60 protein-coding genes, 1 tRNA gene and 3 pseudogenes (2 of these 64 only partly in view) are annotated in these 53,657 nt (G+C 57.8%); 33 read left to right on the top strand and 31 right to left on the bottom strand.

The annotated features are described in order from the left end of the window. A protein-coding gene (locus AC0ZWN_RS00635; protein WP_476333644.1) for a LysR family transcriptional regulator crosses the window boundary here: on the bottom strand, window positions 1–823 show its 5' portion. The gene continues 89 nt to the left of window position 1, outside the view; only the first 823 of its 912 coding nucleotides appear in the window; the start codon lies at window positions 821–823; its stop codon lies beyond the left edge, outside the window. Window positions 824–947: 124 nt separating this feature from the next. Here AC0ZWN_RS00635 and AC0ZWN_RS00630 point away from each other — a divergent pair, with 124 nt between their 5' ends. The 4 genes from AC0ZWN_RS00630 to AC0ZWN_RS00615 all read left to right on the top strand — a co-directional run bounded on the left by AC0ZWN_RS00630 (window position 948) and on the right by AC0ZWN_RS00615 (window position 6,153). Next, window positions 948–1,223 carry a DUF2798 domain-containing protein gene (locus AC0ZWN_RS00630; RefSeq protein ID WP_476333643.1) on the top strand — a complete coding sequence of 92 codons (276 nt, stop codon included), beginning with the start codon at window positions 948–950 and terminating at the stop codon, window positions 1,221–1,223. A 271-nt stretch (window positions 1,224–1,494) separates the two neighbouring features. Continuing rightward, window positions 1,495–3,282, top strand: a complete 1,788-nt coding sequence (locus AC0ZWN_RS00625; protein WP_476333641.1) for a thiamine pyrophosphate-requiring protein — start codon at window positions 1,495–1,497, stop codon at window positions 3,280–3,282. An 82-nt stretch (window positions 3,283–3,364) separates the two neighbouring features. Next, a complete protein-coding gene (locus AC0ZWN_RS00620; RefSeq protein WP_476333920.1) occupies window positions 3,365–4,081 on the top strand; it encodes a DUF72 domain-containing protein in 717 nt (238 codons plus the stop codon). A gap of 227 nt (window positions 4,082–4,308) precedes the next feature. Then, window positions 4,309–6,153 (top strand): hypothetical protein, encoded by a 1,845-nt coding sequence (locus AC0ZWN_RS00615; protein WP_476333640.1) that lies wholly within the window; start codon window positions 4,309–4,311, stop codon window positions 6,151–6,153. 49 nt (window positions 6,154–6,202) lie between these two features. Here AC0ZWN_RS00615 and AC0ZWN_RS00610 read toward each other — a convergent pair whose 3' ends face one another. Both AC0ZWN_RS00610 and AC0ZWN_RS00605 read right to left on the bottom strand, forming a co-directional pair. Further along, the gene (locus AC0ZWN_RS00610; RefSeq protein WP_476333638.1) at window positions 6,203–6,421 is read right to left on the bottom strand and encodes a hypothetical protein; all 219 of its coding nucleotides are present in this window, start codon (window positions 6,419–6,421) and stop codon (window positions 6,203–6,205) included. 70 nt (window positions 6,422–6,491) lie between these two features. Then, entirely contained in the window at window positions 6,492–7,427 is a 936-nt protein-coding gene (locus AC0ZWN_RS00605; RefSeq protein ID WP_476333636.1) for a LysR substrate-binding domain-containing protein, read from the bottom strand. A 286-nt stretch (window positions 7,428–7,713) separates the two neighbouring features. Here AC0ZWN_RS00605 and AC0ZWN_RS00600 point away from each other — a divergent pair, with 286 nt between their 5' ends. The 5 genes from AC0ZWN_RS00600 (at window position 7,714) to AC0ZWN_RS00580 (ending at window position 13,003) form a co-directional block, all read left to right on the top strand. Next, a complete protein-coding gene (locus AC0ZWN_RS00600) occupies window positions 7,714–8,643 on the top strand; it encodes a LysR family transcriptional regulator (protein ID WP_095049969.1) in 930 nt (309 codons plus the stop codon). A gap of 116 nt (window positions 8,644–8,759) precedes the next feature. Then, a complete protein-coding gene (locus AC0ZWN_RS00595; RefSeq protein WP_476333634.1) occupies window positions 8,760–10,271 on the top strand; it encodes a GMC family oxidoreductase in 1,512 nt (503 codons plus the stop codon). A gap of 19 nt (window positions 10,272–10,290) precedes the next feature. Beyond that, the gene (locus AC0ZWN_RS00590) at window positions 10,291–11,748 is read left to right on the top strand and encodes an aldehyde dehydrogenase family protein (RefSeq protein ID WP_476333633.1); all 1,458 of its coding nucleotides are present in this window, start codon (window positions 10,291–10,293) and stop codon (window positions 11,746–11,748) included. Continuing rightward, window positions 11,745–12,776 carry a catalase family peroxidase gene (locus tag AC0ZWN_RS00585; RefSeq protein WP_476333632.1) on the top strand — a complete coding sequence of 344 codons (1,032 nt, stop codon included), beginning with the start codon at window positions 11,745–11,747 and terminating at the stop codon, window positions 12,774–12,776. The genes AC0ZWN_RS00590 and AC0ZWN_RS00585 overlap by 4 nt, the downstream gene beginning before the upstream one ends. After that, on the top strand, window positions 12,773–13,003 hold the full coding sequence (locus tag AC0ZWN_RS00580; protein ID WP_095049973.1) for a putative antibiotic biosynthesis monooxygenase: 231 nt from the start codon (window positions 12,773–12,775) through the stop codon (window positions 13,001–13,003). The genes AC0ZWN_RS00585 and AC0ZWN_RS00580 overlap by 4 nt, the downstream gene beginning before the upstream one ends. A gap of 46 nt (window positions 13,004–13,049) precedes the next feature. Here the strand turns inward: AC0ZWN_RS00580 and AC0ZWN_RS00575 are convergent, their stop codons facing one another. Further along, entirely contained in the window at window positions 13,050–14,729 is a 1,680-nt protein-coding gene (locus tag AC0ZWN_RS00575) for an MFS transporter (RefSeq protein ID WP_007919119.1), read from the bottom strand. A 270-nt stretch (window positions 14,730–14,999) separates the two neighbouring features. Here AC0ZWN_RS00575 and AC0ZWN_RS00570 point away from each other — a divergent pair, with 270 nt between their 5' ends. The 4 genes from AC0ZWN_RS00570 to AC0ZWN_RS00555 are packed head-to-tail and all read left to right on the top strand — an operon-like array spanning window position 15,000 to window position 21,289. Beyond that, window positions 15,000–16,121 carry an AAA family ATPase gene (locus AC0ZWN_RS00570; RefSeq protein WP_476333631.1) on the top strand — a complete coding sequence of 374 codons (1,122 nt, stop codon included), beginning with the start codon at window positions 15,000–15,002 and terminating at the stop codon, window positions 16,119–16,121. Further along, window positions 16,118–16,552, top strand: coding sequence for a bpX5 domain-containing protein (locus tag AC0ZWN_RS00565; RefSeq protein WP_257354816.1), 435 nt, complete (start codon window positions 16,118–16,120; stop codon window positions 16,550–16,552). The genes AC0ZWN_RS00570 and AC0ZWN_RS00565 overlap by 4 nt, the downstream gene beginning before the upstream one ends. Continuing rightward, window positions 16,552–18,381: a hypothetical protein gene (locus tag AC0ZWN_RS00560; protein WP_476333630.1), complete on the top strand. Its 1,830-nt coding sequence runs from the start codon at window positions 16,552–16,554 to the stop codon at window positions 18,379–18,381. Before AC0ZWN_RS00565 ends, AC0ZWN_RS00560 begins: the two co-directional genes overlap by 1 nt. After that, window positions 18,374–21,289 carry a bpX6 domain-containing protein gene (locus tag AC0ZWN_RS00555; RefSeq protein WP_476333629.1) on the top strand — a complete coding sequence of 972 codons (2,916 nt, stop codon included), beginning with the start codon at window positions 18,374–18,376 and terminating at the stop codon, window positions 21,287–21,289. The genes AC0ZWN_RS00560 and AC0ZWN_RS00555 overlap by 8 nt, the downstream gene beginning before the upstream one ends. Window positions 21,290–21,302: 13 nt before the next feature. Here the strand turns inward: AC0ZWN_RS00555 and phnE are convergent, their stop codons facing one another. From phnE to AC0ZWN_RS00520, 7 genes are all read right to left on the bottom strand, one after another. Continuing rightward, complete coding sequence (gene phnE, locus AC0ZWN_RS00550) at window positions 21,303–22,070, bottom strand: phosphonate ABC transporter, permease protein PhnE (RefSeq protein WP_476333627.1); 768 nt, start codon at window positions 22,068–22,070, stop codon at window positions 21,303–21,305. Further along, complete coding sequence (locus AC0ZWN_RS00545; protein ID WP_093433144.1) at window positions 22,067–22,891, bottom strand: PhnE/PtxC family ABC transporter permease; 825 nt, start codon at window positions 22,889–22,891, stop codon at window positions 22,067–22,069. Before AC0ZWN_RS00545 ends, phnE begins: the two co-directional genes overlap by 4 nt. Next, window positions 22,885–23,682 (bottom strand): phosphonate ABC transporter ATP-binding protein, encoded by a 798-nt coding sequence (locus AC0ZWN_RS00540; protein WP_476333625.1) that lies wholly within the window; start codon window positions 23,680–23,682, stop codon window positions 22,885–22,887. Before AC0ZWN_RS00540 ends, AC0ZWN_RS00545 begins: the two co-directional genes overlap by 7 nt. Next, window positions 23,679–24,542 (bottom strand): putative selenate ABC transporter substrate-binding protein, encoded by an 864-nt coding sequence (locus AC0ZWN_RS00535; RefSeq protein WP_220558788.1) that lies wholly within the window; start codon window positions 24,540–24,542, stop codon window positions 23,679–23,681. Before AC0ZWN_RS00535 ends, AC0ZWN_RS00540 begins: the two co-directional genes overlap by 4 nt. 216 nt (window positions 24,543–24,758) lie before the next feature. Next, window positions 24,759–25,331, bottom strand: coding sequence for an HD domain-containing protein (locus AC0ZWN_RS00530; RefSeq protein WP_476333622.1), 573 nt, complete (start codon window positions 25,329–25,331; stop codon window positions 24,759–24,761). Window positions 25,332–25,406: 75 nt separating this feature from the next. Beyond that, the gene (locus tag AC0ZWN_RS00525) at window positions 25,407–25,964 is read right to left on the bottom strand and encodes a transcriptional regulator (protein ID WP_476333621.1); all 558 of its coding nucleotides are present in this window, start codon (window positions 25,962–25,964) and stop codon (window positions 25,407–25,409) included. A 72-nt stretch (window positions 25,965–26,036) separates the two neighbouring features. Beyond that, window positions 26,037–26,438 carry a RidA family protein gene (locus AC0ZWN_RS00520; RefSeq protein WP_476333619.1) on the bottom strand — a complete coding sequence of 134 codons (402 nt, stop codon included), beginning with the start codon at window positions 26,436–26,438 and terminating at the stop codon, window positions 26,037–26,039. A gap of 115 nt (window positions 26,439–26,553) precedes the next feature. On the opposite strand from AC0ZWN_RS00520, the gene AC0ZWN_RS00515 reads away from it, so the two are divergent. The 5 genes from AC0ZWN_RS00515 (at window position 26,554) to AC0ZWN_RS00495 (ending at window position 31,305) form a co-directional block, all read left to right on the top strand. Continuing rightward, window positions 26,554–27,447 carry a LysR family transcriptional regulator gene (locus AC0ZWN_RS00515; protein WP_476333617.1) on the top strand — a complete coding sequence of 298 codons (894 nt, stop codon included), beginning with the start codon at window positions 26,554–26,556 and terminating at the stop codon, window positions 27,445–27,447. Between the two features lie 124 nt (window positions 27,448–27,571). Further along, the gene (locus AC0ZWN_RS00510) at window positions 27,572–28,732 is read left to right on the top strand and encodes a radical SAM/SPASM domain-containing protein (RefSeq protein WP_093433127.1); all 1,161 of its coding nucleotides are present in this window, start codon (window positions 27,572–27,574) and stop codon (window positions 28,730–28,732) included. A 109-nt stretch (window positions 28,733–28,841) separates the two neighbouring features. After that, window positions 28,842–29,867 carry a GlxA family transcriptional regulator gene (locus tag AC0ZWN_RS00505; RefSeq protein ID WP_460090756.1) on the top strand — a complete coding sequence of 342 codons (1,026 nt, stop codon included), beginning with the start codon at window positions 28,842–28,844 and terminating at the stop codon, window positions 29,865–29,867. Window positions 29,868–30,464: 597 nt separating this feature from the next. Then, entirely contained in the window at window positions 30,465–30,830 is a 366-nt protein-coding gene (locus AC0ZWN_RS00500; protein WP_093433121.1) for a DUF6124 family protein, read from the top strand. 118 nt (window positions 30,831–30,948) lie between these two features. Further along, complete coding sequence (locus AC0ZWN_RS00495; RefSeq protein WP_099759009.1) at window positions 30,949–31,305, top strand: DUF6124 family protein; 357 nt, start codon at window positions 30,949–30,951, stop codon at window positions 31,303–31,305. A gap of 204 nt (window positions 31,306–31,509) precedes the next feature. Here the strand turns inward: AC0ZWN_RS00495 and AC0ZWN_RS00490 are convergent, their stop codons facing one another. Next, a complete protein-coding gene (locus AC0ZWN_RS00490) occupies window positions 31,510–32,538 on the bottom strand; it encodes an alpha/beta fold hydrolase (protein ID WP_476333613.1) in 1,029 nt (342 codons plus the stop codon). Window positions 32,539–32,857: 319 nt separating this feature from the next. Here AC0ZWN_RS00490 and AC0ZWN_RS00485 point away from each other — a divergent pair. Beyond that, window positions 32,858–32,932 (top strand) — tRNA-Gln (locus AC0ZWN_RS00485). A 114-nt stretch (window positions 32,933–33,046) separates the two neighbouring features. Here the strand turns inward: AC0ZWN_RS00485 and AC0ZWN_RS00480 are convergent. The 3 genes from AC0ZWN_RS00480 to gstA form a co-directional block, all read right to left on the bottom strand. Beyond that, complete coding sequence (locus AC0ZWN_RS00480) at window positions 33,047–35,035, bottom strand: peptidase U32 family protein (RefSeq protein ID WP_414925908.1); 1,989 nt, start codon at window positions 35,033–35,035, stop codon at window positions 33,047–33,049. A 212-nt stretch (window positions 35,036–35,247) separates the two neighbouring features. Further along, window positions 35,248–35,628, bottom strand: coding sequence for a RidA family protein (locus AC0ZWN_RS00475; protein ID WP_093433106.1), 381 nt, complete (start codon window positions 35,626–35,628; stop codon window positions 35,248–35,250). Between the two features lie 86 nt (window positions 35,629–35,714). After that, window positions 35,715–36,326 (bottom strand): glutathione transferase GstA, encoded by a 612-nt coding sequence (gene gstA / locus AC0ZWN_RS00470; protein ID WP_099759012.1) that lies wholly within the window; start codon window positions 36,324–36,326, stop codon window positions 35,715–35,717. A gap of 107 nt (window positions 36,327–36,433) precedes the next feature. Here gstA and AC0ZWN_RS00465 point away from each other — a divergent pair, with 107 nt between their 5' ends. Next, window positions 36,434–37,333, top strand: a complete 900-nt coding sequence (locus tag AC0ZWN_RS00465; protein WP_476333610.1) for a transcriptional regulator GcvA — start codon at window positions 36,434–36,436, stop codon at window positions 37,331–37,333. Between the two features lie 123 nt (window positions 37,334–37,456). After that, a complete protein-coding gene (locus AC0ZWN_RS00460) occupies window positions 37,457–37,870 on the top strand; it encodes a cupin domain-containing protein (protein WP_476333608.1) in 414 nt (137 codons plus the stop codon). A gap of 9 nt (window positions 37,871–37,879) precedes the next feature. On the opposite strand, the gene AC0ZWN_RS00455 is transcribed toward AC0ZWN_RS00460, so the two are convergent. From AC0ZWN_RS00455 to AC0ZWN_RS00445, 3 genes and pseudogenes are all read right to left on the bottom strand, one after another. Then, window positions 37,880–38,089 (bottom strand): hypothetical protein, encoded by a 210-nt coding sequence (locus AC0ZWN_RS00455; RefSeq protein ID WP_095126564.1) that lies wholly within the window; start codon window positions 38,087–38,089, stop codon window positions 37,880–37,882. Continuing rightward, window positions 38,064–39,275, bottom strand: coding sequence for an MFS transporter (locus AC0ZWN_RS00450; protein WP_476333606.1), 1,212 nt, complete (start codon window positions 39,273–39,275; stop codon window positions 38,064–38,066). The genes AC0ZWN_RS00455 and AC0ZWN_RS00450 overlap by 26 nt, the downstream gene beginning before the upstream one ends. 47 nt (window positions 39,276–39,322) lie before the next feature. Further along, window positions 39,323–39,451 (bottom strand): annotated as a pseudogene (locus tag AC0ZWN_RS00445) (ectoine synthase); the annotation flags it as partial. A 128-nt stretch (window positions 39,452–39,579) separates the two neighbouring features. On the opposite strand from AC0ZWN_RS00445, the gene AC0ZWN_RS00440 reads away from it, so the two are divergent. Then, entirely contained in the window at window positions 39,580–39,960 is a 381-nt protein-coding gene (locus tag AC0ZWN_RS00440; RefSeq protein WP_099759015.1) for a hypothetical protein, read from the top strand. Between the two features lie 339 nt (window positions 39,961–40,299). On the opposite strand, the gene AC0ZWN_RS00435 is transcribed toward AC0ZWN_RS00440, so the two are convergent. Both AC0ZWN_RS00435 and AC0ZWN_RS00430 read right to left on the bottom strand, forming a co-directional pair. Next, window positions 40,300–41,349, bottom strand: a complete 1,050-nt coding sequence (locus AC0ZWN_RS00435) for a tyrosine-type recombinase/integrase (protein WP_476333605.1) — start codon at window positions 41,347–41,349, stop codon at window positions 40,300–40,302. 1 nt (window position 41,350) lies between these two features. Next, complete coding sequence (locus AC0ZWN_RS00430) at window positions 41,351–41,593, bottom strand: DUF4224 domain-containing protein (RefSeq protein WP_476333603.1); 243 nt, start codon at window positions 41,591–41,593, stop codon at window positions 41,351–41,353. A gap of 407 nt (window positions 41,594–42,000) precedes the next feature. Between AC0ZWN_RS00430 and AC0ZWN_RS00425 the strand changes: the two genes are divergently transcribed. Then, window positions 42,001–42,978, top strand: a complete 978-nt coding sequence (locus AC0ZWN_RS00425) for a hypothetical protein (RefSeq protein ID WP_476333601.1) — start codon at window positions 42,001–42,003, stop codon at window positions 42,976–42,978. A 50-nt stretch (window positions 42,979–43,028) separates the two neighbouring features. Then, entirely contained in the window at window positions 43,029–43,565 is a 537-nt protein-coding gene (locus tag AC0ZWN_RS00420; RefSeq protein WP_476333600.1) for a hypothetical protein, read from the top strand. On the opposite strand, the pseudogene AC0ZWN_RS00415 reads toward AC0ZWN_RS00420, so the two are convergent. The 3 genes and pseudogenes from AC0ZWN_RS00415 to AC0ZWN_RS00405 form a co-directional block, all read right to left on the bottom strand. Beyond that, a pseudogene (locus tag AC0ZWN_RS00415) lies at window positions 43,562–43,786 on the bottom strand (DNA cytosine methyltransferase); the annotation flags it as partial. The gene AC0ZWN_RS00420 and the pseudogene AC0ZWN_RS00415 overlap by 4 nt on opposite strands. A 69-nt stretch (window positions 43,787–43,855) precedes the next feature. Next, window positions 43,856–44,509: pseudogene (locus tag AC0ZWN_RS00410) on the bottom strand (DNA cytosine methyltransferase); the annotation flags it as partial. A 354-nt stretch (window positions 44,510–44,863) separates the two neighbouring features. Then, on the bottom strand, window positions 44,864–45,262 hold the full coding sequence (locus tag AC0ZWN_RS00405; RefSeq protein ID WP_476333598.1) for a hypothetical protein: 399 nt from the start codon (window positions 45,260–45,262) through the stop codon (window positions 44,864–44,866). 99 nt (window positions 45,263–45,361) lie between these two features. Here AC0ZWN_RS00405 and AC0ZWN_RS00400 point away from each other — a divergent pair, with 99 nt between their 5' ends. After that, entirely contained in the window at window positions 45,362–45,607 is a 246-nt protein-coding gene (locus AC0ZWN_RS00400; RefSeq protein ID WP_476333596.1) for a hypothetical protein, read from the top strand. A 544-nt stretch (window positions 45,608–46,151) separates the two neighbouring features. On the opposite strand, the gene AC0ZWN_RS00395 is transcribed toward AC0ZWN_RS00400, so the two are convergent. Then, entirely contained in the window at window positions 46,152–46,352 is a 201-nt protein-coding gene (locus AC0ZWN_RS00395; protein WP_476333595.1) for a hypothetical protein, read from the bottom strand. A 223-nt stretch (window positions 46,353–46,575) separates the two neighbouring features. Between AC0ZWN_RS00395 and AC0ZWN_RS00390 the strand changes: the two genes are divergently transcribed. Beyond that, window positions 46,576–46,728: a hypothetical protein gene (locus tag AC0ZWN_RS00390; protein ID WP_476333593.1), complete on the top strand. Its 153-nt coding sequence runs from the start codon at window positions 46,576–46,578 to the stop codon at window positions 46,726–46,728. 99 nt (window positions 46,729–46,827) lie between these two features. After that, the gene (locus tag AC0ZWN_RS00385; RefSeq protein ID WP_476333591.1) at window positions 46,828–47,082 is read left to right on the top strand and encodes a hypothetical protein; all 255 of its coding nucleotides are present in this window, start codon (window positions 46,828–46,830) and stop codon (window positions 47,080–47,082) included. 60 nt (window positions 47,083–47,142) lie between these two features. Here AC0ZWN_RS00385 and AC0ZWN_RS00380 read toward each other — a convergent pair whose 3' ends face one another. Further along, a complete protein-coding gene (locus tag AC0ZWN_RS00380) occupies window positions 47,143–47,391 on the bottom strand; it encodes a hypothetical protein (RefSeq protein WP_476333590.1) in 249 nt (82 codons plus the stop codon). An 81-nt stretch (window positions 47,392–47,472) separates the two neighbouring features. Between AC0ZWN_RS00380 and AC0ZWN_RS00375 the strand changes: the two genes are divergently transcribed. From AC0ZWN_RS00375 to AC0ZWN_RS00360, 4 genes are all read left to right on the top strand, one after another. Beyond that, window positions 47,473–47,661 (top strand): hypothetical protein, encoded by a 189-nt coding sequence (locus tag AC0ZWN_RS00375; protein WP_476333589.1) that lies wholly within the window; start codon window positions 47,473–47,475, stop codon window positions 47,659–47,661. 88 nt (window positions 47,662–47,749) lie between these two features. Beyond that, on the top strand, window positions 47,750–48,022 hold the full coding sequence (locus AC0ZWN_RS00370) for a hypothetical protein (protein WP_476333587.1): 273 nt from the start codon (window positions 47,750–47,752) through the stop codon (window positions 48,020–48,022). Between the two features lie 89 nt (window positions 48,023–48,111). Further along, window positions 48,112–48,336, top strand: a complete 225-nt coding sequence (locus AC0ZWN_RS00365) for a hypothetical protein (protein WP_476333585.1) — start codon at window positions 48,112–48,114, stop codon at window positions 48,334–48,336. A gap of 92 nt (window positions 48,337–48,428) precedes the next feature. After that, the gene (locus AC0ZWN_RS00360) at window positions 48,429–48,632 is read left to right on the top strand and encodes a hypothetical protein (protein WP_476333584.1); all 204 of its coding nucleotides are present in this window, start codon (window positions 48,429–48,431) and stop codon (window positions 48,630–48,632) included. A gap of 5 nt (window positions 48,633–48,637) precedes the next feature. On the opposite strand, the gene AC0ZWN_RS00355 is transcribed toward AC0ZWN_RS00360, so the two are convergent. The 3 genes from AC0ZWN_RS00355 to AC0ZWN_RS00345 all read right to left on the bottom strand — a co-directional run bounded on the left by AC0ZWN_RS00355 (window position 48,638) and on the right by AC0ZWN_RS00345 (window position 49,776). Continuing rightward, window positions 48,638–49,117, bottom strand: coding sequence for a hypothetical protein (locus AC0ZWN_RS00355; RefSeq protein WP_476333583.1), 480 nt, complete (start codon window positions 49,115–49,117; stop codon window positions 48,638–48,640). An 81-nt stretch (window positions 49,118–49,198) separates the two neighbouring features. Beyond that, window positions 49,199–49,489 (bottom strand): hypothetical protein, encoded by a 291-nt coding sequence (locus AC0ZWN_RS00350; RefSeq protein ID WP_476333582.1) that lies wholly within the window; start codon window positions 49,487–49,489, stop codon window positions 49,199–49,201. Between the two features lie 11 nt (window positions 49,490–49,500). After that, complete coding sequence (locus AC0ZWN_RS00345) at window positions 49,501–49,776, bottom strand: hypothetical protein (protein ID WP_476333581.1); 276 nt, start codon at window positions 49,774–49,776, stop codon at window positions 49,501–49,503. 1,035 nt (window positions 49,777–50,811) lie between these two features. Here AC0ZWN_RS00345 and AC0ZWN_RS00340 point away from each other — a divergent pair. Both AC0ZWN_RS00340 and AC0ZWN_RS00335 read left to right on the top strand, forming a co-directional pair. After that, entirely contained in the window at window positions 50,812–51,120 is a 309-nt protein-coding gene (locus tag AC0ZWN_RS00340; RefSeq protein ID WP_476333580.1) for a DUF1654 domain-containing protein, read from the top strand. A gap of 123 nt (window positions 51,121–51,243) precedes the next feature. Then, entirely contained in the window at window positions 51,244–52,065 is an 822-nt protein-coding gene (locus tag AC0ZWN_RS00335) for a sce7726 family protein (RefSeq protein WP_476333579.1), read from the top strand. Here the strand turns inward: AC0ZWN_RS00335 and AC0ZWN_RS00330 are convergent. From AC0ZWN_RS00330 to AC0ZWN_RS00320, 3 genes are all read right to left on the bottom strand, one after another. Continuing rightward, window positions 52,026–53,102, bottom strand: coding sequence for a beta family protein (locus AC0ZWN_RS00330; RefSeq protein WP_476333578.1), 1,077 nt, complete (start codon window positions 53,100–53,102; stop codon window positions 52,026–52,028). The genes AC0ZWN_RS00335 and AC0ZWN_RS00330 overlap by 40 nt on opposite strands. After that, the gene (locus tag AC0ZWN_RS00325) at window positions 53,092–53,550 is read right to left on the bottom strand and encodes a hypothetical protein (RefSeq protein ID WP_476333577.1); all 459 of its coding nucleotides are present in this window, start codon (window positions 53,548–53,550) and stop codon (window positions 53,092–53,094) included. The genes AC0ZWN_RS00330 and AC0ZWN_RS00325 overlap by 11 nt, the downstream gene beginning before the upstream one ends. A 97-nt stretch (window positions 53,551–53,647) precedes the next feature. Continuing rightward, a protein-coding gene (locus tag AC0ZWN_RS00320; RefSeq protein ID WP_476333576.1) for a S24 family peptidase crosses the window boundary here: on the bottom strand, window positions 53,648–53,657 show its 3' portion. 857 nt of this gene lie beyond the right edge of the window; the window shows 10 of its 867 coding nt (coding positions 858–867); the start codon falls outside the window, past its right edge; its stop codon occupies window positions 53,648–53,650.

Raw genomic sequence — 53,657 nt, 5'->3', positions numbered from 1 at the left:
CCTGCACGCAGGCATAGATGTCCATTGGCTGGACGACGCTGTGTTCAAACAGCGGCACCAGTTGCCCGTTCGCCAGGAAAGGCGCTGCAACAAACTCCGCCAGTCGCGTGATCCCTGCACCGTGAACCGCCATTTGCGCCAGTGCATCAATGTCATCACTGATGGCAGTGGCGTTAATATTGGCGTCGAAACGCTGCCCGTCGCGGATAAAGCTCCAGCGCAGAAAACGCCCGTCCAGGGGATAACGAAAGGCCAGGCAGGCATGGTTTTGCAAATCATCCGGCGATTGCGGCCACCCGGCACGCTGCAGATAAGCCGGCGCGGCGCACATGATGAAGGGCAGCGAAACGATCTTGCGTGCAACGATGCCGTCCTCCAGTTGCGGCTTGATTCGCAGGCTCAGATCGATGCCGTCCTGGATGTGGTTGATCTTGCCGTTGGTGGTCGACAGTTCGATGAGCAGGCGCGGGTGCAGTGCGGCGAAACCGGCAATCAGCGACGCCAGCACATGGCGGCCAAAGGCAGATGTCGAGGCGATGCTCAGCCGGCCCTGCAGCTCGGTTTCATCGCTGCTGATCAAGCTTTGCGCCGATTCCAGATCCGCCGCAATCCGGCGGACTTTCTCGTAGTACACCGCGCCGTTTTCGGTCAGTGCCATGCTGCGCGTGGTGCGTTGCAGCAGACGTACGCCGAGGTGCGCTTCCAGCCGATTGAGCGTTTGGCTGACCGCTGCCGCACTGACGCCGAGGGTCTTGGCGGCGCCGACAATCGAGCCGGCTTCGACCACTTTGATAAAACTGGCAATCGCCGCTAACAGATTCATTCATCGTCCCGTTGAGGGTTGATTCGTAAGTTCTGCTTTATAAAGTACCTGCGCTTGAGCGTCTAGTTACGCGGGGGCGGCCTTGCTAACGTGCGGTCTCCCTGTCACTGGATGGAAAAACCATATGAATCAATCGACAAGCTCGGAAGCCTTGAACATCAGTCGTCGCAAGCTGTCACCCCGCGCCACGCCGTATGTGTTCGCGCTGTACATGGCGACGATCATGGCGTTTCTGATGTCGTTGGTGATCACTGCCGCCAACTCGGGCATTGATAACGACTACCTGAGTAATACATTGCACGCCTACAAGCTGGCGATGCCCGTGGCGTTTCTGTGCATCCTGGTCGTGCGGCCGATCGTGATCAAACTGGTGGCGTTCACGGTGCATCCGCATCGTTGAAAGCCTCCGCGTCATCAGTGACTGTTTTACCGACTTCGCGAGCAGGCTCGCTCCCACATTTGCAACTCAATTCCCTGTGGGAGCAAGCCTGCTCGCGAATGGACTCACCACCGATCGACAGGTCTTGTGGGGGACTCAGAAAAACAAACAAGGATTGGCCTGAGGAAACCAATCGAAACTTCGCCAACAACCCAACTGTCCAGACCCTTACACCTCCCGGCGGATGTGCTGCCGGGGCAGCTCCATGCAGCGGAGAAAGACGAGGATCGAGATGACGATGACAGTGGGAGATTTTCTGGTTGAGCGGCTCAGCGAATGGGGCGTTACGCGGATTTTTGGCTATCCGGGTGACGGCATCAACGGCGTGTTCGGCGCGCTCAGTCGAGCCAAGGGCAAGATTGAATTCGTCCAGGCGCGGCATGAAGAAATGGCCGCGTTCATGGCCTCGGCGCATGCCAAGTTCACCGGCGAGTTGGGGGTGTGCATTGCCACTTCCGGCCCGGGCGCCTCGCACTTGATCACCGGCCTCTACGACGCGCGTATGGACCACATGCCGGTGCTGGCCATTGTCGGCCAGCAGGCACGCACGGCGCTGGGCAGTCACTACCAGCAAGAGCTGGATCTGGTGTCGATGTTCAAGGATGTCGCCGGGGCATTTGTGCAGCAGGCGTCGGCGCCTTCGCAGGTGCGGCATTTGCTCGATCGCGCAGTGCGCACGGCCGTGGGCGAACGCCGGGTAACCGCGCTGATTCTGCCAAACGATTTGCAGGAATTGAAATACGAAGCACCGGCGCGCGCCCATGGCACCGCGCATTCCGGGGTGGGTTACACGAAACCCAAAGTGTTGCCTTATGACGAGGATCTGCAGCGTGCCGCCGAGGTTTTGAATGCGGGAGAGAAGGTCGCCATTCTGGTTGGCGCCGGGGCATTGCAGGCGACCGATCAAGTCATCGCCGTGGCGGAAAAACTCGGTGCCGGCGTCGCCAAGGCATTATTGGGCAAAGCCGTGTTGCCCGACGATCTGTCTTGGGTCACCGGCAGCATCGGCCTGCTCGGCACCGAACCGAGCTACAAACTGATGAACGAATGCGACACTTTGCTGATGATCGGTTCGGGTTTTCCGTATTCGGAGTTTCTGCCCAAAGAAGGCCAGGCGCGCGGCGTGCAGATCGATTTGCAGCCCGACATGCTCAGCCTGCGTTATCCGATGGAAGTCAATCTGGTCGGCGACTCGGCGGAAACCCTCGCCGCTTTATTGCCACTGCTCGAACAGAAAACCTCCAACAAGTGGCGCAAGAAAATCGAAGGTTGGCGCAGCAGTTGGGAGAAAACCCTCGAAAGACGCGCCATGGCCAAGGCTGATCCGGTCAACCCGCAACGGGTGGTCTATGAGCTGTCGCCACGCTTGCCCGATGAGGCCATCATCACCAGCGACTCCGGCTCCTGCGCCAACTGGTTTGCCCGCGATCTGAAAATCCGCCGTGGCATGCAGTGCTCGTTGTCTGGTGGCCTGGCGTCCATGGGCGCCGCAGTGCCCTACGCGATTGGCGCGAAGTTTGCTTATCCCGAGCGTTCGGTGATTGCGCTGGTGGGCGATGGCGCAATGCAGATGAACAACATGGCCGAACTGATCACCGTCGCCAAATACTGGCGGCAGTGGGCGAGTCCGAAATGGATCTGTGCGGTGTTCAACAACGAGGATCTCAATCAGGTCACGTGGGAGCAGCGGGTGATGGAGGGCGATCCGAAGTTCGAAGCCTCGCAAAGTATCCCGGACGTGCCTTACCACTTGTTCGCCATTTCCATTGGCCTGAAAGGCATTTTTGTCGATCGCGAAGAAGACGTCGCCGCAGCCTGGGAAAAGGCATTGGCCTCGGAAGTCCCGGTGGTGATCGAGTTCAAGACCGACCCGAACGTGCCGCCCTTGCCGCCGCACATCAAGCTTGAGCAGGCGAAGAAATTCGCCACGACATTGCTCAAGGGCGATCCGGATGAAGCCGGGGTGATCGTGCAAACCGCCAAACAGGTGCTCGGCGCCGTGTTACCCGGGAAAAAATAACCGGTTTACACGGAAGATTGATTTGATCGTTCCCACGCAAAGCGTAGGAACGATCAGGCAGGAGAAACCCGGAGGTGTGCTTTTGATTTTCATCGGTTGTGCCGGCTGGAGTCTGGGGCGCGAACACTGGCCGGTATTTCCCCTGGAGGGCACGCATTTGCAGCGCTACGCCGCGCGACTCAACGGCGTGGAAATCAACAGCTCGTTCTACCGCCCGCATCGCCGGCAAACCTATGAGCGTTGGGCCGATGGCGTACCGGAGAACTTCCGGTTTTCGGTGAAAATGCCCAAACATATCACCCATGAATTACGCCTGGCAGGTTGCGAGGCGGCGCTGGACAGGTTTCTGGCTGAATGCGGCGGTCTGGGCGAACGCTTGGGCTGCTTGCTGGTGCAGTTACCACCTTCGCTGGCGTTTGACGCCGCCAGCGCCGAAACCTTTTTCACGACATTGCGCGAACGGTTTTCCGGCGCAGTGGTGCTCGAGCCAAGGCATGATTCGTGGGTCAGCGCTGAGTCGATATTAATGACTCACCGGATCGCCCAAGCAGCAGTCGATCCTTCGCGCATCCGCCGTGATGTTTCGCCAGCCGGTTGGACGGGAACCCAGTATTGGCGCCTGCACGGCTCACCGCGCATTTACCACAGCGCCTACGATTCACCTTATTTGCAACACCTCGCACACGCCTTGCTGTCAGCGACCGCTGCAGGTGCCACAACCTGGTGCATTTTCGACAATACCGCCAGCGGCGCAGCACTGGGTAATGCCCTGGCGCTGGCGACGCTGACGACAGAATGAGTCAACAGTTTCTCCACTCATTGGCAGTGTGCCAAAGGTGCGTCGCAGGACGAAACGGCCAACGTATTCATGATTACCTGATTGCGGCTGCGCGATGTGCTGCACGTTAAGACTTTGGTCTGTCAGAGCCTTTCTGCAATATCTACTGTGATATCTTTTTGATGGCGCGCTCGCTCTGAGCGATGATTTACCGGTATTCGAGCCGATTGTTTAGTGCAGGAGAGGCAATGTTGAAGGAACAATGGGTGTGCGATGAGACGTTACTGGCGCAGATGCAGGCTGCCAGCGCCGAGGAAATCGATGTATTGGTGGACGTGATCAGCGATTTCGGCCGAGGCCGGGCGGGTCTGGACGCCGAGTGCAAGAAACAGTTGATTCTGGCCAAACATGATCCCCGTGCCGATCGATACTCCGCACCACTGCTTGCACTGCTGGGCCACGAATTGCAGCAGTTCGGCGGCAATTCGGCAATGAACCTCGCGCGCCGCGCACTCGGCCGTACTGCGGTGGCCTACAGCGAAATCGTTGACGACGTGTACAAGAAGCTGAACGGCAAGAGCCCTGCGGACAAGCCACTGGCGCAGAAGGAACGGGAAATTGCGCTGGCCCTGTTTGGTGCCGAATGGCGTGAAATGCCTGCTGCGCAACGGCACGAACGCAGCACGCACATCAAAGTCTTGTCCGGTACGTTCTCGCTGGCATCGGCCTTGGGACTTGGTGCGAGCGGTACGATCATGGGCTTGTCGGCTGGCGGTAGTGCAGCGTTGTTCACCGCTGTTTCCACCGGCCTGCGTTTGAACCCGCTGGGATTGTTGGTCACGGCAGGCATCGGGGCGCAAAGCGCGGCGGCAGAGGCGTATCGGGTCACCGTGCCGTTCGTGGCGCAGATGGGCTGGATCCGTTTGCGTCAGGAAGCGGATGCACAAGCGCCCGTTGCGCCAAAACTGGCCAATCCTGCAACGCTGGCCGGGCAGGGCACGGCGCTGCAGGACATGGTGCTGGCCGATGAGGCGGGCGGTACGTTAATGAAGATCAGTGTGTTCGACCGCGCGCCGGTCATCACCGGCAGTGCCATTCCCGCCGGGCAACTCAGCGCACTCAACCCATTGCTGTCCAATGTCCCGGGCCTGGCGGCGCTGGCCGAGTTGCAAAACGGCAACTACGTTGTGTGCAGTCTGCCATTTGAGACGTTGACCAAAGCCAAGGATCAAGAAGGTGCGGTGCGTGCCTTCGTCACCGAAAGCGGGCGCATCAAGGAAAATGCGCACTTGTTCAGCCCCGACAACCTGCAAAACATTATGCTCAGTGGTGCGCTATGGAATGCCGTCTCGTCGGCGGTCGGGCAGAAACACCTGCACGATATCAATGAGAAACTTTCCGCCATCAAGCGCCAGCTGGATGAAGTGCAAGAAGACCTGATCAACCTGCGCCGTGATGATTTGACCGGGCTGGTGGGTTACGTGCAAAGCCTGCTTGATCACTATCCACAGGAAGGCATTGATGCGGCTGCGCTGATGCAACTGGAAAACCGCCAGGTCGACCTGGTGGCCTTGGAGACGTATTTCGAGCGGGAGATGAACAAAGAGGTGGACAAGGCGAAGGCCGTCGAAACAGGCAAGCTGTTCAACGCCGACTCCTCCCGGGTGGCTTTGCTTGAAAGTCTGTCGCGGATGGACATTTGGGTTCAAAGCTATCTGCAAGTCACGCAGTTGCGCGTGGTCGCTTACGCCTTGCTGCACATGGAAAAACCATTGGCACGCTACCGCACCGAAGCGGCGAAAGTGCTGGACAATCTGCAGCGCCTGACCGTGATCGCTGCGGCGAACCAGCAGATTTACAGTGCCCAGATGGAGTTAAGCAACACGCTGTTTTTCAGTGGCAGTGCCGAAAACTTGCAACGCTTCAAATCGCAACTGGCGGCGCTCGACAATGATCTGAAAAATGGCCCGATCAACGCCAGGCAACTGCACCGCTCACTGTTCGATCAATCCGATCGTCAGGTACTGCTCCAGGTGCAGAACGGTCAGTTCATCGGCGGTCATCTGCTCGAGTCGACGTTCCAACCGGCGTGAGCTCAATGCGCTGCGGGAGCGGATGTACTCCATCCGCTCCCAACGCGGCCTAGTTGCCATCGGCCACTTTTCGTTCGATCTCATCGATCTTGCGTTGCAGCGTCTCGGCGTCCTGCTCCTTTACGCGGTTAGACGAAGGCGTGATGACCTCATCAACGGCTTCGGTGTCATCGTCCCTGTCTTCAAGATCGCGCTTGACCACATTCACCGGTTTGCCGGAGGTGTCGGTGGGCGGGGCGTTCTGGGTTTTGCTGTCATCGCTATTCATGGTGCTGACCTCCAGTGATGTAAACATTGGAGGTGCCGTTGCGGTGGGCGTTCGATATTTTTGCGGGGCATCAAACCAATGGCGGCATGCGCATGCCGCGCAGCGGATCATCGAGCAATCTGAATTGCTCCAGCATGAAATCAATCAGCAAGCGCGAAGACGGCAGCATTCCGTGCCGGGTCGCAAACACTGCATGAATCATTTCAGTTCTCGGCGCCCAGTCAGGCAGGACCACGATCAGTTCCCCTCGCTCAATGAAGTCGTGTACCAACGACATTGGCATCTGCGCAACGCCAACACTGTCGATCGCCGCGCAGCGCAGCATCGGCAGGCCTTTGGTAATCAGGTTCGGGCGATGCTGGAGGGTGAATTCCGAACCGTCCTGATGAAACAGAGTCCAGCTGTAATCGCGTTGCGGACTGCCATGATGAACACTGGGGAACCGGGCCAGATCTTCTGGTGCGCTCGGCGTGCCCAGACGACTCAGCAGTCCGGGGCTCGCAACCAGACACTGTGGCCGCTGGGACATGACGCGGCTGACCAACTCGGAGTCCTGCAGGGGCGGCGGGCGTACCCGTAACGCCAGATCGACACCCTCGGCGACCACATCGACCTGACGATCAGTCGCCTCCAGATGCACCTCCATGCGCGGGTGGATAGCCATGAAACGCGTGATGATTGCGCCCACGCACTCTTCCAGCAGTACGGATGGACAGGTAACGCGCAGCACGCCGCCCGGCTCGGCGTGAGTCAGGGCGATCGCGGCCTCTGCGGCTTCGGCTTCCTTGAGCATCGCACGGCAACGCTCGTAATAGGTTTGCCCCAGCTCCGTGACTGTGAAATGGCGGGTGTTGCGGATGATCAGGCGCACACCGAGGCGCTCTTCGAGCTGGGCGATGCGTCGGCTCAGATTGGACTTGGGAATGCCCAAGGCGCGGGCGGTCTGCGCGAAACCGCCATGATCCACCACCATGACGAAGTACTGAAGGTCATTGAGATCCAGCACGGTCGTAATCCATTCAGTCAGAAGGCGCTAACTATACAAGGCGGATCGTCCCTTGTATGGGAAACACCAGTCCGTTTTTGCGACTACCGCGATGGGTCAGCGGGGTTTTAGATTGCCGACGTTGAATGTCCAGGCTGGCGTGGCCCCGCTGATCAATTTCAAGCCGATCGTCAGCATGACGCCAAGTTGGCTGACACTCTCAAACCACGCTATGTAATAGCCTGAACCACCCCCGAGATCTGCGCGCCGGTTGCGCAGGCCTGTGCGATTTCTTTGGATTAACTACGTGAACAAACTCTGTGAGATGCATGCTTTCGTCATGGTGGTCGACACCGGAAGTATTTCCGAAGCCGCACGCCGTTTAGGGATGGCTAAATCGATGGTCAGCCAACGTCTGCAAAACCTGGAAAAACGCTTGGGCAGTATTCTGTTGGAACGCGGACGGCAGGCGCGCCTGACTGATTCGGGCGAGGTGTTTTATCGCTACTGCGTGCGCATTCTGGCTGAAGTCGAAAATGCCGAAGACGCTGTACAAGCCTCCCAGTCGAGCTTGCGTGGCAACCTGCGGCTGGCTGCACCGATGGCTTTCAGCATTCGCTATCTGACGCCGATCCTGTCGTCATTCGCGGTGCGTTACCCGCAATTGCAACTGGATGTCGAATTCGACGATCGGTATGTCAATCTGCACGAAGAGCGCTACGACGCCGCAATCCGTATTGGTGAGCTGCCTGATTCTTCATTGGTGGCGAAAAACATCACCGCCAACCGCCACGTCATTTGCGCCAGCCCCGACTATCTCGCTGCTCACGGTACACCACAAACGCCGCAGGAACTGTCCCGCCACTTCGCCATGCTCTATGTCAATCGCGAGCCCCATGGCATGTGGACGCTGCCGGTGAACAACACGCTGGAGTCGTTTCGCGTGCGCTGTCGCCTGCGCACCAACAATGCCCATCAACTCATGGAAGCGGCCAAGGCCGGCATGGGCCTGGCGATTCTGCCGACGTTTCTTGCCGCGCAGCCGATGGTTGCTGGCGAACTGCAAGAGGTGTTGCCAGCGTATGCACCGCGCGGCGGAAATATCTCGGCGGTGTATCGGCAATCCCTGCGCGCTTCACCGAAACTGCAGGCGCTGATCAGCTTTCTCAGTGAACAGATCGGCAGTCCGCCCGCGTGGGAAAAACAGCTTGCCGAGCATGCTCGCCAAAGGCAGTGAGTCGTTCGGAATTAACGAAACCCCGATTCGGTTTTTGCCTGCTTATGAGCGTGTGAGTCCTTCCATATGCTTGTTCCTAACAGACGCCACTCCTGCGTCTGACAGGGAAGAAATGCATGAAGAACACCCTTGATACCGTCGACGTACTGATCGTCGGTGGCGGTTCGGCTGGTGCAGTGTTGGCGCGGCGTCTGAGCGAGAACAGCCAGCGCCAGGTCGTGCTGCTGGAAGCAGGCAACAGTTTTGCCGTGAACGACTATCCAGACATTGTCGCCAACAGCGACATTGTCGGTGCCAATGGCAACCCGCAGTTCGAGTGGGGTTACAAAACCCGGGCCGGCTACATCGAGCATCCGATTGGCGCCGTGCGCGGCAAAGTGTTGGGCGGCAGCTCTGCGATCAATGGTGCCGTGGCGATTCGGGCACGGCCCAGTGATTTCGCGCGCTGGAACCTGCCGGGCTGGGGCTATGAAGACCTGCTGCCGTTTTTCAGGAAACTGGAAAGCCACAGCCGTGGTGACAGTGCTTTGCACGGGCATGCCGGGCCGCTTCCGGTACAGCAACTGAGCCATCTGGATGTCACGCCAATGCAGCGGGCATTTATTCAGGCGACTTTCTCCTACGGCTATAAAATCATCGACGACTTTGATGGCGCCGATGCCAACGGGGTTGGTCCGTACCCGATGAACGTCGTCGACGGTGTGCGCATCAACACCGGTATGGCCTACCTCAATGATGAGGTGCGTACTCGTGGCAACTTACACATCCGCCCTGACAGCCTGGTGGATAAGGTCTTGTTCGACGGTCAACGCGCGATCGGAGTGCAATTGAGCGACGGCACGCAACTGCGCGCCGCTGAGGTCATTCTTAGCGCGGGCAGCTATGGCAGTGCGGCGATTCTGCTGCGTTCCGGCGTTGGTCCGGATGCCGATCTGCGGGCATTGCAGATTCCCGTGGTGGCAACGCTGCCAGTCGGCCAACAACTGCAGGATCATCCGTTTTACTACAACGCCTACGCGGCCAATCCACGCTTGATTGGCCGTCAATCCCCGGCCATCGGCGCCAAACTCTGGTCCCACAGCCGCAGCGCGGAGTCCGGCGATCTGGACCTGCACATCACTGCGACGCACCTGTTTCCCCACGATCAGAGCCCGACCAACATCGGCTTCGTGCTGGCGGTTGCGCTCACGCGGCCACGGTCCCGAGGCACGCTCACTCTGGCCAGTCGCGATCCGCTTGCAGCGCCGATCATCGATCTGAATTTTCTCGCCGAACCCGAGGACCGTCAGCGCCTGCTCGACGGCATTCGCCTGGCCCGCAGGATCGGTGGCACAGCACCGTTGAACGCCCTGATTCACAGCGAACTCAATCCGGGGGCGGGGGTTGCGTCGGACGAAGCGCTGTTGGCCAGCGTCCGGGCGAGCCTGGACACCTATCACCATCCAACTTCAACCGCTCCGATGGGCGTGCCCGGTGACAAGCATGCCGTGGTGGATTTGCAGGCCCGGGTCCTTGGTCTGCACGGGCTGCGCGTGGTCGATGCGTCGATCTTCCCCGATGTGCCGTCGGTAGCCACCAATATCACTGTGATTGCTTTTGCGGAAAAAATCGCCGCGCTTTACGCCTAATTGTCAGGACGATGCTGCTATGAACAACACTCCCGTTTTGAATTGGATCGATGGCCAATGGCACGATTCCGGTATTTACAAAGACTCGATTGACCCCGCGACGTATGAGCAGATTGGTTGTTATGCCGAGGGGAGCGCGGATACCGCGCAACGGGGCATTGAAGCTGCCCTGCGTTCGTTTGCGCAGTCCTCTTGGAAAGACGATCGCGCCCTGCGTGGCACGGTGCTGCTGGAGCTGGCGGAGGCCTTCGAACGTAACGCCGAAGCGTTGATTGACACACTGGCGCTGGAAAACGGCAAGATCCGTCCGCAAGCGGAATTTGAAGTGCGCATGGTGCCGTCCAAATTGCGTTATTACGCGGCGTTGGCGCGTACCGAGTATGGGCGCGCAGCGGAGCCGACACCGGGGCGGATTTCCCTTGTATTGCGCCAGGCTGTCGGTGTGGCAGGCATCATCGTGCCGTGGAATTCACCGGTGGTGTTGATGATTCGTTCGCTGGCACCGGCGTTGGCCGCCGGTTGTACAACTGTGATCAAAATGCCGGGGCAGACCGCCCAGACCAATGCATTGGTCGCACGCATCATGAGCGAGGCGCGGTCACTGCCGCGCGGTGTGATCAATCTATTCAGCGAAGCGGGTGCGGCGGGGTCTATACATCTGGTCGAGTCGCCAAAGGTGCCGGTGATCAGCTTTACCGGCAGTACCGGCACTGGCCGGGCGATCTCGGCGGCAGGGGCGCAACACCTCAAGCGTTTTGGTCTGGAACTGGGCGGTAAAACACCGATGCTGGTGTTCAACGATGCCGATCTCGATGCAGCCGTTCCGGTGCTGCTCAAAGCCTTGACGGTGTTCGCCGGCCAGTTCTGCATGACCGGTTCGCGACTGCTGGTGCAGCGCGATATTGCCAAGGCACTGACTGATCGTCTGGCGGCCGTTCTTGAGGCCGTGCGCGTGGGGCCCGCAGCAAATCCGGCCAGTGAAATGGGGCCGTTGATCGACAAAGCCAATGTGCAACGGGTCAATCAAGTGGTCGAGCAGGCAATTGTCGACGGAGCGCAAGTGATTGTGCGCGGTGGGCCGGTCGTGGAAGGGCCACTGGCTAAAGGCGCGTTTTATCGACCGACATTCTTGCGTGTCAGTGATCCAAACATGGCTATTGTCCAGCAAGAGACCTTCGGGCCGGTGCTGACCTTGCAGGTATTCGACAGCGAAGCCGAGGCAATCGAGTTGGCCAATAACAGCGAGTTCGGTCTGGCGGCCAGCGTCTGGACCCGTGATGTCGATCGCTCGTTACGCGTTGCCCGCGAATTGGAGGTCGGTACCGTCTGGATCAACGATTGGGCCATGGTGTTCGACGAATTCGAAGAGGGTGGCTGTAAGCAATCGGGGCAGGGCAGGCTTAACGGTGTGGCGGCCATGGATGATTTCATCGAGTACAAACACATCGCACTCAATCCCGGTCTGCGTCAGGCATGAATGCCGTGTGCTTGCAACGCTTGCTGATCGGCGCCGTGCTGGCCGGGACGCTGGCATCTTCCTCAGCCTTGTCTGCCAACGACACAAGGAATGACACGATGGCCCCAGAGCCGTTGTACGACGCTTTGCTCGATGCGCTCAATGCCACCTTCGGCCGTCATCCGGGGTTTCGTGCGACCCATGCCAAAGGCCTGTTGGTAAACGGTACATTCAAGGCTTCGCCGAACGCCAGCACCCTCAGCCGGGCTGCGCATTTGCAGGGGCAAACGGTGCCGGTGGTACTGCGGTTCTCCAACTTCAGTGGCGTACCCGCCACCGCTGACGGAGATCCGCTGGCCAGCCCGCGTGGTCTGGCAGTTCGGTTTACCCTGGCCGGCGGCGAGGTCACAGATATCGTGACGCACTCGTTCGACGGCTTTCCGGTGGCCACGCCCGAAGATTTTCTGATCTTCCTGCAAGGCATTGCCGCTAATGTCGCCACACCTCCCGATCCGCTGCCCTTGCACAGCTTTCTGGCGGGTCATCCACGGGCGCGGGCTTTCCTCGATGCACCGAAACCGGCACCGCGCAGTTATGCGGGGCTCGAGTACTTCGCGGTCAATGCTCTGGTATTCAGTAATCATCGGGGCGTTGAAACAATCGGCCGTTACCGTATCGAGCCACTGCTCATGCAGCCGCTATTGAGTGACGCCGAGGCAGCGGCGAAGCCGGCGGATTACTTGCAGTCAGAAATGGCAGAGCAACTGGCCAAAGGATCGCTGACGCTGCGTCTGGTGTTGCAATTGGCGTCAGCGGAGGATGCTATCGAAGACGGCTCCGTTGCGTGGTCGCGTCAGCATCAGGAGGTCGAGTTGGGCATTTTCAGCCTCGACTCACTGGAGCCGGCCGATGCGCAGTTCGGCGCCCAGCAGCAGTTGGCCTTCAGTCCGGGACGTTTGCTTGACGGCATCAGCCTCAGTGCCGATCCAATGACACTGGCGCGGGATCGCATCTATCAGCGCGCGGTACTCCGGCGACAGCAACGATGAGCAGCCCTTCGGGGGCCCGTTGGAAGCAGTGGGTATTGTCATGGCTGATCGTTTTGCCGCTGTCGGTGAGCATGCCCTGGGGATTGGCGGCGCTGCTGGAGGTGGCGAACCTGCAATGGCCAGCATGGCTGTTCAAAGTGGTGGTGGCCGGGTTGATCTCTTTCAACATGGTCTACTGGATGCTGCCGTTGAGCGCTAGGCTGACGGCGCGCTGGTTGCTGCGTTGAAACCTGCGCGTCGCCCTCCACTGACGGGGAGGGCGACGCATCGGGTTCAATCCTTGAGAATGTCGCGATCCTTGGTTTCCGGCAGGAAGAACGTGCCCAGTATCGCTGTCATCACCGCAATCACGATCGGATACCACAAGCCGTAGTAGATATCCCCGGTCGCGGCGACCATGGCAAACGCCACCGTCGGCAGGAAGCCACCAAACCAGCCGTTACCTATGTGATACGGCAGCGACATCGAGGTATAGCGGATGCGGGTCGGGAACAGCTCGACCAGCCACGCGGCAATCGGGCCATAAACCATGGTCACGTAGATCACCAGCACGGTCAGCAGGAGCAACACCATTGGGTAGTTGGTTTTCGCCGGGTCGGCTTTCTCCGGATAACCGGCTTCCTTGAGCGCGGTGCCGAGGGTCGCGGTAAAGGCATCGTTGCGGGTCTTGAAGTCGGCGGCCGGCAGGGCGCTGCCTTCGAAACTCTCGACGACTTTATCGCCGATGCGCACTTGTGCGACGGTGCCCGGCTCGGCAATCACGTTCTCATACGGGATCGCCCGTTTTGCCAGCAGGGTCTTCGCCAGGTCGCAGGAACTGGTGAATTTGGCCTTGCCCACCGGGTCGAACTGGAATGAGCACTGATCCGGGTTGGCGATCACTTTGACCGGGTTCTTCTCCTGGGCGATAAACACATCAGGGTTACCGTACTGGGTCAGCGCGTGGAAGATCGGGAAGTACGTCAGCGCCGCCAGCATGCACCCGACCATGATGATCGGCTTGCGCCCGATCCGGTCGGAAAGGCTGCCGAAAATCACGAAGAACGGCGTGCCGATCAGCAGCGAACCGGCGATCAACAGGTTGGCGGTTTGCGGGTCGATCTTCAGCGTCTGCAGCAGGAAGAACAACGCGTAGAACTGCCCGGTGTACCAGACCACCGCTTGCCCGGCCGTGCCGCCGAGCAATGACATGATCACCACTTTGAGGTTGTCCCAGCGCGCGAAGGATTCGGTCAGCGGCGCTTTCGACGCCTTGCCTTCAGCTTTCATTTTCTGGAACACCGGTGACTCGCTCAGCTGCAGGCGGATGTACACCGAGACGATCAGCAGCAGGATCGACAACAGAAACGGAATCCGCCAGCCCCACGCTTCGAAGGCTTCAGTGCCCAGCGCCGTGCGGCAGGCGAGGATCACCAGCAGCGACAGAAACAGGCCGAGGGTCGCGGTGGTTTGAATCCACGAGGTGAAGAAGCCGCGCTTGTTGCGCGGCGCGTGTTCGGCCACGTAGGTCGCGGCGCCGCCATACTCGCCGCCCAACGCCAGGCCTTGGAGCAAGCGCAAAGTGATGAGGATGACCGGCGCGGCAACACCAATGGTCGCGTAACCGGGCAATATGCCGACAATTGCGGTGGAGACGCCCATGATGACGATGGTGATAAGGAAGGTGTGTTTGCGCCCGATCATGTCGCCGAGACGGCCGAACACAATGGCTCCGAACGGCCGCACCGCGAACCCGGCGGCGAAGGCAAGCAGGGCGAAGATAAACGCGGTGGTTTCGTTAACGCCAGCGAAGAAGTGCTTGGCGATGATCGCTGCCAGAGAGCCATAAAGGTAAAAGTCGTACCACTCGAAAACCGTGCCCAACGATGAAGCGAAGATAACCTTGCGCTCCTCCTTGGTTATGCCGCCGCTGCGCGGTGGACTGCCGGTGGATGCTGTGTCGATTGTGGCCATGGGTGTTCTCCGTCGTGCTTATTGTTGTAGGCCGGAGTCCCTCGTTACTGCTTGTCGCACTCTGGCCTTGTGGCATATGCCGCCATTGCTCCCGCGTGAAACTTGCACAGTCTGACCGCCTCGCATCGCTGCAAGGTTTCCTGAAGCATAATCAGCTTTTGTCAGATATCCACTCGCGAACTTGACCGTAGTGGCGATTAAAGATCACTCGCCGGCGGCCGATACCTGCCGACCAGCCCAATCAGAATTCATTTTTCAGGGAAGATGCCCATGAGTGCTTCATTGCAGAGCGCTGCCGCGCAAATCCGTCAGGCCGTACGCGTCGCCACCGAAGGTCTTGTGGGGCGTGAGCAGTTGGCCGAACTGATTGTTCTGGCCGCCGTGGCACAGGAGCATATTCTGGTCATCGGCCCACCAGGCACCGCGAAAAGTGCAGTCGTGCGCCGGGTTGCGCAATCGATGGGCGGGCGCTATTTCGAGTATCTGCTGGGGCGGTTTACCGAACCTTCGGAACTGTTCGGCGCGGTCGACCTGAAAAAGCTTCGCGAAGGCACGGTGGAAACTGACGTCAGCGGCATGCTGCCTGAAGCCGATATCGTTTTCCTCGATGAGGTGTTTCTCGGTTCGACGGCCATTCTCAACACGCTCCTTGGCGTGCTTAACGAGCGGCACTTCCGGCGTGGGCATACGCAGATTCAGTGCCCGCTGCGGGTCTGCGTCGGCGCCTCCAACGGCTTGCCCGACGATGAAGCGTTGGCGGCGTTTGGTGACCGCTTCCTGCTGCACCTGTTTGTCGAGTCTGTGCCGGACAATCAGCTGGAAGCGATGCTCGCCGGCGGCTGGCAGTCCGAGCAACGCCCGGTTCAACAGTTGCTCGGTCTGAGCCAGCTCGACACTCTGGGTCAGGCTCTGAAGAGCGTTGACCTGAGCTCCGTGCGCCCGGCGCTGGCCCAAGCCATTCGCCGCTTGCGTGAGGCCGGCATTCAGTTGTCGGATCGACGCATCGTCAAGTCCCAGCGCCTGATCGCTGCCGCCGCGTTGCTCGGTGGTCGAGTGGAGGCCAGTGCCGCCGATCTGTGGCCGCTGCTGTACGTGTTGCCAACCAAGGAGACCCAGCAGCACGGCCGCGAGGTGCTCCGCGAGATGTTCACCCAGTCAAGCAACCGCCATCTGTTCAGCGCGGTGGAGGAGGCGACTCTGCAGCCGATGTCGCGGGTCAGCCGCCTGCTGGAAACCGCCGAGGATTATCTGGCGCGCACTGAACCGCCGGCCGGTGCCTTGCTGGAGGGGCTGCTGCGTGAGATCGACGCCAACTTCAACGACCTGACCATCCCGGCGACGTTGCACGACGTTCGCGGCCAACTCGCCCGTTTGCTGACGACTGCCGCATGAATGGCAAAGCGCTGAGTTGGCGCTGGCGCTCGCGGCCGGTGGCAGCGGCGCCGCAGGCTGCCGTGGCGTGGGGCGAAGCCGCCCGGCGTCTGCATGCGCGATTGCTGGCGATACCGGATGAACAGGCCACGCGCCTGCATGCCACCGCCAATCGCGACGTGCTGCTGGTGAGCGGCGCGGCGGCGGATCTGCCGTGGGTCGATGGCGTTGCCTATGCGGCGATGGACGAGCGTGCGCCCGGGCTGTGGTTACCCACCAGTTGGGAGCCGGATGTACCGACCGACCTGCTGGCGCACGCGTTGTCGCACCGCTTCTCGCGGGCGCCGCTGCTGCTGTGGCGTGATCCATCGGCGGTGGTACCGCTCGATCGGCAATTGCCGGTGAGCGCAGAACATTTGCAGCGAATTGACGATTTTTGGGCGGGGCGCTGATGCAGTTACCTGAATCTCTGCAACCGTGGCGCGAATGGCTGGAGTGGTTCGCCCCAGAACAACTGCCGCTGTTCGCCGATCTGCTTGGACGGCTCAACCCGGTACTGGGCCCGCTGCGCGGTGTGCAACAGGGCGGCGTGCCCGAGCCCGATGGCTTGGGCGATTTACAGAGGCGCGGGCCGTATGACCGGCTGCTGACCAGCGAATGGCTGCTGGCCGACGAAGTGCCCGACGAGTTTCTGCGCCGCGCGGCCGTGGGCGAACATCTGTTCCTCGCGCCGCAATATCGAGCGCAGCAAGCCAGTCGCCGGATTGTCGTGCTGTTCGATGCCGGGCCGTTGCAACTGGGCGCCGCACGCTTGGTGCACATGGCGCTGGTGATCCTGCTGGCACGTCGCGCGAAAGAGGCGGGTGCCGAACTGCGTTGGGGCATTTTGCAGCAGGCGCCAGCCTTGCATGAGGTCGATTCGGCGGCGCAGCTCAAACGATTGCTCGCTGCACGGACCTTCTCCACGGTGAGCGATGCGCATTGGCAGGCGTGGCGCAGTTGGCTGCATAGCGCGTCAATGCCGGTCGGCGAATGCTGGCTGGTGGGGCAACGTCTGCCGGCAACAGACCGGCAGACTTGCAGCCATCGCGTGCAAATCGCGCGAAGTCTTGATGGTTACAGCCTGTCTGTGCACTTGCAGGCAACGGACACCCGTCGCGTGCTATTACCGATGCCCGCTGAGCGTGCGGCCCTGCAACTGCTCAAAGGGCAGTTTGAGGGCGAAATCGTCAAGGCTGCGCCGACGGCCAAAGGTTGTGTGCCGCGAGTGTCGCTGACGCTACAGCCGGTGATTTCCAGCTCCGGCAGCCATGTCGCGCTGAAAATGCTCGATGAGCCCGGCATGGTGGTGATCAAACTACCGGCGCAATACCAGAAAAAACCATTGGAAGTTCGTCGTAACCTCTGGAGCGCAGGACTTACGCCGCTGACGGCGCTGTTTTTTGGGGGCGCCATCGGAGCGGTCATGAGCGACCCTTTGCAACTGACATTCTGGAGTATTTCCGGTCTGAATCCGGTGGATAAACCGGGCCCGGAGGAGTTGAAGCTGCCGCCGGGCACGGGCAACTTCCTCCCGGCGGTCGGTTTGCTCAGTCGCTCTGAAAGGCGATTGTATCTGCTCGATACTCAAGGGCATCTGGCCTACTGGACCGTGAAAAGGGACAAAAATATCGCCGCCCCGGAAACCCGCCAGATCCGTCGCCTGGCGACCGATGTAATCGCCATGGCCAAGATGGCCGGTGATGCGATGGTCTATGTATGTCGTTCAGGCGGTCGGTTGTTCGCCCATCCTGTGCGTCTGGACACCGGGGCGAAGCAACCGTATGGATTGGGCCTTGCCGATGGCGTCAGCCAGGTGCTGTTTGCCGGCATTCAGCGCGGGCGCAGCGCGTTCGGAGGCTGTGCATTGCTCACGATGAAAAACGACTGTGAGAGCTGGCGTGTGTACTCGGCCAATGACTTACCGTCAGCGGCGCAATGCATCGATCTGGCCCGCGGCTGGAAAGGTATCGGTCTGCTGCAAGACGACAACGAGCGTTACTTGCTGTTGATGATCAGCCCCGGTCAACAGGCCATCGCCCTCTGGCACGGCGATGACATGGAGACGTTGTTCACCACCAGCGAGGTGATTGCCAAGGTCAGCTTCTGTCCGTTGAGTGGTCTGGTGGCCGTGCTGACCAGCGCCCGCGAACTGCTGGTGTACGCGGTGCCGCAGCGCCTCCTGCGTTTGCAGGTGTTTTGTAATGAACAGCCGAAAAACAAGGACGACAGCCATGCTTGAAAACGCCGCGGCGTTGATCCGCCGCCCGGTCTTGAGCGGTCACCAGCGCATTGAGGGCCTGTGGTTTGCCGCTGAACGTTTCGCCCAGCACGAACGCGAGCGGTTGATCATCGAGCATTGGCAGACCGCTGCCAGCGCTTACCGTTTCGCCGACGGTGATCTGCTGCGCTTTACTCAGCCACTGACCGTGCACTGCGAGACCTTGCTCGGCTGGCCGTTGATTCGTCAGGGCAAGACGCTGTGTTCAGCCGTACTCGACCCGCAGGAAATGCGCGATCTGCCGGCCGCCGATCTCTGGCTGGTGCGCGGCAGCCATGTCAGTGCTCTGCATCTGCGCGATGCCGACGTGTTGGCGCCGGGTGAGTGGATTGATATCAGTGGCGTGACGTTGCTCGACACCTATGACTGTCGCAACGTATTGCCGCCGCCAGTGCTCGAGCCGTTGGAAGTCACCAGCGATGTGCGCGAGATTCTTGGCAAAAACCTGAAACCGGTCAGCCCCGAGCAGCAAAAGACTCTGCAAGCGCTGATCGCGCGTCAGCAGAAGGCGCCGCAGGTATCGCCCGATGCCGCCGTATCACCGGCGAGCGCCGGCTGGACAGTGCCTGATGACGCGCCTCTGCCGTGGCTGAAACTCAGTGTGACGCTGGTGTTGCTGGTGGCGGTGTTCTGGATGGGCGCCCAGGGCCGGCACACCGAGGTGAACGCCGTGACGCCCGCGCCGGCGACGTCGCTGTCGGTGCAGATCGGTGCTGTCGTGGTGGGCACGCTGATTGCCGGGGTCGCGTTGACCCTGTTGCTGTTCGGGTTGCGTCATCTGTTGCGGCGCGTGGCGTCGGTGCCGTTGCCATTGCCGGGTGCGCCGACCCACGCGGCCGCAGACATTGCGCCGCGGGCGCGGCCACACCAACATAAACCAGCGCTGTGGCGTCGCTGGGTGACGCGCCTGACCCGGCACTCGCGGCTGTCTGCGCTGTACGGCAGGCGTCAGGCAGCCTATATGCAGCGCATGTTCGAGATGTTCGAGAACGGCGATTATGAAGAGGCGCTACGCCATGCGATTCCGCTGGGCGGTGGCGAGCACAGCGGTGAGCAGTCATTCGGTACCCCACAGCGGCGTCAGGATCTGTCGATCAGCCAGCACCAGGGGCTCGCCCGCTCGATGGTCTTCGAGCAAGACGTCGAGGGGCATCTGCGCCAGATCTACCGCCAAACCTTCCAGCGGCTCGACCGTGAAGGCCGGATAGAGGAGGCGGTGTTCGTCCTCGCCGAACTGCTCAAGGTGCAGCAGGAGGCGCTCGACTATCTGGAAAAACACGGCCGCCAACAACAGGCCGCCGACCTCGCGCTGGCCTGGGACATGCCCGCTGCGACCATCGTGCGTCTGCTGTGCCTGGCCGGTAACTGGCAACGCGCCTTGCTGGTGGCGCGGCGCGATGAAGCCTTCGCTGATGCTGTGGCGTTGCTCCAGGACAAATGGCCGTTATACGCCGAGCGCCTGCGTCTGGAGTGGGCCGAATCCTTGGCACGCAAAGGCCTTTGGTTGCAAGCCGTCGAGGTTGTCTGGCCGCTGCTGGCAGAGCGCGAGCGCGCCACGCAATGGTTGTTGAATGCCGAAATGGCCGGTGGCAGCCTGGCACTTGGAGCGCTGGTGAAACGGGCAATTCTGCTCCCCGACACCTTGTTCGCGTACGCCGATCAGGTCGAGCAATTGCGTGATGATCCTGCCCGCTACGCCGAGCGGGCGGCACTGGCCGAAAGCCTGTTGCAGCACAAGGCGCACGCCACCGAGTTGGCCTGGTTGGCGAGCGCCACCGTCCACGCGATTATTGCCGATCAGGTGGGCGGGCAGGGGCGTTTGTCTCTGCTGCAGTTGCAGGCACTGGTCAGCATGAGCAAGGACAAACTCTTGCAGGCCGACCTGCCGCAGCAACTGCCCGCACGACCTGCACCCTACACGCAGGTCACCGGCAGCGAACCCCTGCAATGGACTGCGCCGGACATGGGCAGCCGAATGATCCGGGACGCCGTGCCGCTAACCGATCAGCGCTACTTGCTGGCATTGGGCGAGGCCGGCGCAGTGGTGGTCGATGCGCATGGCAACACGCTCTACCAATTCGCAATGCCTGCGCAATACATCGTTCTGGCCCAGGGGCGGCAGGTCGCATTGCTTGTCGCTCGGCGCAATGAAGTATGGCGTATCAGCAAAGTGGATCTGGTCACGCGCGTCGCAACGGATCTCGGCGTGCAGATGTTCAGTGCGTTCAGCCGCACATTCAACGGTTCGAACTGGACCATCGGCCGTGGGCGACAACTGCGGGTGGTGGATGTCGATCGTGGATTCGAAACCCTGTGGCACGTGAGCGATTTGCCCGGAGAGGTCATTGGCATGAAGGATGACGCGTGCAACGAATCTGTATGGTTGAGTGATGCGCAAGCGGGCCTGGAGTTGTGGCACTACCGGTTACCTGAGCGACGACTGATGAAGCGAATGCCGGTGCCTGCGTTGGGTATCGACCAGCAGTACTTGCTCAGCGCTGACGGGCGATTGGAGTTCATGCGTGTGGAGCGTGAAAGCGACGAGGTTTCGGTTCTGGTGTTCGGTGGTGGGACTGATTGCAACAACTACAGCCTGCCGGATTGTGACTTCGAGCAAGACCATGATGAGTTGGTGGAAGTGCATTTGCATGAGCACTGCCGGCTGATCGGTTACCTGATCAACGACCACGACATGCGCTGGCACTTCATCGCCAGGACCAGCAACCGCCTCGTTGCGACACTGCAATGGCCTCGACAGGGTGTGCGGGTACGTTGTGTCGGTAGCGATTTCCTGCTGTTTGATGATCAGGGACGCTTGAGCCATTTCAATATGGACAATGTCACGCAACACAACCTTTCGCTGAACTGAGTGGTGAGCCGGCCTACGCCTTCACCCAGCGTTGCCGGCTCCACGCACTCAACCAGTCGACCACAAACACCAGCACCAGCATCGCCAGAATCACCGTGCTGGCTTGCGCTTCCTGAAACAGGCTGAGGCTCACATAGAGCATCTGCCCCAATCCGCCAGCGCCGACAAAGCCGAGCACGCTGGCCATGCGGATGTTGTTTTCCCAGCGGTACAGAACGTAGGCGAGCAGTTGCGGCGCAAGGTTCGGCAGCGTGCCGTAGCAAAAGGCGAGGAGCGGATTGCCGCCCTGTAAACGAATGGCTTCGGCCGGTTGTGGCGGGGTATTTTCCAGCGCTTCGGCGAACAAACGACCGAGCACCCCAGTGGTGTGCAGGGCGAGGGCGAGGGTACCGGCGTTCGGGCCGAGGCCAGCGGCAAGTACCATCAGCGCGGCCCAGACCAGTTCCGGTATCGCCCGCAAGGCATTGAGCAGCAGGCGCGAGGCACTTTGCAGTGGCCAGCCGAACCGTCCGGCGGCGGGCAGGGCGAGAACGATGCCGAACACGGCGGCGAGCAGAGTGCCGAGGGTCGACATCGCCAGAGTTTCCATCGAACCATGCAAGATGGCTTTCAGGTAGTCCGCGCTCAAGTCCGGGCTGAGAAAACGCTGCACATACGCGCCCATCTGCTTGACGCTGGTGGCGCTGCCCACCTCGCCCAGATCCAGTCCCAGAAAAGCGAAAGACGCGATGACCGCCAGCGCAATACCGGCGATCAGCAGCAAGTTGATCAGCCGGTTCATGTCAGCCTCCAGCGCAGCAGGCGACTGAGTTGGTCGGCGGCCAATACCAGCACCAGGAAGCACAGCAGGATACTGGCGACTTCACCGCCGGCGAACATGCGGATCGACAGGTCGATCTGCTGACCCAGGCCGCCCGCACCGACAAACCCCATCACCACTGACGCGCGGATCGCGCATTCCCAGCGATAGACCGTGTACGAGAGCAGTTCTGACCCGACGTTGGGCAACGTGCCGTAAGCAAACGCCGCCAGACGGCCGCTGCCAGCCTGCAACAGTGCGTGCGCCGGACGCTGATCGGTCGATTCAAAAATCTCCGCATAGACTTTGCCGAGCATGCCGCTGTAGGTGATGGCGATGGCCAGCACACCGGCCGCCGGCCCCAACCCTACGGCGCGCACAAACAGCAGCGCCCAGACGATTTCCGGCACGCTGCGCAGGAAAATCAACAGTCCGCGCACCGGCCAGCGCAACAGACGCCCCAGTCGGCTCGGCACGCCACCGCGTGACGCGGCAGACAGCGACAGCGCACGACTGGCGACCAGGCCCGCCGGTATCGCCAACACCAGCGCCAACGCCATGCCGGCGGTGGCGATGGCCAGGGTTTGCAGGGTGGCTTTGAGCAGTAACTGCAGAAACGCTTCGTCATGCGCCGGTGGCCAGAACTGCGCGACAAAACGGCCCATTTCATTCTGGCTGTCGGGGAGCAATACGCCCAGATTCAGCTCGCTGAGCTGAATGCCCGGCCACAGCAAAGCAATCGCCAGCAACGTCAGCAGCAGACGTGGCCATGCAGCGGGATCGCGTGAATCGGCTTTCAGCATCGTGGAATCTGCACAGTCAAAGGCGCCACCGCAGCGGTCGGCGATTGCAGCTTTTCGTTGGCGTACAGCGCGTCGAGCATCTCGGGGCTGACTTGATCGGAGGCGCTGTCGAACAGAATCTGCCCGTCGCGCAGACCGATGATTCGCGGAAAGTGCGACAGCGCCAGATCCACCGCATGCAAGCTCGCCACCAGCGTGACGTTATGTTCGCGGGCATGCCGCGAGAGGATCGACAGCGTGTGCCCGGCCATGACCGGGTCCATGGCTGACACCGGTTCGTCGGCCAAGAGGATTTCCGGCGCCTGATACAACACGCGGGCGATACCGACGCGTTGCAACTGGCCGCCAGACAATTGCTGGCAATGCGCGAATAATTTGTCGCCCAGGTCCAGTCGCGCCAACGCCGCGCGCGCACCGGCTACATCCAGCGGATGCAACAGGTTCAAAAGACTTTTACCCAGACTCCATTGGCCGAGCTTGCCGGCCAGCACCGCCGTCACCACACGCTGACGCGGTGGCAGTGGCGGCGCCTGATGCACCAGGCCGATCCGCGCGCGCAGACGCTGACGCTGGCGAGCAGACAAGTGCCAGGCGCGTTCGCCGAGCACTTCAATCTCGCCACTGCTGGGCCGTAGGGCGGTGGCCAGCAGGTTGAGCAAACTCGACTTACCGGCCCCGGACGGGCCAATGATAGCCACCTGTTCACCAACGCCAATCTGCAAGTCGACACCGCGCAGGGCGTCGACTCCATTGGCGTGGCGCAGGCTGCCTTGTTTGAGGCGTAGGGTCATTTCAGCAGTTCGGCGGCGCGGGCGGCTTCCTCGATGCCCTTGTAGTTCTCGGGCTTGGTGTCGATGAAGCGGCTGGCCGCTTGCAGATCAAGAATTTTCTTCTGTTCAGGATTGGCCGGGTCCAGATCAAGGAAGGCTTTCTTGATCTTCGCGGCCAGTGCCGGGTCGAGGGTGCCGCGCACAGTCCAGTTGTAATCGAAGTAGGTCGGGGTGGTGGCGAAGACTTTGACCTTGTTGGTGTCGACCTTGCCGGCGTCGACCAGTTTCTGCCAGACACTGGCGTTCAGCACACCGGCGTCAACCTTGCCAGCCTGCACCCAGGCCACGGTGGCGTCGTGGGCGCCGGAGTAGGCGACACGGCTGAAATAGCCCTCAGGCTTGATGTTGTCGTTTTTCAGCATGAAGTAACGCGGCATCAGGCTGCCAGAGGTCGAAGACACCGAACCGAAAGCGAAGGTCTTGCCCTTCAAGTCGGCGAGGCTATGCACATTCGGGTCAGCGGTGATGAATTTGCTGGTGAACTGCGCATCCTGTTCGCGTTGTACCAACGGGATCACTGGCGTCGTTGCGTCAGTTTTTAAACGTGCCTGCACAAAAGTGAAACCGCCGAGCCAGGCCATGTCGAGGCGATCGGTCGCGAGTGCTTCAACCACTGCCGGGTAGTCCGCCACCGGGACGAACTGCACTTTCATGCCCAGTTGTTGTTCCAGATAAGCACCCAGCGGTTCGAACTTGCGCAGCAACTCGGTCGGGGCTTCATCGGGAATCGCGCTGACGCGCAACACGTCGGCCGCTTGGGCCATGAATGCAGAAAAGGACAGGGCCAGGCCGGCGGTCAGTGCCAGTGTTCGTTTGAGCATGGAATTCTCCGTTTCGTAAGCGTCAAAAGGGCTGAAGTGGCGACGTGAGGCGCAAACTCAGGGTAGACGAAACGGCGAGGTTATACGCACTCAAGGCATCAAAGACCAGCATGGGCGATTGGCGGGTTGGATGTAACCACTAGAAATCCATAAAACCACGCGAAAGGTCAGCGCGGATAACTGCTTAATCCGTGGCCCCAAACGTCGAGTGGCAGTTCACTTCGCTTGCTGGATTCGTGCATGGGTGTCCTGATCGATGAGCGCGCGCAGTGCGGCGAAAATCGGTGCGGCACTGGTGTGTTTCTTGCCGTAAGTCAGATTGAAGCGGTAGTCGAAATCGGCCGGGTTGTGGCCCTGAGTGTGTTGCAGCAGGGTCTCGAGCTTGTCCAGCGCCTTGACCGCTTTGGCTTCGGCTGACCGGGCATTTTCGTAGTCGTCCCACAGCGCGAGAATGTCGTTTCTCAGGGTGTTATCGAGTGAACGGGTCAGCAGCAGAAGGTCATTTCGCTCCTGCTCACCCTTGTCGGGGAACGCGGCCTGATCGACCGCCGGGATGTCGCCGTTGATGGCTTCGCCCAAGTCGTGAATTACGCACATCTTCAGCACTTTAAGCAGGTCGAGTCCGGCCAGTTCATCGGCGAAAACTATCGCCATCAGGCACAGGCGCCAGCTGTGTTCGGCGGTGCTTTCGGTGCGCCCACTGGAGGTGTGTGCGCTTCTGAGAACGTCCTTGAGCTTTTCTGCTTCACGCAGGAATTCGAGGCGTGCGCTGATTTTTTCGAGGTCCATGAACTTGCCCGGTGGTGGAGCCGAGCAGCAAGCCTAGGGCCGATGCGGTTGAGCGTCCACGCATAAAATATGCGTTCAGAGCGTCTCGACCAGCCGCGCGGCAGTGCCGTCGGACAGTGGAATACGCGTCCAGCGGCACAGGCTCTGGCGGATCGGCACAAGGTCGGAGTCATTGTTGCCGGTGACAAACTCCAGCGCCGGTGGCGCCTGCAGTTCGCGCCAACCGAGAGTGTCGAGTGCCCGTTCGTTGTTGGCGATTTCCGGCGTCACGAAACGCCACAGCGATTGCCCGAGCAATTCGCTCAGCGGGCTGGCGAACTGCGCGGCGCGGGCCGGGGAACAGGCCAGCAAACGGTGAGTCAGGTCGCAGACCAGATGCACCGGTCGCGCGCTTTCGCGCACTAGCCGGGCGAGAGCCTGATCGGCCGCCGTGTCGAGGCGCGCGGCCAACAGTTGCTCAAGCTGTAGATGCGCAGCCGGATCCAGCGCCAGCACGCCGCTTTCCCAGCGGGAAATGGTCGATTGGGTGACGTTGAACATCTGCGCGGCGTGGCTTTGCTTGACGCGATGCAGCAAGCGCCAACGACGCAGGGCGATGCCGGGGAGGGCAGGTTTGAGCAATGAAACTGACATGACGGCTGTCGGAAAGACTAAAGGGCCGACAGTCTGAAGACTGCCGACCCCTGCTGCAAATCGATCTGACGATCAGGCCGCTTCAGGCAACCTGGCAATCACCTTGATCTCGAAATCAAACCCATACAGCCAGGTCACACCAACCGCCGTCACCGTCGGATGCGGCGCCTCGCCCCAGAACTCGGTCAGCACCACATCCCAGATCGTCTCGAATTTCGACTGGGGATCAACGATGAATACGGTGACATCCACCACGTCATCGAAGCTGGCACCGGCCTCTGCAAGGATTGCATTGAGGTTAGTGAACGCCTGACGCACCTGGTTTTTCAGGTCTGGCTCTGGCGTGCCGTCCTCGGTGCTGCCGACCTGTCCCGAGACAAACAGAAAACCGTTGGAGCGAATGGCTGGCGAGTAACGGTGGCGTTCGTAAAGCGTGCGGCGTGCGGGTGGGAAAACAACATCGCGCTGAGTCATGGGAGTGTCTCCTTCATTTGAGTTGATGGAGCCACTGTAGGTATTTGCAGGCCACCGATAAACGCGCAAGCTTGGCGTTCACTGTTTGTGAAATCCAAACAATCGAGGGCGCACCTTGGACCGTTTTGACGCAATGCAGGCCTTCGCCCGGGTGGTCGAGGCGGGGAGTTTCACCAAAGCGGCGGAAACCTTGCACATGAGCAAGACCACCGTGACCCAACTGGTTCAGCAACTGGAGGCGCGCCTGCGGGTGAAGTTGCTCAATCGCACCACGCGCAAGGTCAACGTGACCGCCGATGGCGCGGCGTATTACCAACGCGTGATCCGCTTGCTCGCCGACCTCGATGATGCCGAAACCAGCCTGCCCGGCGCGGCGGCATCACCTTCGGGCCGGCTGCGAGTGGACGTCCCGAGTCCGCTCGCACGGTTGATTCTGGTGCCGGCCCTGCCTGAGTTTCACGCGCGTTATCCGGATATTCAGATCGACATGGGCGTCAGTGACCGTATCGTCGACATCATTGATGAGAACGTCGATTGCGTGGTACGCGGGGGCGAACTCATGGACCTGTCGCTGATGGCACGCAAGATCGCCGATCTGCAGTTGGGGGTGTTTGCCGCACCGCAATATCTGGCGCGCGCGGGCATTCCCGCGCACCCGAGAGACCTGGAAGACAGCCACCATCGCGTGGTCGGTTTTCTCTGGGCACGCACCGGCAAACCGGTGCCATATGCCTTGCACAACGCCACTGAAAACCTGCAAATCAAGGGACGGCACGTATTGGCAGTCGATGACGGCAACGCTTATCTCGCGGCAGGTCTGGCGGGCATGGGCGTGCTGTGGTTACCCAAATACATGTCTGCCGCCCATCAAGCGCGTGGCGAGCTGGTGCCGCTGTTCGAAGACTGGAAACTTGTGCCGATGCCGCTCTACATTGCTTATCCGCCGAACCGGCATGTCAGCCTGAAATTGCGCGTGTTCATCGATTGGGTCGTTGAGTTAATGGCGTAGAAGCATTGTGGTGCAGTTATTGCTAGCTGCTGTGCCAGTGCCGTCAAAATACCAACACAATCAGGCGACTTGAAAGCCCGTAGTGATGAGATGCATGGCTTTCAATTCTAGGAGCTTCACCCGCATGAATATGTACATCGATATCGTCGGTGCGTGCAATCTGAGCTGCCCGTCTTGCCCAATGGGCAACTCGGAAAATCTCAATTTCAAAAAAGCCATGCAGCTCGACATGTTCAAGCAGATTGTCGATAAGGCCAAGACAGAGGGCGTCGACACCATCTACCTCTATAACTGGACCGAGCCGCTGATTCATCCAAAAATTGGCGAATTTATCGAGATCATTAATGCTGCCGGCATGGGCAGCGGTATCAGCACCAACCTTAATCTCGCCAAGAATATGGAAAAGGCCCTGATGGCCGAGCCGAGTTACTTCCGTATTTCGCTCTCGGGTTTTTACCAGGAGACCTACGAAAAGGGCCATGTCGGCGGCGATATCGAAGTTGTAAAACAAAACATGATCGCCCTGCAGGAGATCAAACAGCGCCTGGGTCTGAGAACCCGTGTGGATGTTTACTATCACCGCTACCTGGATAACATCGAAGAAGAATCACTGATGCGCGCGTTCAGTGAGCGTCTGGGTTTCATCTTCACCACCGGGTATTCGGTGATGATGCCGCTGGAGAAGACACTGGCCATTGTCGAGCGTGACCCGTCTGTCACGGCTACGGACATTGACACCCTGAAACGCCTCGCATTGCCGCCGTACGACGATCTCGTCAACGTCATCCAGCAATTTCCCAAGATGGCGTGCACGCTCAAGGATGACTGGCTGGTCATCGACTGCAATGGCAACACGGTGCTTTGCTGCACGATCTTCAATCAGACCGAGTATCAGGTTGGCAAGTACCTCGACATGCCGCTTGAAGAGCTGACGCGGCGTAAATCGACGCAGAAAAACTGTGTCGACATGTGCGACCGCTGCGCCAATAAAGGCCTGCATATCTACTCGATGCATCCCAATCAGGGTGTGCTGGAGCGGCACGCGGTGAATCGCATCATCGATTTCGAGCACTTCGCCAGCCAGGGTCTCACGGTGGACAGCGAGCGTCTCGGGCGTGCGGGCGAAGTCAGCGCAGAAAACTTTGATGAAGCCCAATACCTTCGATTGAATGACGATGTCAGGATCGCGATTTCCCAGGGATCGTTCTCCAGCGGTTATCAGCACTACGTGCTGTGTGGGCGTCTTGAGGGGCGTTTAGGCGCCGGGGTTTTCTCGGCTGTTTGAGTCAGAGATGGATTGGCGGACAACCCCCCACTGAAACTGTTCGCCATTCACCGGCGTGATTGACTCTTTGGCGGATCAAGCCAACTATCGGCGCACAATAACATGACCGATGGACCACAACTTGATCGAACGACGCCAATTCAGCGGAGGCATGAAGGGGAAAAACCTCCGCTATCTGAATGAGCAAAGCGCGGATGAAACGCGCATGACCCGCACCGGTTTTCTGCTGCTCGAACACTTTTCGCTACCGGCGTTTACCCAAGCACTGGACACCGTTGTCACCACCAACCTGCTGCGTCCGGGGCTGTTTTCCTCGCGCACGTTTGGTTTGGGCGACGGCGAAGTCATCAGTGATCTGGGGCTGGTCATCCGCCCTGACGCACGTCTGGATTCAGCCGCGCTGGCGCAACTGGATCTGCTGGTGGTGTGTGGCGGGTATCGCACTGAGTTGCGGGCGAGTGAGGAGTTTATTCATTTGCTTCAGGTTGCAGCGGAGCGGGGCATCAGCCTCGCCGGGTTGTGGAACGGTTCGTGGTTCCTCGGCCGCGCCGGATTGCTCGACGGCTATCGCTGCGCGATCCACCCGGAACATCGCCCGGCGCTGACTGAAATCGCCAAAACCACCCATGTCAGCAGTGAGCCTTACGTGATCGACCGCGACCGGCTCACGGCATCGAGTCCGTCCGGCGCTTTCCACATGGCATTGGACTGGATCAAGAGTCTGCACGGCAAAGCCCTGGTCGAAGGGATCGAAGACATCCTCGCCTTCGAGGAATCGCGTTACCGGCGCATCAAACCAGACGAGAACATCTGCGTCAGTGCGCCGTTGCGTGAAGTGGTGAAGCTGATGGATGCCAATCTGGAAGAGCCGCTGGAGCTGGAGCAACTGGCGGTGTATGCCGGGCGTTCTCGTCGGCAGTTGGAGCGCTTGTTCAAGGAGCAACTGGGCACCACGCCGCAGCGCTATTACCTGGAACTGCGCATCACCGAAGCGCGACGGTTGTTGCAGCACACTGAGCTTTCACAAGTGGAAGTGCTGGTCGCGTGCGGCTTCGTCTCGCCAAGCCATTTCAGCAAATGCTACAGCTCATATTTCGGCTACAGACCTTCCAAAGAAAAACGCCTGGTCAAATAACCCAAGCCGTCACCCACCTGAGTTCACCTCGGTATCCCACGTCGGCGTACCTCCCCCAAACAGCCGGTCAGTTCCCTCTCCCTTTGGGAGAGGGCTAGGGTGAGGGAACTTGCAGGCGGCACCAACCGCTTCGTCACCAAAATTCACCTCGGTATCCCACGTCGGCGTAGCTCTCCCAAACACCCCGGTCAGTCCCCTCTCCCTCTGGGAGAGGGCTAGGGTGAGGGGCTTTTAAACGCTATCACCCACGCACGTTTAACTTACACGCACTGTTACGCCATAACGGCTACAACACCTTGCGCCGTTGCCTACGCGTACGCCAGAATCCGCCGGCTTACGCGCCTTGAGGCGGGCTGTATCGTTTCCCTGTCACTGCAAAACAGTGATCGGGTTTGGTAGCCCGTTTTCTAAGCGTTATGCGCCGCTATATGCAGTCTCTTTTCGGGGCTCGGTTTTTTATGGTGGCCATGCGTGGGGCTCCTTCGGGAGCGCCGGGGTTTACTCGCTTAGACCGGTCTACCAACCTGCGCAATGGTCACCACCTCGTTTGGTAGCGTGAGTGATGGCTCCTTATTTTTTGCTAAGCGAGTGTCATCTATGTTCAAAATTACGCCAAACCCGCCAGAAACCGATCCAATCCCCTACGACGCCGCACTCGAACCTCAAAACATCAAAGAGGCCACCGACCGCGCGATCAACTTCTATCTCAACCCCTCAGCGCTGAAGACCTCAGTACCCACCCGCAAGACCGGCAAGATCTACCTCATCGACCCCACAGTGGATAACGAAACCCTGCTCGTCGAAGCCACTGAAACCTTGTCCTCCGCCACTGACATGGCCCGTGAACTCGCCGATTCGATAGAACCCTCACAGCGCAAAAAGATGCTGATCCTGCAACAGGTGATCATGCTCAGCGAGCTGGTGGTCGGCCGAGTTCTGGACAACCAGCGCTTGCCGCACTAGTCGCGGAGCAGATGGGTGAGGGGGCTCGCTCCCTCATTGCACAGAAGCGTCTGTAATCGCGGCGCTTCACGCCTTCTATCAAAGAGCCGCCAACGGTTCTTGTCTGGAGTTTCAGCTGATGTCCCAGCCACCCGAACCACCGGTCACTGACCTGATATCGCCGTACGCCTCGCCCAATTCAAGAAAGCTCCACGAAGCGGCAGAACGTGCGCTCGACCATTACCTGTTGCCTGCCGCGATCATGGCCACGCCCTATACGCCCAATGCTCTGTTCATGGCCAACCCGCAAGCAGACACGGAGTCGCTGCTGACCAATGCTTGCGGCTCCCTGGCGTCCGCGTCGGTCATGCTCGGTAATTTTGCCGGAATGCTGGAGGGCGCAAATCGTCATACCCTGCTGGGTATTGCGCAAGTGGTCATGTTGGGGGAGTTGGCGGTGAACAAGGCGCTGGATCTGGTTGTGCCAACCGAGTGATCGCGCACGTTAGTCGGGGTTGAGGGTGTCTGGTCGGGCGTGATCGCGAGCAGGCTCACTCCTACATTTGAAATGCGTTCCCCCTGTAGGAGTGAGCCTGCTCGCGATGGCGTCCGTTCAGGCAAAGCATCTGCAAAACGTGACCATCCCTCCACCCTCAAATAATCAAGCAGTCAGCCTGAGCGGCTGACTGCCTTTTTGTTTCTACAGGTGATCCGCATCAATCACCGCTTTGGCAAACGCCTGCGGATCCTCCTGCGGCAAGTTGTGCCCGATCCCGCCATTGATCAAGCGGAACTGATACTTGCCGGTAAAACGCTTGGCGTAATCCTCCGGCGCCGGGTGCGGCGCGCCGTTGGCATCGCCTTCGAGGGTAATGGTCGGCACGTTGATCGACGGCGCGGTAGCGAGCTTCTGTTCCAGCGCGGCGTATTTCGCTTCACCCTGAACCAGGCCTAAACGCCAGCGGTAGTTGAACACGGTGATGTCGACGTGATCGGGGTTCTCCAGCGCTTTGGCACTGCGATCGAACGTGGCGTCGTCAAATTTCCACTGCGGCGAGGCCAGTTGCCAGATCAGCTTGGCAAAGTCGTGAGTGTTTTTCTCGTAACCGGCACGACCACGGTCGGTAGCGAAGTAGAACTGATACCACCACTGCAATTCAGCCTTGGGCGGCAGCGGGTTTTGCCCGGCGGCCTGATTGCCGATCAGATAACCGCTGACCGAAACCAATGCCTTCACGCGTTCCGGCCACAGCGCCGAAACGATGTCCGCCGAACGCGCGCCCCAGTCATAGCCGCCAAGCACCGCTTGCTTGATTTTCAACGCGTCCATGAAGTCGATGACGTCACTGGCCAGCGCCGCTGGTTGACCATTGCGCAAGGTGTCTTTGGAGAGGAACTGCGTATCGCCATAACCGCGCGCATACGGCATCAACACCCGATAACCCTTGGCCGCGAGCAGCGGCGCGACTTCGTCGTAGCTGTGAATGTCGTAGGGCCAGCCGTGCAACAGGATCACCACCGGGCCATTCGCGGGGCCGGTTTCGGCATAGGCGACGTCAAGCACGCCGGCCTTCACATGCTTGAGCGGGCCGAAGGGTGAGGGCGCGGAATAGCTGACGGCGGCCGGTTCAGTGGTTTGCGCCTGAGCGCTGCCAAAAGCGCCGAACAGCGCCACAGCCAGAATCGACAAGCCGAATGCAGTTTTGCGGGTGTGCAGTGCCATCTTCATGGTGACGTCTCCTTTGCGAGCCTTTGGCCAAGGGTTCTGAATGAACACCTGAAACCTTGAGTGCATTTGAGCGCGGAGACGTATCTGGCCTGTGTCGAAGAACGGCTTTGTTGAAAGTCGATGTGTCGCGGCGGGGGGCGTACACAGTGTGATACACGGCGGCGAAACCGACTCCCCCTGGACCTGATTCAGGCCAAAATATTAAGTCGCTGTTTTAAAACAAAAAATATTTCACTTCGCGCTTCCCAAAGCAAAAAAACCTTGGTAAATTGCGCCCCGTTCTCACAGCGAAACTAACGGAGTAGCTGGAAAGAGCAGTAGGGGCGTCGCCAAGCGGTAAGGCAGCAGGTTTTGATCCTGCCATGCGTTGGTTCGAATCCAGCCGCCCCTGCCATATTCGAAAAAACGCCAACTTCGCAAGAAGTTGGCGTTTTTTTATGCCTGCGATTTAGCACCGGTGGTGCAGGGCAGGCGTGCGCGGCGCCGAAGCACCGCGCACGTCATCCACTCAGTGCGGTGCGCGCGGGATGGTTTTCATCAGGTCTTCGGGGCTGATGTGGCCGACCACGCTGCCCGGTTGCGGCAGGTTGAGGATGTGGCCTTTCATCTTGCCGATGATGTGCATTTCGCACGGCTTGCAATCGAACTTCAGCGTCAGCACTTCATCGCCGTGGATCAACTGCATCGGTGCAACCTTGGTGCGCACGCCGGTCACGCCTTTCGCCTGTTTCGGGCACAGGTTGAAAGAGAAGCGCAGGCAGTGCTTGGTGATCATCACCGGCACTTCGCCCGGCTCTTCGTGAGCCTCGTACGCAGCGTCGATCAGCTTCACGCCGTGACGGTGGTAGAAGTCGCGAGCCTTTTGGTTATAGACGTTGGCGAGGAAGGTCAGGTGTGAATCCGGATACACCGGCGGCGGGCTGGTTTCGGCTTTACGGCCGCCACGCGGATGAGCGGCGACACGGGCAGCGGTCAGGGCTTCGATCACTTCACGACGCAGCGACTTGAGCTGCGAGTTGGGGATGAAGAACGCCTGTGGCGCATCCAGCTTGACGTCGGTGGCGTGGTACTGCGTGGTGCCGAGCTGGCCGAGCAGATCGCGCAGCTGTTCGAGCGCTTGCTCAGGCTTGTTGGCCACGCCGAACGGACCGGCGAGGGTGACGCTGGCGCTGATGCCTTCTTCACTGGTGGCAGTCACTTCCAGCTGTTCTTCACGCAGACGAGCGACCCAGCTCAGGGCCACGCGACGCTCGGAAGAAGTCTTCTGCAGCGCCTGTTGCCAGTTGTGATCGAGGTTGCGATTCAACGGGTGGTTCGGGCGCAGCTTGTACAAGCCTTCGGGCATCTCGTTCGGCTCGACGCGATAGCGGTAGCGCTTCTCGCCGTCTTCTTCGAACTCGCCTTTGGCTTCGGCGATGTTGGCGCGGAAACCGACCACTTCGCGCTTGACCAGCACGTTCAAACCGTCGCCGTTGGACAGCGGCTCGTGAGTCACGACCTGCATGTCGCGTTTGCCGACTTTCTCGACGGTGCCGACTGGCAGGCCGGTGAAGGTCGGCGAATCGAAAGCGCCGATGTCGATCTTGCGATCGGTGACGAAGTAGTCGGTGCTGCCACGGTGGAAGGTTTTTTCCGGATCAGGCAGGAAGAAGTGCGCGGTGCGGCCGCTGGAGGCGCGGGCCAGATCCGGGCGATCTTCGAGCACGTCGTCGAGGCGCTGGCGGTAATAGGCGGTGATGTTCTTCACATAGCCCATGTCCTTGTAGCGACCTTCGATCTTGAACGAGCGCACACCGGCTTCAACCAGGGCGCGGATGTTGGCGCTCTGGTTGTTGTCTTTCATCGACAGCAGGTGTTTTTCGTAGGCGATCACGCCACCCTTTTCATCTTTGAGGGTGTACGGCAAGCGGCAAGCCTGCGAGCAGTCGCCACGGTTGGCGCTGCGCCCGGTTTGCGCGTGGGAAATGTTGCACTGACCGGAGAAGGCCACGCACAACGCGCCGTGAATGAAGAACTCGATGGCGGCGTCGGTTTCGTCGGCGATCGCGCGGATTTCCTGCAGGTTCAGCTCACGGGCCAATACCAGTTGCGAGAAACCGGCCTGATCGAGGAACTTCGCCCGCTCAAGGGTGCGGATGTCGGTCTGGGTCGAGGCGTGCAGCTCGATCGGCGGAATGTCCAGCTCCATCACGCCCAGATCCTGAACGATCAGCGCGTCGACACCAGCGTCGTACAACTGATGGATCAGCTTGCGCGCCGGCTCCAGTTCGTTGTCGTGCAGGATGGTGTTGATGGTGGTGAAAATGCGCGCGTGATACTTGCGGGCGAATTCCACCAGTTCGGCGATTTCGCTGACTTCGTTACAGGCGTTGTGGCGCGCGCCGAAGCTCGGGCCGCCGATGTACACGGCGTCGGCGCCGTGCAGGATCGCCTCACGGGCGATGGCGACATCGCGGGCAGGGCTGAGCAATTCCAGGTGATGCTTGGGCAAGGACATAGTTTTTTTAGTCAGGCTGTCACGGTTAGGCGCGCATTCTACCCGTGAAACGCGCGCCCGGCACGCCTGTGCTGCCCGATGGCAGCTGAGACTGCACAACCCCCTGTGGGAGCGAGCCTGCTCGCGAAGGGGCCAGCACATTCAGCATCAATGGCGCCTGAACGGACGCTTTCGCGAGCAGGCTCGCTCCCACAGGGTTTGGTGGTGCGAAGTCAGGCCTTGGCCGCCATCGCGGTGACTTCCACGCGCATCCCTTCAACCGCCAGCGACGCCACACCCACCGCCGCACGCACCGGCCAAGGCTTGGCGAAGTAGCGCTTGTACACCTCGTTGAATGCGGCGCGATCGGCCATGTCGGTCAGGTAGATCGTCAAGTGCATCACCCGATCCATCGAACTGCCGGCACGTTCCAGCGCAACTTTCAGCGCTTGCAGGGTGCATTCGCTTTGCGCGGTGATATCGCCCAGTTCCAGACTGCCGTCGGCACGGGTTGGAATCTGGGTGGAAACCATGATGCCGTTGAATGTGGCAACGTCCGAGGAAATCGAGTCGGCGTCCGGATCTGGAGTGAAGGTGATGTCTTGGTTAGCCATGCTGATCCTTTGAGTGAGCGAGTGAAGATGGCCGCAGTTTACAGATACAGCGTCGACATGGCCCGCTCCGTGGCAACAGAGGCCGGTCAGACCGGCTGCGTCGCGGCTTCCGCCGCGATGGCTGCAAGAACGCAGGGGCGGGCGCCGATGCGCTGCATGTAGCTGGCAAGTGCCGGCCAGTCCTGTATGTCGATGGCAAAGGTCGGCAGCCACTTCAGCACGGTGAACAGGTAAGCATCGGCGACGCCGAATTTGTCCATCAGATAGTCCCGAGCCGACAGTTGCTGATTCAGGTAATCGAGGCGCTTGAACAGTGTGTGGCGGAAAATCGTTTTGACCGATTCCGGGATCTGCGCATTGAACAGCGGTGCACTGCCACCGTGAATTTCCGTACTGATGAAGTTCAGATGTTCCTGCAAACGCGTGCGCTCCCATGAACCCAAGGGTGGCGCCAGCGTGTTGGCGGGCACCTGATCGAGCAGAAACTGCAGGATCGCCGGCCCCTCCGTCAACACTTCGCCGTTATCCAGAACCAGCGCTGCAACGTAGCCCTTCGGATTGATCTCGCGGAAGTCGCGGCCATCGGCGGTGCGTTTGCTCTGGTTGTTGACGCGAACCAGTTCGAACGGCAAACCCAGTTCTCGCAGCACAATGTGCGGGGAAAGCGAACAGGTCATGGGCGCAAAATACAGTTTCATGGCACTTCCTTGCTGAGAGAGAGCGCCAGATTCCATTGCCGAAGCGGCTTTCGCAAAGGTCATTTACAGTGCTAGCGTATGACAAAATCTCATGAGCACTCAGAACCATGACGGTCCGACTTCCCTCGCTGAATGGCTTGCGCGCCTTTGAATCGGTCGCCAGGCACATGAGCTTCACCAAGGCTGCCGAAGAACTCAATGTCACCCAGACCGCTGTCAGTCACCAGATCCGTCGACTCGAAACCGAGCTGGGCGGGCCTCTGTTTTTGCGGCTCAACGAGGGGTTGGTGCTGAGCGAGGACGGGCACGCCTATTTGCCGGGTGTGCGTGCAGCGTTTCATGAGCTGCGCTATTCGACTGAGCAGTTGCTCGCGTCTCGCGATAAAAGCGTGCTGACGATCAGTACGCTGGTGTCGTTTGCATCGAAGTGGCTGTTGCCGCGGTTGCCGTCCTTTCAGCAGGCGTTTCCCGCTATCGATGTGCGAATCAGTGCGGTCACTGAGCTGGTCGACTTTCGCAAGGGCACGATTGATGCGGCGATCCGTTATGGGCGCGGCGACTGGAAGGGTTTGCGTGGCGATTTTCTGATGTCCGATGATGTTTTCCCGGTATGCAGCCCGGCATTGGCGAAGACGTTGCGAACGCCCGCAGACCTGGCCAATCACGCATTGCTGCAAGTCAGTGGCGCGACGGCCGGTGACTGGAGCGCCTGGTTGCGTGCCGCAGGCCAGCCGCCGCAACTCGCTGAAGGCCCGCGCCTGACCTTTGATCTGGCGATGATGGCGGTACAGGCAGCGGTTGACGGGCAGGGTGTGTGCATTGGCCGTTCAACCTATGTCGAGGATGATTTGCGGGCCGGGCGTCTGGTGGCTCCGTTCGATCTGCGCTTGCAAGATGAACTGGGTTTTTATCTGGTAGCGCCCCATGAAACGGCGCAATCGAAGAAGATCGTGGCATTCAGGACATGGCTGTTGGCACTGTCACCGGGCAAAGACGCTTTTGTATAAGCGTGTATCAAGTTGCCGCGCAGACACACGCGAACAATAAACCCGGGGTTTACGACACATCAGCCATACACGCGACTCCCAAAGTAGCGGTCACACCACCACTGCGTTTGAGAGGGCAACATCATGCATCGTCCACTGTTACTGGCCAGCGCTGCGCTACTCGCTTCAATGATCGGCATCGTCCACGCGGCTGACGCGCCAGCCAAGAGCTGGCAACAAGGTTTGAGCCGGACCGATCTGGTGCGCGAGGACCTCGGTGCTGCCGAGCGCGAAGTGATTCAGGCGCGAGTCGATTTCGAACCGGGCGTGACCTCGCCCCGGCATGCGCACCCGGGTGTCGAGGTCGCTTACGTGATCAGCGGCACGTTCGAATATCAACTGGAGGGCAGGGCGCCGGTGACGTTGAAGGCGGGGGATTCGCTGTTCATTCCGCAAGGGGTGGCGCATGTGGCCAAGAACGTGGGTGCGGACAAGGGGTCGGAGTTGGCGACTTACATCGTCAAGAAGGGTGAACCGGTGCTGATTCTCAAGCCGTAGGTCCGCGATTCAATGGAGCGTCGCCGCTCGGCGACTTTCGCCAATCCTGATTCGGTCCAGCGCTCGGTTCAACGCGTCAAGGGCATCGAGAAGCGCTTTGGCCTCGGCTTCGCGACCTTCGCCCCAGAGGCGCTCGGCCATTTTGTTTAAGGCCTGGATCGAACGCTCAATGTCTGCGGCGGTGGCTTTGTGTTCAGGGGCCGGTGGTTTCTTCGGCATTCAGGGGTCCTCTGCTGACGGCAAACCACCATACCGCTGCGGCGCCCAACAGCATAGTCAGCAAGGCCAGAATCAGGATCACTCCTTGTGTGCCCAGGCTTGAGGCCAGCAGCGCCACCAGCAACCCCGCCAAAGGTTGCGAGAGATTATTGAGCAAGGTGATCACGCCCACGGTCTTGCCGAAGTCTTTGGCCGGAATCACCCGCTGACGGATGCTGCGCATGTAGATGTTGAACATCTTGTCGAAGCCGACGATCAGCAGGAACCCAAGCACATAGCCGGCCAGATTCGGACTCAGTGCACTGATGAGGGCGCCAGCGGCGATCATCGAGTAAGCGAGCCCGCCCAGTAACCGTTGCGGGATCTCAACCCGGGCGAGGAAGAACAGAATCACGATGGTGGTGACCGCGCCCGCTGCCTGTAGACCGGCGTAGGCATCCTTGCCGGCACTGAACTCGCCGATCACCATCGCCGCCGAAGTGGCCAGCGTGACGCCGACGATCAGATTGACGCCGACGGCCAACAGGATGATTTTTTTCAGTTCCGCCAGTTCACGTATATGCCCGAAAGCGATACGCAGCGGTTGCAGCCAGATGTCCTGATGCTGCTCGAACACTTCCAGGGTGATACGGCTGAGGCGTTGCCATACCAGCATGCTCAGGTCCGCCAGCAGGAAGAGCCCGGCGACCCACAGCACCACCCAGTGCCAGGCCCATACCTCCAGCAAAAGCGCAGCCACCAGCGGCCCGAGCACCAGCCCGGTCTGATCGGCGATCTGCGAATAGGACAACGTCTTGGTGTAGCTGTAGTGCTGGAAAATATGCGGCATCAGCACCTCGCGGGCCATGATGCCCTGAGTGGTCAGCACGCCACACAGCGCCGACAGCACGACGACCCAGGCGATACCGCCGAAGAGGGCAAACATTGCCACCGCGATCAGGCACAGCAGTGCCCGGTAAACCTGGCTGATGTGCAGGATGCGGATGGGCGAAAACTTGTCGCACAAGGCTCCGCACAGCGGAAACGCGAGAAACCGCGGCAGCGATTCGACGAAAAACGCCAGACCTGCCCAGGAGGCGCTGTTGGTGGTCTGGAACACCACCAACGGCACGATGAACAGCAGGATCTGATCTGCCAGCCGCGACAGAAACAGCGAGGTGAAAAAGGCGAGGTAGTCCTTGCGCAAAGTAAACTCCTTGTTATTGACGGTCAGGCCTTGCGGCCAGCTGTGCTTCAGTATGCCGATCCTAGGCTGTCATTGAGATTATGCCGCTCATCCCCGCGCTTGGGCGGGTTGAATACGCTGGCGAGGATCAGGTCTTGCTCCTTGCCCTCGCGCAGGTAATGACGATCGTGTTGGTCGAGTACAAGAAAAAAAACGTCGGTTGAGTGACTGCAATTTTAACGAGCTGTTTGCCGGCGGCTGGCCGATATTTGCAGTCTCGACGGTATAATCGGATCTTTTTTCTTGAAGTGAAAACAGGGCAGATATGGAGCAGGACAGCCGCATTCTGAGCGCTCTCAAGCGTTTTCGTTATTTGATCCTGGCGGTCATGGTGATCGCCTCCCTGGTCAGCGCGTTCTGGCGCTTTACAGGCGGCTGGAGTCAGTTTTGGACATGCGTAGGAGCGCAAGCGTGGTTTACCCAAGCCGTGTTTGCTTACCTTCGCGGGGGCTGGGTAGCAATCGGCCCCGGTGGACTGCCGAGGGATGCCAATCCGATCGGCAGGGCACTGTTGGCTGCAGTGGCGCTGGGGCTCTACTTGTTGATGTTCAGCTACGAAGAGCAGAAGCCCGACTCTATTTATGAACGACGCGCCTCGGACTGGACCATGCCTACACGGGAGGAGATGCGGCGTTCGGCGGAGTGAAAGCGGGTGCTGGGCTGAAACACGTCTGGTGCAACGTGTGATCTTCACTTCTACGTCCAGTAAAGTCATGGAACACGATGAGAAGGACACGGAAATTTCGTGACTTCCAGAAACGACAAAGCCCTGAATAATCAGGGCTTTGTCGGTACAAAATATGGCGGAGGCGATGGGATTCGAACTCATGGACCTGTTACAGTCGACGGTTTTCAAGACCGATATGCAAAGCCAATGAAACCGGGGCCTGTAGCCACTTTTCGTTACGATACGTTTATTTTTTGACACCTCTACAGCCCGCATTCAACAAGGGGCGGATTTTGAGTTTTGTAACGGTTTTTGGGGCTATTTCGATGGCTTGGCAATGGCGCCAATTCGTCGATAGACGCGCTCGGTAATGTCTCCTTTGGTGTGCCCCAAGAGTAGGCTCGCATCGCCGACGTCGAGGATTTCCGACGCCGCTTTCGGCCTGATGTCTCTGAACTGGAAGCCTCCGATTTTCTCAGCCAGCTGAACATCGCCTTTTTCTTCAGCTTCTTTCTTGGCCCTTTCTCTGGCGTCGTCCCATCGATCGCGAAGCATCTTCGCTGTCATCCGCTTGCCGCGTGCGCTCACGATCAAATAGCTGCAAATATGCTGAGTATTGCGCTCGGCCATTTTCCCGATCAACAGGCCCAGACTGTTCGGCTCATCACCGTCAGTCATCAGGATGCGCAGCTTTTTGTGTGTCTTGTTCTGCTGCACACCCAAGTAATCTCCCTCGACATCGTCCTTCCTCATGACCAGGACATCTGCCGGTCTTTGCCCGGTCAGATAGGCCAAGTCCATCGCGTCCTTCAGCTCTTGAGCTGCCTTCACGTAAACAGCATCCCAAACAACATCATTCGCATAATAGTCCCTCGGTGTTTCCTTGTTTTTTCGCACGCCCTGGCAGGGATTTTCTTTGGTCGTCAGCCCCCATTCTCGAGCAATGTTGAAAACGTGGGAGAGGGTAGCAATCTCGCGATTTGCCCGAACCTTGGCCGTCCGCGCGTCCCGGTAGCCTGCGATGGTTGCGGGGGTGATCGAGTCAATAGGAGCGCTGTCGAACATCGGTCGAAGCTGCTTGATCTCCGAAAGGTTGTCTTTCTGCGTGCGAGGAGCTTTCTTCGATACGATGTCGCGGATGTATCGGTCGAAGATGCCCTTCATGGTGCGGAGATCGAGCGGCTTTTCTTTGGCCTCCAGCTCCGCCCATTTGATCCTGGCCAAGTCCAGATCCTTGCCCAGCGGGATCGCCTTGCCTGTCATGTCCAGGTAGTAATAGGCGACCCACACCTTTCCGCTTTTTCGTGTTCGCGTCCACTGGTACATCCGAGGCGGCAAGTTGCGTGTGTCGGCCTTGCGGGGGCGCATATCAATTCACTCGCGAGTAGTCAGGTGTCCATACCGGTGCAGCCGGCGGCGGGTTCGGATCGGCAATCGTAGAGCTGATCATGCCCAGCTTCATTCGGGCATACATGCGGCCCACCAGCGGGCGCTTGCCGCGGCTTTCGACGAAGACCCACTGGCGTTCAATCAGCCAACGGCGCTGGTATGCCCGGGCCTTGTAGCCGGTGAGTTCGGCCAGTTCCTCGTCGGAGAGGATTTCGTTTTCCATAGCGATGCTCCCTGCCGCTGTAGTCGGCAGAACGTGGATTAGTTGTTTAATTTTTTATGAGACAGGTAAGCGGTGCGATTGAGTTGAAATTTAAAGGCGGCGCTGTAGCGCCTAATGAGGGTAGCGAGAGAAACCTCTGATGAGGTACCTTTGTAGTACGTAGTGGCAAAGCGCCAATTGAGAGCGGTTTTGTGGATTTAGGGCTCCTCCAACAACGAATTTAAGATTTCCGTGATGCTAGTGATTGGATGCGGTTCCCCTGCCCGATAAACTTTTCATTTTCATCAGTAAGGTAGCTAGTGATCTCCTAAAAAATTTTGAGAAGTTTATAAAAATACAGCGAAATCCCCTATTGAAAAAGCAAGGGTGAATTTCAAAAAAAACAAATGAAACTCTAAGGGAATAGAATGCAATTAATTCTTCAACCATGCGGCCGTGCTGATGCGCGGAAAAATTTTGAAAAAACGATAAATAAGCCCGTACCTATTACGCAAGTTTTATCGCATATGCCCGCCAAAGAGCGTGACGGACTCCTAAAGGCATTTCCCGACGGTGTAGCTGTGTGGGGGGTTACACCAGGACAAAATCAAATAAATGCAAACAAGTGGGGGCGAATATCCATCGGTGATACCGTGCTGCTTTATCAGAATAAAAGGTTCTTCTTCAAGGCAACGGTCGCATATAAAGCTCACGCTCCAACTCTAGCAATGGCTCTATGGGGGGCAAATGATGATGGTGTCACATGGGAGTACACTTATTTTTTAACCGACCTTGAATGCGTAGAAATCGAGATTGGGCGGTTTAATTCTGCTGCTGGATATGCGGGGAATTATGTTGTACAAAGCTTTAATGTCCTTAGTTTGGTTGCAAGTGAGAGAATTCTAGAGCGACTAGATCTTTTGCCGGGGGTTGGAGCGGTAGCATCTAGTTATATAGATATTGCTGCGGCTAAGGTTGCACTTTCAAAGTTGGATGACGAGTTAGATGTTCCTTCGTCTACTCGTAGACGAAAAGAACAGGATCTTTTGAGGACCATTGTCCTAGGGGGCAAGAGTGAAGAATCTTGTTCTGTCTGTAATCGCTCGCTACCGGTAGACTTGTTGGTTATTGGTCATATCCGTAAGCGGCACTCTTGCACTCCAGCAATAAAAAAAGATCTAGCTAATGTGATGCCTGTATGCCTTCTGGGGTGCGATCGTCTATTCGAAAATGGTTACATTTACATAGATGACAAAGGATTGATTCGGGCAGCCAAGCAAGTCGAGTCTATAGTTGAGCTTAGGTGTGTAGTTGATGGTTTGGTGGGTAACGTATGTGCTGCTTGGGGAACTGAGTCAGAGCCATATTTCGCGTGGCATCGGCGTCATCCACGAAAATTCAACTAGGACGGTATTGGTATGAAAAATAGTTGGTTGATTAACGCAGAGTTTATGAGATGAAAGTGAGTGAAGGGGTTGGGGCTGCGTTAATTGCTGGCTTGATAGGTATTGTAGGCTCCTGTCTGGGCGCATTGGTGGCTGGCAGTTATGCGGCAGATGCTGCAAAGGCACAAATAGACGTTCAGTTGAGGTTGTTAAAGTCGGAGACCGCATTGAAGTTGATGGAATATCGGGCGGAGCCAATGGCAAATCTATACTCTGCAATCAGTAGGTTTGACAATGCCAATTTAGAGGGAGATGAGTTGCGAGCCTCCGCTAGAGGCGTTGCAGCCGCCGCCGCATCTTGTGCTGCCCGACTAGATGGGAAAGCAAGTGAGCTTTGCTCTCACATTGAGGGAGTAGCAGCAGATTTTGCTCACATTCCACCAGATGATACGAAACAAAAAATGTGGGCAAATAATTTGATCAATACTAATTTTTTTAGGTTGAGGGATGTTTACGCAGGCATGCAAGATGCCGCGATAAAGGCAGCAATAGGAGAAGGTGATTTAAATTCTTCGACTATTAGAGTGGCCAAAGATCCAGTTGACTAATCTCGATAAGATAATGATCGCATCAGTCTTCTGCCTATCCAGCGCAACAACGGAACGGCTTTGCTATTTCCTAAGGCTTTATAACGGGGAGCGTCCGGACACTTGTCGATTGACTGACTGCGCCAAGGTATTAGCGTGTAGTTGTCTGGAAAGCCTTGGCACCGCTCCCACTCAATTACGCTGGTTCGACGCACACCTCCGGGTTCCAGTACATATGCCTCTCTGTCATCGAGAGAACCTCCCCCTTGTGCCGTGAGAGTAGGATGAACTGCGAGCTTCTCCGGCCATCCCGGCGGCCGATCCCTGCGAGGGCCTTCGCGCTCAAAAAGTACCTCGGTGGGATCGAATCCGTCTCGAGCACTTGCGACAACGAACACACGCCTGCGTCGTTGGGCCAAGCCGAAATATTGGGCGTCCAAGACCCGCCACGCGATTGTTCTTTTGGGTCCATACACACAACCAGCGTCCGGCCATTTCTTCCCTGAAGACTGCAGTTCGCAGTCTTCCCCAGCAAGCGCGCCAAGAAAGCATCCGAAGGCGTTGCCTTTGTCGCTGAGGACACCGGGGACGTTTTCCCAGACGACAACGCAGGCGGGCTTTCGCTGGCGGGCGCGAACATAGTCAACTGCATCTGCAAGCTCCACGTATTTGATGGTGAGGGCGCCGCGCGGGTCGGTGAGGCCTTCGCGCATGCCTGCCACGCTGAACGCCTGGCAAGGTGTCCCGCCGACGAGCACGTCCGGCGCGGCGATCTTGCCGGCCAGCACCTGGGCGCCGAGTTTGGTCATGTCGCCTAGGTTCGGCGTGTTCGGGTAGTGGTGAGCCAGCACAGCGCTCGGGAATGCTTCGATCTCGGCGAACCAGGTCGCCCGCATACCGAGCAGCTTCCATGCATGGGTTGCCGCCTCGATGCCGGAGCAGACCGAGCCGTAAGTGATTTCCATATGGGGATCCTCGCCGGCTGGCGTGATTAGTAGACGGTGAGCGCTCCAGACAGGCGGAGCATGGTTTCGTTTTGCATGACCTACTCTTGAGGAGCAGTTCCCAAATCCAAGGAGGTCAAAATGTCTAAAGGTGGCGGCGGTAAAACCGGGGGCGGGTCTGGTGGGGCAGGTAAAGGAGGAGGTGGCTCATCTCGAGGCCCCTCAAGTCACCCCGGACCAGGCGGTAATTGGCCGAGCACCACGGGTGGAGTGTCTGGAGGCAATAGAGGTAATGCTCCGTCAGCACCAGGAAAGAAAGGCTGATTTTTAAGCGTAAGGTTTTATCCTGCCCTCAGCGCAATAGGTGAGGGCAGGTCATGCAGCCTGCTCTTGCTGCTCAACAGGCTTCGGTGGCCACTCGGAAAAACCAACCTTCGGTACCTTGGTTTTCGGATTGAGGATTGACTTTCCCTTGGTGTCAGTCAGTACCGCCTTCGCCCTGATCTTCAGATCACGACAGCGCAAAGTCTTGCGAGCCAGCTCCATGAACTGCTCGGCGTATTGAGGCGCGTCGAACATTGGCGAGAGCTGACGCACTGTAGCTCCCCCCATTATCTTCTCAGCACGCTTACGAACCATCTCAAGCCACTCATGCTCCGGTATTGGCTCGACGCCGCCTGGAGCCTTCAGGTTCTTGCGGGTGCCACTCGTTTTCTTGCGCGCCTCGGCAGTGGCGACATCAATGGTCATTCCAAACACAGCGAAAGTGCTCATAAGCATTCTCCAGGCATACGCCTGCCTCGCCGGCTGGCGTGATTCGTAGAAGTGGGGTATTTGTGTTCGGCCCGGCATGGAGCCGGACAGGGAGCGGTGATGTTTGCGAAAATTGTTGTGGGATTAATGATCGGATTTGTAGGTGGTTTTGTTGAGGATCGAGCGCCATCCTGGAGAAAGAAAACAGAGATTATTTCCGAGGTTTTACTTTTCCTTGTTGGGCTCTCATTTCTCATTTCATCATTCATGTTCGGCGCAATTTACGGCGTGATGGCGATAGCTGAAATCGCTATTGGGTACTTCGCATACGTAAAAGTATTTCGATCAGAAAAGAAACACTTTTAGTTTTATGCAGTAAGACGGGGCCCCCGGTGACCGTATGCGACATGGTGGAAGCGGTGGGGATGGTGTGGTCCCTTTATTTGTATTAGTGAGTATGGAGAGACAGTGGAAATTTATCGTAAAGGTTCGGAGAGCTCGGGCGACTGGGTCCATATCGTGAAGCGCCCATCGAAAAAGGATGAGCCGTGGCGCCTCGTTTTCGGAGCTCACCATTATGGCGTGCCTTACAAAGGCCCATGTGTCTCTCTTGTGCACAAACGCTGCAGAATTACAGAGAACGGTGAGCGAGACTACAAAATCGAGCTCGACTTTCACGAGATTGCCTCCATGCTCGATTTGTTGGCCGGGTCTGGGATTGATCAATATGGTCCCGTGCTCTCCGAAGCTCTGTCTGGGTCTGTCCGGTCTCTCAATCGACTGGTCGCCGCTGCGAGCGGATTGCCTTTACCAAGCCAAGAGCTTGAGGACTAGTTAATTGCAGTTGCTAATGTCTATTCCAGAGCGCGCTTCAGCTGTTCGATGAGATGAGCTGGTAGGCCGCGCAAAGTCAGCGTGCCACCGGCTTCATCGAACTCAATCTTCGACCCAAGCAGGTGTCGGCGTTGGCGTTGTAGCTTTCGTTGAGCTGGCTCATCAGATCGTCGCGAGCCTGGCTCTCGACCTGCTCGGCGTTATCGAGGAACAGAACTGCCGGGAGGCCGTCCGGTTTTTTGTCGATCTTGTGGATCACGCTGTGGAGAACTGGCATTGCGAATACCTCGAGCAGGCGCCGCCCTCCGTGACCGGTGGTGGCAATTTGGTTTGGGTTGGGGTATTACGTACGAATATTCTTTTAGCCACCAAGGGCGTAAACAGTGAGTAAGAAAATTCCCCAGTACGAGCATGACGAGATATTTCGGGGCTCTCGAATCCTGTCGACGAGAGTTAGTGGCCCGCATACGAAAAGGGCTACCCCTCTTAAAGAGAGCTATATGTACTATAAGGCCGAAGCCTCGGTTAGCACTTCTGAAGGGGGAGCTATTGATGGCGCGAACGCAAAAACGGAGATCATTTCTGACAATGTTGAAGAGGTGAAGCTCAAAGCCTTGAAGAAAGCTCAACAGTTAGCGGAAACGACTATCTGAGTCGCGAGTTTGCGCAATCTACTAACGGATACACCAATTAGGGTGAATTGCATTGGCCTGGTCTACGCTCTGAATTCGATTAAATTGAACGAGAGCGCCATGAGCAGTCAGCCAGAAGAAACGCCGGAAATTCGCCGTAATAAAATTCTCGCGGATGCAATTGGGCTTACGCATTGGGAGGTTGCGGAGTACGTCGTGAGCATTCAGAGGAAAGACGATAGTGGCGAGTACACTGTGTACTTCGGTATACAAACGCCGAAGTCTGTACTTGATAAAGTCGTTGGAATTACGGGAGGGCTTTTCGTCCACACCAAGCCCATTGACTTCCAGGGTCTTCAAACAACTAGCATCTAGCCTAAGTCGATTCCGGTCTTGCTGAACTCTTCAAGCAGTCGCGACTGCTTTTCGGTTATCTCAAAATCGGGTCGCGACATAGCTGTAAAAGCGAGCAGACTCTTCGGCAGACCAGCTGCAAAGGTTGATGAGGAATGTCGACACCATCTCCTGCCATTCCTCGAAGCCGTGGCGCTCGCCGAGGATCACTAGGGCATCATCAAGCGCCTTCGAAACAATCAGCGATCGCTTCTCGGCGCCGATGCGATCGAGCAGCGCCTTCTCCTTGGCTCGCTTGTCCTTCTTCAATTGCGCGTTACTCGTGGCCATGGCCTACCTCTTCAATTCCGCTGGCCGGCTCGTTACCAGGTGGTGTATCTATGACTCAACTCACACTGGCAGGAGGCCGACATGAGGTTGCAGAGCGATGTAGATGCGCTAGCGGCTATCGAAGAGGACGCTAAAGCGATGCTGAAACGGATAGGGCTGCCGGACGACGCGGTGAAGCTGGAGGTGGTCGTCTTTCTTCGTGAGGTGATCGAACTGGCCAGTTACATGGAGTCGGCGCATCGGTTGGTTGAAGCTCCGTGCACTGTTTGAGTTCCGGCGTGCTGGCGTATTGATGGCCGTTGCGGTACTTGTGTTCGGCCCGGCCCGGCCCGGCGTGGAGTCGGAAAGGAGCTACAGCATGAGCTGCGTTAAGCAATGTCTTCAGTGGTTTTCCGCTGGTGCCGCAATTATCTCTGCAGGCCTTTGGTTTTACTCCGCAGTCGTTACAGTGAAGCCTGATCCGGCTCGCCTAGAGCCAAATGGCATGCAGCCCCTTACGCACACAGATACCGATGCGGGTTCCGACGTTCACGAGACATTACGCAAACAATCAAAAATTAATGCGTGCGCAGCAGTGGTTGCTTCAATTGCCGCCTTGACACAGGGAATTTCTATGTTTATTCCGGACTAGGCGCCGCCCTCCGTGACCGGTGGTGGCAATTTGGTTTGGGTTGGGGTATTACGGGAGATCGGCATGGGGCCGATCTTGGGTGGATTGTTATGATTGATAACCGTGAAAATGCTCTGGAGCTCGCGCTCGGCATGCTGTTGGCTTCGATTGATATTCAGGGGCTAGATGCTAAAGATTTTGTAGATCATGCCTCCGGACTTGTCACGAAAGCCTCTAAGCATTTCGAAAACGATGCAGTTGGGAGTCGAGTTGTAGCTGAGCTTCACAGCGCCTATGCGGAAATGTTGACTTCGAAGCAGCGAAGTGAGGCTTGAGATGATTTTTTTGGTCCGACTGCTTTTAATCGCGCGAGTTGGGTCTAAAGAACTAACGATGACCGGCATGGAGCCGGATCAAGGAGTTCAGCGTGGAAAATAAATACTGGTTCGGCTTCAAGCAAAAGGGCGGCGCACCTATTCCGTGCGGGCCTTACAGCCATGATGAAGTAAATAGGGAGCGAAATCGAGCGAAGGCGAAGGATGCTGATGTATCTGTTTGGTTTATCGCGGATAACTCCGACGATGCTCAGGTCAAGGCTGACTTTCACATGCAGGAGGCTAAGCAGCCTTAATCGTTCTAGCCGTCGTCATCGGCGTTCATTTGGAGGGATTCGGCGAAACCTGCTTGCCTTAATTCGCGCGCCACGTTTTCAGTTATCTCGTAACCGTGGCGCTTAATTCTGAAGAAGGCTGCGGACTTCTCGGCGCCCAGCGAGTGAGCATGTGCGATCAGTCGCCAGATGGTCGCCCGGTCTTTCGTCTCGCCCAGTTCGTTGCTGAGCGCTGAAAGCCGATCACGCATTCCCTGGCGGAAGTAGTGTCGGATGATGTCGGACGGCCCTTTGACTTTCGGCGGCGCCGGCGGCAGATCCTCGGCCCGGCCATTCAGTACCAGCAGTTGCACCGCCTCGCTGACTTCCTTGATCTCATGCCAGTGAATCAGCTCGTCGAGCATCCGCCTGGTACCGTACGGCACCGTGTGCCGCAACTCCTGCTCGCCCACTTCCTGCCGCTTCTCGGCGAGCCTGGCCGTTCGTTCTTCCTGGGTCACAGCCATGGCCTACCTCTTCAATTCCGCTGGCCGGCAAGTCCAGCCAAGTCTGTCGGCGGCGTGTCGTCGCCCGGTTACTGATGCGTTTCATGAGTTGAACTTGAATCCGTTCTCGCTGGCGATTAGCGCAACCCGCTTGACGTGCATGTGCAGTGTCTTGGCCGTCTCGCTGATGGTCTTGCCGGCTTCGGCCAGTTCGCGAACCTTCGGGGCGATCTTGTTGCGCTCGACGCGCAGACGGTCGTGGTGCGGTGTGGATGCCAGCTTTGGATCGCCAGTGACGCCACTGGGGATTTGCTGAGCTTTACCGCCAGAACCGAAGAAATGATCAAGTTGCTGGTTCAGGTTGTCGAGCAACTGGTCTCGTGGGTTTGGCATTGGTGCACCGATCAATGCACACCTTCCGCCAAGCGATTCGCCTGCTTTTCGAATGCAATCGCCATGTTCACTGCTACCTGATAGTTGAAGCGAAAGGCCTTGGTCTTTCCGGTGACCAGATCAACGATGTGGTAGGCATTGCCGACCGTCTTCACTTGGAAGCGTACTTTCTTATCTGGCGCCGCCAGACCTGCAAGGCGGGCGAACTCTCCACGGGCTGCGTGAGAGCGAACAAACAAGGCGTTGAGAACTTCCCGGCGCTGTTGCATCAGTGGTTGCGTTTGCATGGCTGATCCCTCGGTGGTGGGGTTGCGTGTATTCGTCAGCACTCGGCGTCGCCTGTTGGTTGCCGTTGGGCGCAGTGGAGAGTGCTGACGGATAAAGGCGGGTGAAGAAAAGGCCCAACTGGACGGGAGGGCCTTTTGGTGTTTCCGATGCAGTGATTTCAGATAGCAAGCTTTTTGGCGGGTTCGATCAGCGCCAGAACGCTGCGACCCCGGCGGTACATCGCCAGCGCCTGCGGGGAACGTGCGGCGGATCGGTTAGCAGGGCTCTAGAACAGGGCGGTTCTGGCCGCACATGCGAAAGCGCTGCGCCGATCAGGATGATCAGGAGCATGTGGATCTCCGGTTGAGTGCAGGTGACCAGCGTCTGCTGGGTTGGAGTCCGCATCACTGCTGTACCCTGTCTCCAAGGTGCAGCAGTGATGCTCGTCGCTATGCCGTTAGAACCGGTCTCTCTGCGCGGCGCACCATTAGCACCTTAGTTGTGCGGCGCGCCGGAGCTCGACGATCTCGTCGCATCGTGTCGTCATTGACCATTGAGTGCATAGCGATCAACGAGGCCGCGACCGAGATAGCTCTTACATGCACCGCTGATGATTCCCGATTCCATTGTTCTGACTCCGGTTGTTTTCCCAATACGCCCGGTTAGCCAGGCGTATCAGTGAAAGTTTCCGTGTCCCTTCGGCGCTACTGGCGCGGTACGGGCTCGCTCAAATTGTTCGTCCGACCGCGACTCTGTCCGTCAGATAACTCGATTTGGCGCTTTACGCTGCACGCCCGGGTCAGTTGCCAACCCTCTGAACCGTTGAGGCCGGTTCATCGCTGCCTTCGAATCTGAGCCGGCGGTGATCCGGCAAGGGGTGTCGCTAAAGAGCGGCGGATCTCTTGAGGTCCTTCGCGGTGGCGGTGTGTCGTTGCGATGGGTCTAAATTAACCGCCGGTTTCATTGTCGTCAATACCGGCGGTTAATTAAATTTGCAAAAGTTTTGTTATGCTTTGGGTATACTGTATGGATGTACAGTTATCGGGAGCAGGTAGATGTCGATGGCAAAAAAACTAAATAAACTTGAGAGACACGCTATGTCGGGTCTGGAGCGGCTATCGCTCAGGGTGTCGTCGATGATCAATCACCCGGTCGCGCAGATTCAGCGCTGGGTGACGATTCACCGCTTGGATACGGATGGAGATCGGGAGTGGGAGGAGGTGATAGCGCTGTTAAATGAAACGGACGGGATCGACATTACATTCAACGACGACGAATCGGTGACGCTGAAGTGGGCGGCGAGCGCAGAAGAGGGTCGGCCGGTTGAGGTTTATGAGCCTTTAGGGGAGCTGGTGCCTTTCTAGCAGAGTGGTTGAGAAGGCTACACTTAAGTAAGCATAGATGTGATAATAGCGGGCGAGATTGATGGCTCTGAGCTATCATTGATTAATGATTTAACTGTTTCTTACCTCAGGAGTCTCTACTCAGTGTTTTCAGAGAAAGAGATAAAGGCGCTACTCATTGACTGGCTTTTTGATAAAGGCATGATCAATGACGCGGTTATAATTAACGAGATGGTTGTCGCCAACTGGTCTCGTCGAGCAGATATTGCGGTAGCAAATGGTCGTCTATATGGCTTTGAGATTAAAAGTCATTTTGACACTCTGAAAAGATTACCTGGGCAAGTTGAATCTTTTCAGGCGCATTTTGATAAAGTTGTGGTAGTTGCTGCATCAAAGTTTATCACCTCGATATTACGAGATTACCCTTCGGAGATTGGCATTCTTGAGGTTTACGAGGCATTTGGGCAGGCAAAAATTCGTCAGGTACGAGCAGGCCGCATATGCGAAGTGAAGGATAACTTAAAGCTTACAAGCCTAATAACTAAGTCAGAGCTCGAAAAGTTTGTAAAGCAGAATGAGGCGTCTTTTCGACCTGGAATGCTTAGGTCGGAGCTGGTCAGCGCTTGCGGAACAAGAGCAACCAAGCAACTGCGATCGTATGTTTTGGACTGCATCAAGCAGCGGTATAAAGAATCTTTTAATAATTTCATGAGTGAACGACGCAACAGTACGACTGAGTCATGCCTAGACCTCCTCAGCAAAAGCGCAACAACTCGAGCTAATTTTGAACGCCAAGTCGCTATGTATAGCAATGCGCATCGCACAACTCCGCGGGCTGAAAAAAAGATTGACTTTAGTATGCTAGGTGATAGGGCTGAGGCTCTCGGATTTGAGATGCCTCAGTCCGTCTTGGTTCGTCGAATAACTCAGAAGTCAAAGTCGTCAAAGTCTTCCTCATCTGACTGACTTTTACTATTTAGTTCGATTTGCCGGCTAATATGCATGTTAACTCGTGCGGCGATCCACGATGCTGGAGTTTTCATGTTGTCGATCTCGCCTTTTGAAGCTTGAATGATTTTCTTCGCTCCCCATGTTTCATCATCTGCTATCTCGGGAAACGCATCAATAATATCATTGGCCGCTGAAATGTAGCCTTGTGAATTGGTATCAGAGCGTCGCTCAAAAACCCAGGCATCATTAAGTGGGTAGTCTATTCGTGCTATGAACCTTCCACCGGAAGTTGTATATACTCTGGAGTGGATTGACCCGTGATCACCATAAATTACAGCTTCTCTACCTATCGCGGCATGGAGCTTGGTTTCCATGATGTCTATTACACCGGTTCTCCCCTTGCTGTTTACGTCGATGAACGGCATAACAGAGGAAGGGAAACTAGTTGATGCAACACTAATAATTGCGCTGTCTACTTCATCGCGGATGGAGTTTATCAACGTAACTGTGCCGGCAAGAGAGGCATGAAGAGTATCTCGAATATACCCTGCATCAATTATTACCAAAGCGTTGTCAGAAGAGTCCAGTGCTGAGAGTGCTGCAATGACGTTATTGGTCTGATCGCTAAAGCTCTGAATCTTGAAAACAATTTTTCCGAGTCCTGTGTTTTCAAACGCACGAGCTTGTCGGATAACTTGAGATATTTTCGAGTCGTCAGTTATTTGGATTACTGGAATTACCGGGTGGTTAATGCCGTCAATGAAATTTCTCCAGTTTTTAAAGTCTGAGTCTGGATTTCTCAGTTCAAATATATCTCTGGTCAGATAGCTAGGGTCCGTAGTTAGGTCCAAAGCGAAAGGTCTGCCATCAGAAGCCGAAATTACTTCTCTTAGTGATGTTACGGTGTCAGTTTGTCGTGGCCAAACGCCAAGAGTGAACAGAGGAATAATGGCATCCTTGCATGAGTCGGAAAGCTCGCCGAAGCCTTTTACTTCGGCAGGTCGGCTTCGCAGGTTGGGATAATAGCTGTAATCGTTAAAGTCAATTGTCATCAATCATATCCTCAGATTCAATCCTTTGCTCTTCGGAAGAGGGCTCTGGAGCTCTCTTGGCGTTGGGTGTTGCGCGCCGCCGAGGCTTTGCAGCGCTCTTCATAGTTGTAGCTATCACGTATGATCCGATTTCAGTAAGTCTGTCGTTGGCGTATTCTAATTCGCCAACTCTTGCGGCTAGCTCTATCGATTTTTGCGCCTGCTCAGATGCGGTATGGCTTAGTTGACCGTTTATCCCGATTAACTTGAAGCAAAGTCGCGTTAAAAAAACGCCGATTAAGATTGCGGATACCCAGCCGGATAGGCTGAGCCACAATGTTTTCTCGCCGGAGTTTGAGTAGTAGACAGACAAAGCAATACCTGCTGCCCCCAAAAAGGTGCCAGCTACACCGTAATAGAATCCAGCAAGCGAAACGCTATCAGAGTGTGATTTCCTTTGATCTATCACCGCGGGACTCCCTTTCCTTACCTTCAATAAATTTGCTTGGCAGTATGTTTCGTCAATTCCAGATCAGTAGGGGCTAGGATTGGTGAGGGGCATGGCGTTATACCAAG

The organism is Pseudomonas sp. 3B-A001-10F, assembly GCF_056313565.1.
Note: the sequence above shows the minus strand (reverse complement) of the source record. Positions and strands in the feature narration are given on the sequence as shown.

Bases quoted from the DNA above. Each gene is read 5' to 3' on its own strand.
- AC0ZWN_RS00630 (WP_476333643.1), top strand. From the start codon at position 948: ATGAATCAATCGACAAGCTCGGAAGCCTTGAACATCAGTCGTCGCAAG.
- AC0ZWN_RS00625 (WP_476333641.1), top strand. From the start codon at position 1,495: ATGACGATGACAGTGGGAGATTTTCTGGTTGAGCGGCTCAGCGAATGG.
- AC0ZWN_RS00615 (WP_476333640.1), top strand. From the start codon at position 4,309: ATGTTGAAGGAACAATGGGTGTGCGATGAGACGTTACTGGCGCAGATG.
- AC0ZWN_RS00610 (WP_476333638.1), bottom strand. From the start codon at position 6,421: ATGAATAGCGATGACAGCAAAACCCAGAACGCCCCGCCCACCGACACC.
- AC0ZWN_RS00595 (WP_476333634.1), top strand. From the start codon at position 8,760: ATGAAGAACACCCTTGATACCGTCGACGTACTGATCGTCGGTGGCGGT.
- AC0ZWN_RS00590 (WP_476333633.1), top strand. From the start codon at position 10,291: ATGAACAACACTCCCGTTTTGAATTGGATCGATGGCCAATGGCACGAT.
- AC0ZWN_RS00585 (WP_476333632.1), top strand. From the start codon at position 11,745: ATGAATGCCGTGTGCTTGCAACGCTTGCTGATCGGCGCCGTGCTGGCC.
- AC0ZWN_RS00580 (WP_095049973.1), top strand. From the start codon at position 12,773: ATGAGCAGCCCTTCGGGGGCCCGTTGGAAGCAGTGGGTATTGTCATGG.
- AC0ZWN_RS00575 (WP_007919119.1), bottom strand. From the start codon at position 14,729: ATGGCCACAATCGACACAGCATCCACCGGCAGTCCACCGCGCAGCGGC.
- AC0ZWN_RS00570 (WP_476333631.1), top strand. From the start codon at position 15,000: ATGAGTGCTTCATTGCAGAGCGCTGCCGCGCAAATCCGTCAGGCCGTA.
- AC0ZWN_RS00565 (WP_257354816.1), top strand. From the start codon at position 16,118: ATGAATGGCAAAGCGCTGAGTTGGCGCTGGCGCTCGCGGCCGGTGGCA.
- AC0ZWN_RS00560 (WP_476333630.1), top strand. From the start codon at position 16,552: ATGCAGTTACCTGAATCTCTGCAACCGTGGCGCGAATGGCTGGAGTGG.
- AC0ZWN_RS00555 (WP_476333629.1), top strand. From the start codon at position 18,374: ATGCTTGAAAACGCCGCGGCGTTGATCCGCCGCCCGGTCTTGAGCGGT.
- phnE (WP_476333627.1), bottom strand. From the start codon at position 22,070: ATGAACCGGCTGATCAACTTGCTGCTGATCGCCGGTATTGCGCTGGCG.
- AC0ZWN_RS00545 (WP_093433144.1), bottom strand. From the start codon at position 22,891: ATGCTGAAAGCCGATTCACGCGATCCCGCTGCATGGCCACGTCTGCTG.
- AC0ZWN_RS00540 (WP_476333625.1), bottom strand. From the start codon at position 23,682: ATGACCCTACGCCTCAAACAAGGCAGCCTGCGCCACGCCAATGGAGTC.
- AC0ZWN_RS00535 (WP_220558788.1), bottom strand. From the start codon at position 24,542: ATGCTCAAACGAACACTGGCACTGACCGCCGGCCTGGCCCTGTCCTTT.
- AC0ZWN_RS00530 (WP_476333622.1), bottom strand. From the start codon at position 25,331: ATGGACCTCGAAAAAATCAGCGCACGCCTCGAATTCCTGCGTGAAGCA.
- AC0ZWN_RS00525 (WP_476333621.1), bottom strand. From the start codon at position 25,964: ATGTCAGTTTCATTGCTCAAACCTGCCCTCCCCGGCATCGCCCTGCGT.
- AC0ZWN_RS00520 (WP_476333619.1), bottom strand. From the start codon at position 26,438: ATGACTCAGCGCGATGTTGTTTTCCCACCCGCACGCCGCACGCTTTAC.
- AC0ZWN_RS00510 (WP_093433127.1), top strand. From the start codon at position 27,572: ATGAATATGTACATCGATATCGTCGGTGCGTGCAATCTGAGCTGCCCG.
- AC0ZWN_RS00505 (WP_460090756.1), top strand. From the start codon at position 28,842: ATGGACCACAACTTGATCGAACGACGCCAATTCAGCGGAGGCATGAAG.
- AC0ZWN_RS00500 (WP_093433121.1), top strand. From the start codon at position 30,465: ATGTTCAAAATTACGCCAAACCCGCCAGAAACCGATCCAATCCCCTAC.
- AC0ZWN_RS00495 (WP_099759009.1), top strand. From the start codon at position 30,949: ATGTCCCAGCCACCCGAACCACCGGTCACTGACCTGATATCGCCGTAC.
- AC0ZWN_RS00490 (WP_476333613.1), bottom strand. From the start codon at position 32,538: ATGAAGATGGCACTGCACACCCGCAAAACTGCATTCGGCTTGTCGATT.
- AC0ZWN_RS00480 (WP_414925908.1), bottom strand. From the start codon at position 35,035: ATGTCCTTGCCCAAGCATCACCTGGAATTGCTCAGCCCTGCCCGCGAT.
- AC0ZWN_RS00475 (WP_093433106.1), bottom strand. From the start codon at position 35,628: ATGGCTAACCAAGACATCACCTTCACTCCAGATCCGGACGCCGACTCG.
- gstA (WP_099759012.1), bottom strand. From the start codon at position 36,326: ATGAAACTGTATTTTGCGCCCATGACCTGTTCGCTTTCCCCGCACATT.
- AC0ZWN_RS00465 (WP_476333610.1), top strand. From the start codon at position 36,434: ATGACGGTCCGACTTCCCTCGCTGAATGGCTTGCGCGCCTTTGAATCG.
- AC0ZWN_RS00460 (WP_476333608.1), top strand. From the start codon at position 37,457: ATGCATCGTCCACTGTTACTGGCCAGCGCTGCGCTACTCGCTTCAATG.
- AC0ZWN_RS00455 (WP_095126564.1), bottom strand. From the start codon at position 38,089: ATGCCGAAGAAACCACCGGCCCCTGAACACAAAGCCACCGCCGCAGAC.
- AC0ZWN_RS00440 (WP_099759015.1), top strand. From the start codon at position 39,580: ATGGAGCAGGACAGCCGCATTCTGAGCGCTCTCAAGCGTTTTCGTTAT.
- AC0ZWN_RS00435 (WP_476333605.1), bottom strand. From the start codon at position 41,349: ATGCGCCCCCGCAAGGCCGACACACGCAACTTGCCGCCTCGGATGTAC.
- AC0ZWN_RS00430 (WP_476333603.1), bottom strand. From the start codon at position 41,593: ATGGAAAACGAAATCCTCTCCGACGAGGAACTGGCCGAACTCACCGGC.
- AC0ZWN_RS00425 (WP_476333601.1), top strand. From the start codon at position 42,001: ATGCAATTAATTCTTCAACCATGCGGCCGTGCTGATGCGCGGAAAAAT.
- AC0ZWN_RS00420 (WP_476333600.1), top strand. From the start codon at position 43,029: ATGAAAGTGAGTGAAGGGGTTGGGGCTGCGTTAATTGCTGGCTTGATA.
- AC0ZWN_RS00405 (WP_476333598.1), bottom strand. From the start codon at position 45,262: ATGAGCACTTTCGCTGTGTTTGGAATGACCATTGATGTCGCCACTGCC.
- AC0ZWN_RS00400 (WP_476333596.1), top strand. From the start codon at position 45,362: ATGTTTGCGAAAATTGTTGTGGGATTAATGATCGGATTTGTAGGTGGT.
- AC0ZWN_RS00395 (WP_476333595.1), bottom strand. From the start codon at position 46,352: ATGCCAGTTCTCCACAGCGTGATCCACAAGATCGACAAAAAACCGGAC.
- AC0ZWN_RS00390 (WP_476333593.1), top strand. From the start codon at position 46,576: ATGTACTATAAGGCCGAAGCCTCGGTTAGCACTTCTGAAGGGGGAGCT.
- AC0ZWN_RS00385 (WP_476333591.1), top strand. From the start codon at position 46,828: ATGAGCAGTCAGCCAGAAGAAACGCCGGAAATTCGCCGTAATAAAATT.
- AC0ZWN_RS00380 (WP_476333590.1), bottom strand. From the start codon at position 47,391: ATGGCCACGAGTAACGCGCAATTGAAGAAGGACAAGCGAGCCAAGGAG.
- AC0ZWN_RS00375 (WP_476333589.1), top strand. From the start codon at position 47,473: ATGAGGTTGCAGAGCGATGTAGATGCGCTAGCGGCTATCGAAGAGGAC.
- AC0ZWN_RS00370 (WP_476333587.1), top strand. From the start codon at position 47,750: ATGAGCTGCGTTAAGCAATGTCTTCAGTGGTTTTCCGCTGGTGCCGCA.
- AC0ZWN_RS00365 (WP_476333585.1), top strand. From the start codon at position 48,112: ATGATTGATAACCGTGAAAATGCTCTGGAGCTCGCGCTCGGCATGCTG.
- AC0ZWN_RS00355 (WP_476333583.1), bottom strand. From the start codon at position 49,117: ATGGCTGTGACCCAGGAAGAACGAACGGCCAGGCTCGCCGAGAAGCGG.
- AC0ZWN_RS00350 (WP_476333582.1), bottom strand. From the start codon at position 49,489: ATGCCAAACCCACGAGACCAGTTGCTCGACAACCTGAACCAGCAACTT.
- AC0ZWN_RS00345 (WP_476333581.1), bottom strand. From the start codon at position 49,776: ATGCAAACGCAACCACTGATGCAACAGCGCCGGGAAGTTCTCAACGCC.
- AC0ZWN_RS00340 (WP_476333580.1), top strand. From the start codon at position 50,812: ATGTCGATGGCAAAAAAACTAAATAAACTTGAGAGACACGCTATGTCG.
- AC0ZWN_RS00330 (WP_476333578.1), bottom strand. From the start codon at position 53,102: ATGACAATTGACTTTAACGATTACAGCTATTATCCCAACCTGCGAAGC.